Source organism: Pseudoalteromonas luteoviolacea (assembly GCF_001696455.1).
Classification (GTDB): domain Bacteria; phylum Pseudomonadota; class Gammaproteobacteria; order Enterobacterales; family Alteromonadaceae; genus Pseudoalteromonas; species Pseudoalteromonas luteoviolacea_C.
On record NZ_MAUJ01000005.1, the window covers coordinates 287,967 to 345,637 of the forward strand.

At 43.2% G+C, this 57,671-nt stretch carries 52 protein-coding genes, 1 tRNA gene and 1 pseudogene (2 of these 54 cut by a window edge); 26 read left to right on the forward strand and 28 right to left on the reverse strand.

Annotated features, from left to right (window positions below; all coding sequences use genetic code 11):
* The 3 genes and pseudogenes from A7985_RS16350 to A7985_RS16360 all read right to left on the reverse strand — a co-directional run.
* On the reverse strand, positions 1-928 hold the 5' portion of the coding sequence (locus A7985_RS16350) for a glycine C-acetyltransferase (protein WP_065791485.1). 269 nt of this gene lie to the left of the window's left edge; the window shows 928 of its 1,197 coding nt (coding positions 1-928); its start codon is at positions 926-928; its stop codon lies beyond the left edge, outside the window.
* A 306-nt stretch (positions 929-1,234) separates the two neighbouring features.
* Positions 1,235-1,792: a D-glycero-beta-D-manno-heptose 1,7-bisphosphate 7-phosphatase gene (gene gmhB, locus A7985_RS16355; RefSeq protein ID WP_065791486.1), complete on the reverse strand. Its 558-nt coding sequence runs from the start codon at positions 1,790-1,792 to the stop codon at positions 1,235-1,237.
* Positions 1,789-2,831: pseudogene (locus A7985_RS16360) on the reverse strand (glycosyltransferase family 9 protein). Before A7985_RS16360 ends, gmhB begins: the two are co-directional and overlap by 4 nt.
* Positions 2,832-2,960: 129 nt before the next feature.
* Between A7985_RS16360 and A7985_RS16365 the strand changes: the two are divergent.
* Complete coding sequence (locus tag A7985_RS16365) at positions 2,961-3,689, forward strand: 3-deoxy-D-manno-octulosonic acid kinase (protein ID WP_065791487.1); 729 nt, start codon at positions 2,961-2,963, stop codon at positions 3,687-3,689.
* On the opposite strand, the gene hldE is transcribed toward A7985_RS16365, so the two are convergent.
* The 3 genes from hldE to A7985_RS16380 all read right to left on the reverse strand — a co-directional run bounded on the left by hldE (position 3,686) and on the right by A7985_RS16380 (position 7,223).
* The gene (hldE, locus tag A7985_RS16370) at positions 3,686-5,134 is read right to left on the reverse strand and encodes a bifunctional D-glycero-beta-D-manno-heptose-7-phosphate kinase/D-glycero-beta-D-manno-heptose 1-phosphate adenylyltransferase HldE (protein WP_065791488.1); all 1,449 of its coding nucleotides are present in this window, start codon (positions 5,132-5,134) and stop codon (positions 3,686-3,688) included. The two genes, A7985_RS16365 and hldE, sit on opposite strands and share 4 nt — an antisense overlap.
* Complete coding sequence (locus A7985_RS16375) at positions 5,131-5,724, reverse strand: D-sedoheptulose-7-phosphate isomerase (RefSeq protein WP_065791489.1); 594 nt, start codon at positions 5,722-5,724, stop codon at positions 5,131-5,133. Before A7985_RS16375 ends, hldE begins: the two co-directional genes overlap by 4 nt.
* Positions 5,725-5,786: 62 nt before the next feature.
* Positions 5,787-7,223 carry a capsule assembly Wzi family protein gene (locus A7985_RS16380; RefSeq protein ID WP_065791490.1) on the reverse strand — a complete coding sequence of 479 codons (1,437 nt, stop codon included), beginning with the start codon at positions 7,221-7,223 and terminating at the stop codon, positions 5,787-5,789.
* 145 nt (positions 7,224-7,368) lie between these two features.
* Here A7985_RS16380 and waaA point away from each other — a divergent pair, with 145 nt between their 5' ends.
* Together waaA and A7985_RS16390 are read left to right on the forward strand one after the other, a co-directional pair.
* A complete protein-coding gene (gene waaA, locus A7985_RS16385; RefSeq protein ID WP_065791491.1) occupies positions 7,369-8,631 on the forward strand; it encodes a lipid IV(A) 3-deoxy-D-manno-octulosonic acid transferase in 1,263 nt (420 codons plus the stop codon).
* On the forward strand, positions 8,632-9,177 hold the full coding sequence (locus A7985_RS16390; protein ID WP_065791492.1) for a DUF1415 domain-containing protein: 546 nt from the start codon (positions 8,632-8,634) through the stop codon (positions 9,175-9,177).
* A 43-nt stretch (positions 9,178-9,220) separates the two neighbouring features.
* Here A7985_RS16390 and A7985_RS16395 read toward each other — a convergent pair whose 3' ends face one another.
* From A7985_RS16395 to purL, 5 genes are all read right to left on the reverse strand, one after another.
* The gene (locus A7985_RS16395; RefSeq protein ID WP_065791493.1) at positions 9,221-9,541 is read right to left on the reverse strand and encodes a YdbL family protein; all 321 of its coding nucleotides are present in this window, start codon (positions 9,539-9,541) and stop codon (positions 9,221-9,223) included.
* A 12-nt stretch (positions 9,542-9,553) separates the two neighbouring features.
* Positions 9,554-9,733 (reverse strand): YnbE family lipoprotein, encoded by a 180-nt coding sequence (locus A7985_RS16400; protein WP_065791494.1) that lies wholly within the window; start codon positions 9,731-9,733, stop codon positions 9,554-9,556.
* A 12-nt stretch (positions 9,734-9,745) separates the two neighbouring features.
* Complete coding sequence (locus tag A7985_RS16405; RefSeq protein ID WP_065791495.1) at positions 9,746-12,298, reverse strand: intermembrane phospholipid transport protein YdbH family protein; 2,553 nt, start codon at positions 12,296-12,298, stop codon at positions 9,746-9,748.
* 514 nt (positions 12,299-12,812) lie between these two features.
* Positions 12,813-13,130, reverse strand: coding sequence for a hypothetical protein (locus A7985_RS16410; protein ID WP_065791496.1), 318 nt, complete (start codon positions 13,128-13,130; stop codon positions 12,813-12,815).
* 472 nt (positions 13,131-13,602) lie between these two features.
* Positions 13,603-17,487: a phosphoribosylformylglycinamidine synthase gene (gene purL / locus A7985_RS16420; protein WP_065791498.1), complete on the reverse strand. Its 3,885-nt coding sequence runs from the start codon at positions 17,485-17,487 to the stop codon at positions 13,603-13,605.
* Between the two features lie 243 nt (positions 17,488-17,730).
* On the opposite strand from purL, the gene mltF reads away from it, so the two are divergent.
* Both mltF and A7985_RS26545 read left to right on the forward strand, forming a co-directional pair.
* Positions 17,731-19,113: a membrane-bound lytic murein transglycosylase MltF gene (gene mltF / locus A7985_RS16425; RefSeq protein ID WP_065791499.1), complete on the forward strand. Its 1,383-nt coding sequence runs from the start codon at positions 17,731-17,733 to the stop codon at positions 19,111-19,113.
* A 92-nt stretch (positions 19,114-19,205) separates the two neighbouring features.
* Positions 19,206-19,370: a hypothetical protein gene (locus A7985_RS26545; RefSeq protein WP_176716759.1), complete on the forward strand. Its 165-nt coding sequence runs from the start codon at positions 19,206-19,208 to the stop codon at positions 19,368-19,370.
* On the opposite strand, the gene tadA is transcribed toward A7985_RS26545, so the two are convergent.
* Entirely contained in the window at positions 19,361-19,879 is a 519-nt protein-coding gene (gene tadA, locus A7985_RS16430; protein ID WP_065791500.1) for a tRNA adenosine(34) deaminase TadA, read from the reverse strand. The two genes, A7985_RS26545 and tadA, sit on opposite strands and share 10 nt — an antisense overlap.
* 172 nt (positions 19,880-20,051) lie before the next feature.
* Between tadA and A7985_RS16435 the strand changes: the two genes are divergently transcribed.
* Positions 20,052-21,356, forward strand: a complete 1,305-nt coding sequence (locus A7985_RS16435; protein WP_065791501.1) for an inosine/guanosine kinase — start codon at positions 20,052-20,054, stop codon at positions 21,354-21,356.
* A 37-nt stretch (positions 21,357-21,393) separates the two neighbouring features.
* Here A7985_RS16435 and glsB read toward each other — a convergent pair whose 3' ends face one another.
* From glsB to A7985_RS16475, 8 genes are all read right to left on the reverse strand, one after another.
* On the reverse strand, positions 21,394-22,311 hold the full coding sequence (gene glsB / locus A7985_RS16440; RefSeq protein ID WP_065791502.1) for a glutaminase B: 918 nt from the start codon (positions 22,309-22,311) through the stop codon (positions 21,394-21,396).
* A 113-nt stretch (positions 22,312-22,424) separates the two neighbouring features.
* Positions 22,425-22,988, reverse strand: a complete 564-nt coding sequence (locus tag A7985_RS16445) for a phosphoribosyltransferase (protein ID WP_065791503.1) — start codon at positions 22,986-22,988, stop codon at positions 22,425-22,427.
* A gap of 231 nt (positions 22,989-23,219) precedes the next feature.
* On the reverse strand, positions 23,220-25,514 hold the full coding sequence (parC, locus tag A7985_RS16450; protein WP_065791504.1) for a DNA topoisomerase IV subunit A: 2,295 nt from the start codon (positions 25,512-25,514) through the stop codon (positions 23,220-23,222).
* Positions 25,515-25,532: 18 nt separating this feature from the next.
* The gene (parE, locus tag A7985_RS16455) at positions 25,533-27,422 is read right to left on the reverse strand and encodes a DNA topoisomerase IV subunit B (protein WP_065791505.1); all 1,890 of its coding nucleotides are present in this window, start codon (positions 27,420-27,422) and stop codon (positions 25,533-25,535) included.
* Positions 27,423-27,454: 32 nt separating this feature from the next.
* Entirely contained in the window at positions 27,455-28,012 is a 558-nt protein-coding gene (locus A7985_RS16460; protein WP_065791506.1) for a YqiA/YcfP family alpha/beta fold hydrolase, read from the reverse strand.
* On the reverse strand, positions 27,997-28,761 hold the full coding sequence (locus tag A7985_RS16465; protein ID WP_065791507.1) for a metallophosphoesterase: 765 nt from the start codon (positions 28,759-28,761) through the stop codon (positions 27,997-27,999). The genes A7985_RS16460 and A7985_RS16465 overlap by 16 nt, the downstream gene beginning before the upstream one ends.
* Positions 28,748-29,218 carry a DUF1249 domain-containing protein gene (locus A7985_RS16470; protein WP_065791571.1) on the reverse strand — a complete coding sequence of 157 codons (471 nt, stop codon included), beginning with the start codon at positions 29,216-29,218 and terminating at the stop codon, positions 28,748-28,750. The genes A7985_RS16465 and A7985_RS16470 overlap by 14 nt, the downstream gene beginning before the upstream one ends.
* Before the next feature lie 25 nt (positions 29,219-29,243).
* Positions 29,244-29,867: an NUDIX domain-containing protein gene (locus tag A7985_RS16475; protein ID WP_065791508.1), complete on the reverse strand. Its 624-nt coding sequence runs from the start codon at positions 29,865-29,867 to the stop codon at positions 29,244-29,246.
* Between the two features lie 210 nt (positions 29,868-30,077).
* Between A7985_RS16475 and tolC the strand changes: the two genes are divergently transcribed.
* The 3 genes from tolC to A7985_RS16490 all read left to right on the forward strand — a co-directional run bounded on the left by tolC (position 30,078) and on the right by A7985_RS16490 (position 33,111).
* On the forward strand, positions 30,078-31,427 hold the full coding sequence (gene tolC / locus A7985_RS16480) for an outer membrane channel protein TolC (RefSeq protein WP_065791509.1): 1,350 nt from the start codon (positions 30,078-30,080) through the stop codon (positions 31,425-31,427).
* A gap of 122 nt (positions 31,428-31,549) precedes the next feature.
* Positions 31,550-32,476 carry an LpxL/LpxP family Kdo(2)-lipid IV(A) lauroyl/palmitoleoyl acyltransferase gene (gene lpxL / locus A7985_RS16485; RefSeq protein WP_065791510.1) on the forward strand — a complete coding sequence of 309 codons (927 nt, stop codon included), beginning with the start codon at positions 31,550-31,552 and terminating at the stop codon, positions 32,474-32,476.
* Between the two features lie 26 nt (positions 32,477-32,502).
* On the forward strand, positions 32,503-33,111 hold the full coding sequence (locus A7985_RS16490) for a TcpQ domain-containing protein (RefSeq protein WP_065791511.1): 609 nt from the start codon (positions 32,503-32,505) through the stop codon (positions 33,109-33,111).
* Positions 33,112-33,122: 11 nt separating this feature from the next.
* Here the strand turns inward: A7985_RS16490 and glnE are convergent, their stop codons facing one another.
* Positions 33,123-35,918, reverse strand: a complete 2,796-nt coding sequence (gene glnE, locus A7985_RS16495) for a bifunctional [glutamate--ammonia ligase]-adenylyl-L-tyrosine phosphorylase/[glutamate--ammonia-ligase] adenylyltransferase (RefSeq protein WP_065791512.1) — start codon at positions 35,916-35,918, stop codon at positions 33,123-33,125.
* 80 nt (positions 35,919-35,998) lie between these two features.
* On the opposite strand from glnE, the gene A7985_RS16500 reads away from it, so the two are divergent.
* The 6 genes from A7985_RS16500 (at position 35,999) to ruvX (ending at position 40,356) form a co-directional block, all read left to right on the forward strand.
* The gene (locus A7985_RS16500) at positions 35,999-36,892 is read left to right on the forward strand and encodes a DUF350 domain-containing protein (RefSeq protein ID WP_065791513.1); all 894 of its coding nucleotides are present in this window, start codon (positions 35,999-36,001) and stop codon (positions 36,890-36,892) included.
* A gap of 40 nt (positions 36,893-36,932) precedes the next feature.
* Positions 36,933-37,415 (forward strand): hypothetical protein, encoded by a 483-nt coding sequence (locus tag A7985_RS16505; protein WP_065791514.1) that lies wholly within the window; start codon positions 36,933-36,935, stop codon positions 37,413-37,415.
* A gap of 116 nt (positions 37,416-37,531) precedes the next feature.
* The gene (gene rsmE, locus A7985_RS16510) at positions 37,532-38,266 is read left to right on the forward strand and encodes a 16S rRNA (uracil(1498)-N(3))-methyltransferase (protein WP_065791572.1); all 735 of its coding nucleotides are present in this window, start codon (positions 37,532-37,534) and stop codon (positions 38,264-38,266) included.
* A gap of 95 nt (positions 38,267-38,361) precedes the next feature.
* Positions 38,362-39,321: a glutathione synthase gene (gene gshB / locus A7985_RS16515; RefSeq protein WP_065791515.1), complete on the forward strand. Its 960-nt coding sequence runs from the start codon at positions 38,362-38,364 to the stop codon at positions 39,319-39,321.
* Positions 39,322-39,340: 19 nt separating this feature from the next.
* Complete coding sequence (locus tag A7985_RS16520) at positions 39,341-39,898, forward strand: YqgE/AlgH family protein (RefSeq protein ID WP_065791516.1); 558 nt, start codon at positions 39,341-39,343, stop codon at positions 39,896-39,898.
* A 5-nt stretch (positions 39,899-39,903) separates the two neighbouring features.
* Entirely contained in the window at positions 39,904-40,356 is a 453-nt protein-coding gene (ruvX, locus tag A7985_RS16525) for a Holliday junction resolvase RuvX (RefSeq protein WP_065791517.1), read from the forward strand.
* A gap of 13 nt (positions 40,357-40,369) precedes the next feature.
* On the opposite strand, the gene A7985_RS16530 is transcribed toward ruvX, so the two are convergent.
* Genes A7985_RS16530 through A7985_RS16540 form a run of 3 tightly spaced genes read right to left on the reverse strand, consistent with a single transcriptional unit; the run spans position 40,370 to position 43,405 of the window.
* Positions 40,370-41,257, reverse strand: coding sequence for a hypothetical protein (locus A7985_RS16530; RefSeq protein ID WP_065791518.1), 888 nt, complete (start codon positions 41,255-41,257; stop codon positions 40,370-40,372).
* The gene (locus A7985_RS16535; protein ID WP_065791519.1) at positions 41,232-42,356 is read right to left on the reverse strand and encodes a PilT/PilU family type 4a pilus ATPase; all 1,125 of its coding nucleotides are present in this window, start codon (positions 42,354-42,356) and stop codon (positions 41,232-41,234) included. The genes A7985_RS16530 and A7985_RS16535 overlap by 26 nt, the downstream gene beginning before the upstream one ends.
* A 2-nt stretch (positions 42,357-42,358) precedes the next feature.
* Positions 42,359-43,405, reverse strand: coding sequence for a type IV pilus twitching motility protein PilT (locus A7985_RS16540; RefSeq protein WP_065791520.1), 1,047 nt, complete (start codon positions 43,403-43,405; stop codon positions 42,359-42,361).
* 2 nt (positions 43,406-43,407) lie between these two features.
* Between A7985_RS16540 and A7985_RS16545 the strand changes: the two genes are divergently transcribed.
* The 7 genes from A7985_RS16545 (at position 43,408) to A7985_RS16575 (ending at position 49,685) form a co-directional block, all read left to right on the forward strand.
* Positions 43,408-44,118 carry a YggS family pyridoxal phosphate-dependent enzyme gene (locus tag A7985_RS16545; protein WP_065791521.1) on the forward strand — a complete coding sequence of 237 codons (711 nt, stop codon included), beginning with the start codon at positions 43,408-43,410 and terminating at the stop codon, positions 44,116-44,118.
* A gap of 16 nt (positions 44,119-44,134) precedes the next feature.
* A complete protein-coding gene (gene proC, locus A7985_RS16550) occupies positions 44,135-44,956 on the forward strand; it encodes a pyrroline-5-carboxylate reductase (RefSeq protein ID WP_065791522.1) in 822 nt (273 codons plus the stop codon).
* Positions 44,957-44,965: 9 nt separating this feature from the next.
* On the forward strand, positions 44,966-45,499 hold the full coding sequence (locus A7985_RS16555; protein ID WP_065791523.1) for a YggT family protein: 534 nt from the start codon (positions 44,966-44,968) through the stop codon (positions 45,497-45,499).
* A gap of 19 nt (positions 45,500-45,518) precedes the next feature.
* Positions 45,519-45,959 carry a DUF4426 domain-containing protein gene (locus tag A7985_RS16560; protein ID WP_065791524.1) on the forward strand — a complete coding sequence of 147 codons (441 nt, stop codon included), beginning with the start codon at positions 45,519-45,521 and terminating at the stop codon, positions 45,957-45,959.
* 5 nt (positions 45,960-45,964) lie between these two features.
* Complete coding sequence (locus A7985_RS16565; RefSeq protein WP_065791525.1) at positions 45,965-46,558, forward strand: XTP/dITP diphosphatase; 594 nt, start codon at positions 45,965-45,967, stop codon at positions 46,556-46,558.
* Positions 46,555-47,691: a radical SAM family heme chaperone HemW gene (gene hemW, locus A7985_RS16570; protein ID WP_065791526.1), complete on the forward strand. Its 1,137-nt coding sequence runs from the start codon at positions 46,555-46,557 to the stop codon at positions 47,689-47,691. The genes A7985_RS16565 and hemW overlap by 4 nt, the downstream gene beginning before the upstream one ends.
* 164 nt (positions 47,692-47,855) lie before the next feature.
* On the forward strand, positions 47,856-49,685 hold the full coding sequence (locus A7985_RS16575; RefSeq protein ID WP_065791527.1) for a DUF885 domain-containing protein: 1,830 nt from the start codon (positions 47,856-47,858) through the stop codon (positions 49,683-49,685).
* Here the strand turns inward: A7985_RS16575 and A7985_RS16580 are convergent.
* Positions 49,682-51,490, reverse strand: a complete 1,809-nt coding sequence (locus A7985_RS16580; RefSeq protein ID WP_065791528.1) for a sensor histidine kinase — start codon at positions 51,488-51,490, stop codon at positions 49,682-49,684. The two genes, A7985_RS16575 and A7985_RS16580, sit on opposite strands and share 4 nt — an antisense overlap.
* 611 nt (positions 51,491-52,101) lie before the next feature.
* Positions 52,102-52,186: transfer RNA gene (locus tag A7985_RS16590), tRNA-Leu, on the reverse strand.
* Positions 52,187-52,436: 250 nt separating this feature from the next.
* On the opposite strand from A7985_RS16590, the gene A7985_RS16595 reads away from it, so the two are divergent.
* A complete protein-coding gene (locus tag A7985_RS16595; protein WP_065791530.1) occupies positions 52,437-52,937 on the forward strand; it encodes an RDD family protein in 501 nt (166 codons plus the stop codon).
* A 65-nt stretch (positions 52,938-53,002) separates the two neighbouring features.
* Here the strand turns inward: A7985_RS16595 and lptG are convergent, their stop codons facing one another.
* Positions 53,003-54,070 (reverse strand): LPS export ABC transporter permease LptG, encoded by a 1,068-nt coding sequence (gene lptG, locus A7985_RS16600; protein WP_065791531.1) that lies wholly within the window; start codon positions 54,068-54,070, stop codon positions 53,003-53,005.
* Positions 54,067-55,179, reverse strand: coding sequence for an LPS export ABC transporter permease LptF (lptF, locus tag A7985_RS16605; RefSeq protein WP_065791532.1), 1,113 nt, complete (start codon positions 55,177-55,179; stop codon positions 54,067-54,069). Before lptF ends, lptG begins: the two co-directional genes overlap by 4 nt.
* Before the next feature lie 195 nt (positions 55,180-55,374).
* Here lptF and pepA point away from each other — a divergent pair, with 195 nt between their 5' ends.
* The 3 genes from pepA to A7985_RS16620 form a co-directional block, all read left to right on the forward strand.
* The gene (pepA, locus tag A7985_RS16610; RefSeq protein WP_065791533.1) at positions 55,375-56,886 is read left to right on the forward strand and encodes a leucyl aminopeptidase; all 1,512 of its coding nucleotides are present in this window, start codon (positions 55,375-55,377) and stop codon (positions 56,884-56,886) included.
* Between the two features lie 170 nt (positions 56,887-57,056).
* Positions 57,057-57,503, forward strand: coding sequence for a DNA polymerase III subunit chi (locus A7985_RS16615; protein WP_065791534.1), 447 nt, complete (start codon positions 57,057-57,059; stop codon positions 57,501-57,503).
* A 23-nt stretch (positions 57,504-57,526) separates the two neighbouring features.
* A protein-coding gene (locus A7985_RS16620; RefSeq protein ID WP_065791535.1) for a valine--tRNA ligase crosses the window boundary here: on the forward strand, positions 57,527-57,671 show its 5' portion. It continues 2,702 nt past the right edge of the window; 145 of the gene's 2,847 nt are visible here — the first part of the coding sequence; its start codon is at positions 57,527-57,529; its stop codon lies off the right edge, out of view.

Genomic DNA, 57,671 nt, shown 5'->3' on the forward strand with positions numbered 1-57,671 from the left:
AATACGCCGCATTTTCCCATAACTTTTCACGAAGCTCTTTGCCATCTTTCAACATGTCTAAGACGCGAATAGATGCCGTTACAATAGACGGAGCCAAGGAGTTTGAGAATAAATATGGACGCGAACGTTGGCGTAACCACTCAACGATTTCTTTCTTACCAGAAGTGTAACCACCAGATGCACCGCCAAGCGCTTTACCTAAAGTACCAGTAATGATGTCAACACGGTCCATTACACCACAGTACTCAGGCGTACCAGCGCCATTTTCACCAACGAATCCAACTGCGTGAGAGTCATCGACCATGACCAATGCATCATACTTGTCAGCAAGATCACACACTGCTTTCAAGTTACAGATCACACCATCCATCGAAAACACACCGTCAGTCGCGATTAGCTTGGTTTTAGCACCAGCTTCTGTCGCTGCAATTAATTGCTGCTCTAAATCAGCCATATCATTGTTCGCGTAGCGGAAACGTTTCGCTTTACATAAACGAACGCCATCAATGATTGACGCATGGTTAAGTGAGTCAGAAATGATAGCATCTTCTGGGCCTAAAATTGTCTCGAATAGGCCCGCATTCGCGTCAAAACAAGAAGAGTAAAGAATCGTGTCTTCTGTTTTTAAGAATGCGCTGATTTTTTCTTCCAACGTCTTATGAATATCTTGCGTACCACAAATGAAACGTACTGAGGCAACGCCAAAACCGTGATCAGAAAGCCCTTGTTGCGCAGCTTCAATTAGCTCAGGGTGGTTTGCTAAACCCAAATAGTTGTTTGCACAAAAATTGATTACACTTTCACCCGTTGAAACAGCAATTTCTGCTTGCTGTTGTGAAGTGATAATACGTTCTTTTTTATATAAACCTTCAGCTTTTACTTCTTCTATTTGTTGTTGAAGTTGGCTGTAAAATGCCGCTGCTCTCATGTAGAGTCTCCATTGGTTGCACGGAGTGTGTACACATCACTTTGTCGTAACACTGACGCCCTTAAAAATAACAAATCACTTCGTCGCTAGCTAATAGGCTAACCGCCCGAACTTACTCATTAATTCGTTAGACGTAAGGGTTCAAAGTAAATCAACAAAAAACGGATACACACCAAATGAAAAGTCATACCCAAGCGTATTGCTTAGTTGTTGTATGAATGCATTACATAACTTGAGTATATTTTAAAAGGTTCGCAAGCTAAATGCACGAATTGTGATTAGCTTGTTTTGTTCTACTGTAAATTTTTAAGCGCCTTTGAGTACAATATCAGGCACACCCGAAAGAGACTCACACACTAAATCAGCAGCAGACATATCAGTTTCGTCCAAATTTTGCCCTGATCTCACTAACACCTTAGTCTTCACCCCTGCCGCTGTCGCCGCTTCCATATCAGACCCCTTATCGCCGACCATAATACTCTGGGTAGGATCAATATTGTGCTCTTCAATGGCTTGTAACAACATGCCTGGGTGCGGTTTTCGGCAATTGCAGTCCACCAAGTACTCAGGTTGTGCTTTTTTAGGGTGGTGTGGGCAATAGTACACGCCATCTATTTTCACATTGTGGTCTAAAAACTGTGCACACATCCAGTCAGTTAAAGCCTTAAATTGCGCTTCGTCGTAATAACCTCTGCCAATCCCAGACTGGTTGGTCACCACCACTATTTTATAGCCTTGCTCGATAAAACGCTGGCACGCTTCGAACACACCATCAATAAACTCAAACTCTTCAATTTTATGGACATAGGCATGATCAATGTTGATCACCCCATCACGATCTAAAAAGACGGCTTTATACTTCATAATTGCTCTTGCTTTACTACTTTGTCGAACATGGACTTAACCTGCTCAACCTCTATTTGTGCCATTAAATCAGCACCCTTTACCCGCGTTCCCCAAGGGAATTCTTTGGCTGACTTGCCTTTTTGGGAAAGCAGGTTCTGATGATAGACCTCGACTACATAGTGTTGATAAAGATAAGGACCGGTGCGTTTAGGGTTTGAATGGGCATACAACCCAATTACTGGCGTCCCGACTGTCACTGCCATATGGGCAGGCCCCGTATCCGGCGCCAGTACTAATTTAGCTTCTTTAAGTACGCATAGTAGGGTCTTTAACTGCGTTTTACCTACCAAGCTAACTATGTCACAATTTGCATGCGCAATGATTGCGTCACTCAGCGTCTGCTCCATCTCCGTTGGACCGCCAGTAATCACCACGCTAAAACCTTGCTTAGACGCGTAATCAGCGAGTGCGGCGTAACGTTCAGGTAACCAGTTTCGCTCTTTTTTACTCGCTGCGGGCGATATTACAAAAATCTTCTCAAGCCCATTTAATAACGCTTTTGCCTGTAATTCATCATCGGCAGTATAAGGCATATCCCAACTAATTTGATTGTCTTTAACACCAATTGCACGGGCAAAGTTGTGAAAGCCCTCTAGTACGTGAGGTTCTTGTTGTGGATCAATGCGCTGATTAACAAATAAAGAATGCAGCTCTTTTGAACGCCCTTTATCAAAGCCAATTTTAACTTTTGCGGGAATTTGCAGCGCCGCCACATTGGCTCTAAATGCCACTTGCATATGAAGCAGTACATCAAATTTGCGCCCCTTAAAATGTGCTTTTAAATCTTTAAAAGCGCCCGACCCCGCTTTTTATCAAAAATAACAAACTCGACGCCTGGCAAACCAGCCAATAGCATCGCTTCCACTTTACCCAATACCCAAGTGATCTTTGCATGTGGGTGTGCTTTTTGAATTGCCTGCACAGCAGATACTGCATGGCATACGTCACCTATTGCAGATAGTCTTAAGATACAAATAGAAGAGATTGAATGAGACACGCAGCCTTACCAAATAATTTAATGAACGCCTGATCTTAAATTAATCACTCTGATTTGCAACACTTGCGCATTTTACTCTTGGCAAAAAATCGCTAAACTTGCGGCATATTTCCTGTAGTTCAATAAATCATGTTCAAGGTAGAAAAAACAAATAACCAATACTTGCTGTTACCAGATAACTCAACACTGAACATTCATTCTGCGTGGTTTAGTGTTCAATACTGGCGTGACCAAGACGCAATTGTAACCAGTAAGCAGGGCAGAGCGGCTGCATGGTTTATCAAACTTAAAGAAGACAAGGTTGCCGTCTTAAAACATTACTGGCGGGGAGGCTTAATTGGTAAGCTTTTATCCGATCAGTATCTTTATACGGGCTTGGAAAAAACTCGGGTTTATCAAGAATTTAAACTTTTGTCACAGCTGCATGCGCTCAATTTACCTGTGCCAACACCCATCGCGGCATATGTCGAAGTTAAGTTAGGTATTTATCGCGCAGACATTATTACAGAAGCCGTGCGTGGCGCGCAGAGTTTATGTGAGATATTGCAACAACAAACCGCCTCTGAACATGCATTAGCCTCTGTTGGACGTACAATCGCACAATTCCATCGCGAAGGCGTCTATCACGATGATCTAAATATCAACAACATTCTATTTGACCAAACAGGCCAAGTTTATCTAATCGACTTTGATAAAGGCGCAATACGCACACAAAATACAGAGTGGCAAAAAGCGAACATAGACAGGCTACATAGATCTTTCAAAAAAGAAGCCGGCAAATGGCCGACTTTCTTTTTTACAGATGCAAATTGGCAGACTTTAATAAAAGCCTACAAAGAAGAAGTGAATACTAACTAACTTTTAGTTAAACGGGCTTTTTTTATCACATTGGATGTCGAGCAACCATCTAAAAATGATAAGACTTCTACCTGACCACCTTGACTCAAAACATGATCGGCACCCGCGATTTCTTCGACTTTATAGTCACCGCCTTTCACTAGAATATCCGGGCTAATCGACGCAATGAGATTAGCCGGTGTATCATTTTCTTCAACCTTACCAAATGGGATGACCCAATCTACAGAGGCCAACGCTGACAACACCATTGCGCGTTCGTTTAGAGGGTTTATTGGGCGGTCAGCACCTTTCAATCTTGCGATTGATTCATCATTGTTGAGGCCAATAACTAACCTATCTCCCATCGCTTTTGCTTGCGCAAGATAGCGCACATGACCTGCATGTAAAATATCAAAACAGCCGTTAGTAAAAACAATTTTTTCGCCATTTTGCTTGGCAAACTCAATATGCTGCAATACATCTTCAAAAGGTGTTTGATAATGCTCGCCAGTATCTCTTAAATACTGGCCTAATTTAGCGCTGAGTTCTTCAGGCGATACGGTCGCAGCACCCAATTTCCCCACCACAATACCTGCGGCTATATTTGCCATCTCAACCGCATCTTTGGCGCTCATTCCAGCACCTAACATTGTGGTCAATGTCGCGATTACCGTATCACCGGCACCGGTTACATCGCTGACTTCTAATACTTGTGCAGCAAAATCATGTTTCTCGGTTTCTGTGATCAGTGACATACCCTGCTCAGAGCGTGTTAGTAACATCGCTTTGATACCTGACTCTGAAATAAGCTTTCGAGCACTGTCTGTTAACGTTTGTTCAGTTGTTGCATCACCACCAACTAACTTAAATTCATTTAGGTTAGGCGTAATAAAATCTGCGCCCCTGTAAACAGTCAAATCACTCATTTTAGGGTCGACAAGCACCGTCTTACCCGCACTTTTTGCAATTTGAATCATTTCCTGAATGTCAGCTAGTGCACCTTTGTTATAATCCGAAAACAGAACAAAATCGTACCTGTCTATCACGGCCGCTAATTGCTTGGTTAAAAGCTTACTATGTTCAATCTCAAAAGGCTCTTCAAGATCTAACCGAACCACTTGTTGATGACGGCTAATAACACGCATTTTCGCAATAGTTGGTAATGTTTCAATAGCAACCAATTGCGAATCGATACTTTCGGATTGCAGTATCTCATTCAGCTTGGCGCCATTGTCGTCTTTGCCAACGAGGCCTAACAGCCCGACTTTACCATCAAGATGTGCGATATTCTTTGCAACGTTAGCCGCACCACCAGCTTTGTCTTCTAAGCTGCTTACCTTGACCACTGGCACAGGTGCTTCAGGAGAGATCCTTCCTGTGTCTCCGTGCCAATATCGATCAAGCATCACGTCGCCGACTACCAGAATATTGGCGCTATGAAGATTCTGTAAGGCACTTAGATTCATTTATTTTGCTCCGAAATAAGTAAATCAACAGCTTCACATAACCAATGTCCAATAAACATGTGTGCTTCTTGTATTCTAGCAGTTTCGTCGAAATTAATTATAATCGGTAACTTAGCGATGTCTTTTACGACACCACCTTGACGACCTGTCAATGCTACTGTGTATGCACCTATCTCATTCGCCGCAGCTAATGCTAAATTAATATTTTCACTTGTACCCGAAGTTGTTAGGCCAATCACTAGATCTTCTGGCTTACAAAGCGCCTGAACTTGTCTTTCGAAAACAGTATTGAAATGATAGTCGTTACTGTGCGCCGTCAAGATAGATGTATCAGTTGTCAGTGCAATTGAAGCCAGCGGCCCACGCTCTAACTTGTAGCGTACTACAAACTCTGCTGCCAAATGCTGTGCATCAGCGGCACTACCGCCATTGCCGAACCAAATGACTTTTCCGCCTGCTTGCAGTGTTTTTTGACACTGCCTGAGCAATTCCACTGACTCTTCATGGTAGTTTGCCATATTAGAAAACAGTGCCATATGGCGGTTTAAGCTGTCTAAGTAGCTGTTTGCTATTTGGTCATTAACTGACATAGTGATCCTTAATATTGTTACTAGTCCAAAGAGTGGACCTAACTTTTATCATTACCCGTGTGTTACCAGTATACATTGACTGAAAGCCAAGTGTAATTCTCACCATACACATCTTTACCTAAAGTAAGGCTCGTTTCTACTTGGTAACTATCTACTTTTCTCGAGTTCGACAATTTAAGCTCATTCATTTTCTTATATTCAAATTTGTCGTCATTTTGATTTTCAACTGCGGTCAACTGAAGGCTCCACATTGAGTCTAAACTTTCATGGTAATTAACTTCTAATACTTGACTAGTGGTTGCGACACCATGATTAAAGTTACGATGGTTGCTAGCAAAGTGACCCAAAATAAAATCATCGATGCTATTTCCTTTAGTTGGATAAATATGGTGGGTATACCATTGTTCACTGATATCTGAGTATTCGTATCTGAGTGAAATGTCTTGTGTCAGTTTAGGTACATACGCACCAAAGCTGGTTACTGAGTTACCAAACAAGTAGTTTTTATGTTCACGGGTGTCTTCTCCACCATGCTCAATATACCACTCTATTGGTGTTGCCCAATTTGTCTTAAAGGACGTGGTAACCGTAGCCCATTGGTCGCCTAGTTCACTATCGGTACTTCCTGTCAGCCCACTGTTATCATTTCCAGCGGGATCAACATACGCTTTCACAACATCTTTGAATGCCACTTTTCTTGGCCCACCACCAAATTGCATAACACGGTTTAAACCGATCTTCCAGTTTTGCAAGGGCTCAATACTAATGTGTGTACCTGCTAGTCTTGGTGTGCCATCGTGAAGTTGTTTTTGATAGTCAATGCCCTTTTCAACATGCTCTAACTCGGAATAAAACAGTTCAAAATCAAAGTTCCACCAGTTTTTAAGTGGCGAGTTAAAACCTACCGAAACCGACAATGGAGACTGGGCATTAGTTGAATATACTTGTGCAGAATGCTTAAACGGCGAAAACCAGTGCTCTTTGTAGCCTAAATTAAGCTGCAAATTTTCCCCGCCTAGTGCATAGAAAGTATTATAAGGCACGAGCTTCCCCGACTCCACGCGATACTCTACGCCAAGCTGCATTAGCGTGTTATCGCTTCCTCTGTAAATGCCATCTAAAGACAACTCAGCATATTCACTCGAGTGATTACCTCTATCATTGGCAAGTTTTTGTTCCTCACCAGAGTCAATACGTAATTTGACACCACGGCGAGTGATAGCATCTCGCTCTAGATATGGTGCGATACGTGATCGAATACTCGCTTGAAGCGCAGGGTCTATCTTACCAAGCTTTACTATATGCTGATTTATTTCTGTAATGCGATATGGCTTGCTCATTGGTGTAATGGCAGTCAAAGTAAACATTTTTTCAATTTGATACTCAAGTATCTTATCTTTACCAATCGGTAAATAAGCCGTCGGCATTGCGAGTGCCATTGTCGAGCTAAGCCCTAAAAAAGAAACAGCAAATAATACGCTTTTATAAGTTGACCACATTTTAATTCATTCGAAATCACAACAGGGCACGCATACTAGCAAATTTACTGCTTTTGAGCACGTCCGGTAATGTGTAAAATTGTTATAGCAATTTTCATTACCCTCTTTGCGGGTTAGAATACTCTTTTATTATTTGCCAATCGTTATGACTAGATACCTATATTCCCTGCTGCTGCTATTACTTAGCCCATTTATTGCCTTTTACCTTTATCAAATTAGGGGAAAGAGAAACATAGGTTATAGATCTCACTTTGGCGAAAGGTTCGGCGTTGTCCAAAGAAACGCAGCAAAAAATTCAATCGTCATCCATTGCGCCTCGGTAGGTGAAGTGTTGGCCGCATCACCACTTATAAAGCGTGTTCTCCATGCTCACCCAAATGAACGGATATTGATCACTTGCAATACACCGACAGGCAGGGCTGAAATTCAAAAACAGTTTGGTGACGCTGTTGATTTGTGTTACTTACCGATAGATTTTGCATTTGCTGCAAAAAAATTCATTAGAACGGTTAAGCCCAAGCTGCTAATTGTTCTAGAAACCGAGCTTTGGCCTAACTTGTTTTACTATGCAAAGAAAAATCATTGCGCCATAACTGTCGTCAATGCACGCCTATCCGAAAAATCATATCTAGGTTATAAACGTTTTGCCTCCTTGAGCCGTCAAATGATGCAACATATAGATGTATTAGCCAGTCATAACGAAGAGGATGGTCGCCGATTTATTGATCTAGGGCTTGACGCGAGTCGGATGCAATCCACGGGTTCGATCAAGTTTGATATCCACATCGACGATGGAGACAAACTCAAGTTAGACGCGTTAAAAGCACAAATTGGCAACAGGCCAGTTTGGATAGCGGGTTCCACACACCCAAATGAACATGAGCAAGTCATTGCTGCACACCAATCGATACTTAATCAGCACCCAAATACATTACTGATTATAGCACCACGCCACCCAGAGCAATTTGAACCAGTCGCAGACTTACTTGCTCAATCTAAAATAAAATATAGCCGCCGCAGTAACACCTACGATAAAGGCTGTCAGGTTCTGCTGGCTGATACACTTGGTGAACTCAAGTTTCTTTACGGCAGTGCAACAATTGCGTTTATAGGTGGTAGTCTCATTGAACGTGGAGGCCATAACCCTCTTGAAGCTGCCGCCAGTGCTGTCGGTGTGCTCAGTGGACCAAGTACTTACAACTTTTCGCATATATACCCTGAATTAGTCGCAATGGAAGGGGCTATCATCTGCCATAATAAAGAACAACTCGGTGAACAGATCATCTCCTATTTAAGCGATATTCAAGCCGCTAAAGTGCTGGGAAACAATGCGCATACTTGTTTAGCAAAAAACCAAGGGGCGATTAACCGTACCCTTAACGTTATCGACTCATTAGTGGAGCAGTAAATGTCTGAGCACGTTATTAATGCGATGCAAAACTGGGTAAGTAAAGTGATTGTAAAATACAACTTTTGCCCATTTGCGAGAAAAGAGGTGGAACAACAAACCATCCACTATCAAGTTAGCTCCGTGGTATCACATGAAGATGCAGTAATGGAGATGTTAAATGAGTGTTTTGAGTTAAACAGCCTCCCTGAGCGAGAAACTACCCTGCTGATATTTTCAGAGGGTTTTAAAATGTTTGACGATTTTTTGGACCTTGTTGATCTTGCCAATGCCATGCTTTGTGCACAAGGGTTTGAAGGTAAATATCAACTCGCCAATTTCCACCCTGATTATATCTTTGCCGACAGTGATGATGCCGACCCTGCCAACTACACCAATCGCGCTCCTTTTCCTACGCTGCACCTTATCCGAGAAGAGAGTATGGCTCTAGCTCTAGAGCAGTATGATGACCCGGAGTCTATTCCCGACAATAATATTCGGCTAGCCAGGCGAAAAGGGGAAGCTTTCTGGCAACAACTGCTATCGCAATGTAAAGCGACAAAATAGCGCGGTGAAGGTGAAGCAGCGCCTAATTGGCGCTGCGACATACCTATTTCTTAACCCACTTACCATTTACTTGAATAAAATGGCCAGACGACGTTTTTTTGTAAGTTTTTTCTGCCGCTAGCTTTTCAACTTGTGCCAAGCTAATTTTGTTTTTCTTAGCCAACTGTTGATACTTCGCTTTACGCTTTCTGTTGATCTCAGCGACAAGCTTTTTCACTTCAGCTGACCCCTTGATCACTCCTAAGTAGCCCGCTGAATTTTCACCAACCAACCCCTGTGTTTTCGCTTCATTAATGGACATAGCCATCACTGAAAAGCTCAGGCATGCTGCTGCAATTGTTGTCAAAATCATTTTAGCTTTCATGTTCCGGCTCCCTTAGAATAATTCACTGTCTTCGCTAAACAGATCATCTAGCTCTTTATCTACTTTTACACGGATCTCATGATCCACTTTAACGTTCAAATTGATGGTAATTGGCTCTTTCGTCTCTACCTGCACTTTATGTGTGCATGCTGACGTTAACACAACCAGCATCAAGGCTAGCATCCATTTCATGCTTTCTTGCTCCTATTTATTGAGTGCTTTCTCTACTTCATTCGTTATCTCATCACTTAAGCGTAACGCTCTAAACAACTGAAATATATTCTCACTATGTGTGTAATTAAAATTTATCGGTTGCTTTGCCTGCTCATTCACACCAGCTATTTCTACAGCTAAATCTAACCAACCGTCTGGTGACAAAGCAACATCGCTCGATAACTTCTCTATTTCTAAGTTTTCCAACAAACTGAACGCGGTATCTATACCCGCTTGATGTGATTTCAAAGCTTCCACAGATTCATTGTTCTCTATACGTAGTAACCCCACATCCATATTCGTTAATTTGCCATTCGTAATTGATATATCGCCCTGCTCAATGGTGACTGGCAACTGACCTGATACTCTCCCTTGAAGTTCAACACCGGCGCTTTTTCCCGCTTCAGAGATGAGCGCAAGATCCCAATTATGTGCTTCGATTGAGAAGCTTTGGTCGCCGCCAGACAAATTAATCTGCTGCGCCGTGATTTCCCCATCAAAAATTACCGCTCGAATATCATTTAAAGTCAGGCTTTTATCCTTTGACATTAACTTTGCTGACACATCTGTAAGCACAGCACCAGAGCGTACCTCTGCGATATCAAGCGCGGTTTCTGACAGTACTAATTGTCCCTGCTCAAGCTTACCCACAATAGGTAAATTTATACCATTGAGATAGTGAGAGTCGTATAAAACTCCCCCCCCTTGTAAAGCTGCTTCAAATTGATAGCTTTGAGCTGACAAATCACCACTTAACTTTGCTGATATTAACCCCTCACTTAATTGCAGTTGAGGTGCCAACTGACTCACGATAGGCTGCAGGGCCATAAAACTCTGCTCCGGGACCTTCACAGATACCTCATTTAGCTCACCATCCAGAATGTGGTCAATGCTAAATTCAAAGTCATCAAGATGCGCGACATGCTGAAGTTTAACTGTGTCTTGGATGCTGCCAAAGGTCGTCAATACGGTGTCACGAAAAGACAGCTGCGGATTGGCGATTAACCCTAAATGCATTTCCCCATCAACTTGGGCGGTAAATGCATTGTTTGTCACCGTTCCTGAGATAGAAGATGTTTGATTAACATCTTTGCCGCGGATATCTTTCATCTTGAACGATCCAATATCCACTTCCGTATTGGCTGTTAACTCACCAAACTCACTAAGCCTTGCTTGAGCTTGTAGTAGGATGTACTTACCAGACAACGCTTGCAATTTATACCTTTGTCCACTGAATTGGGTCGTAAGGTCACTGATTTCTATAGGTAAATATTCGTGTTGACCAAATTTCTCAGGATGAAGCACTGACGTAGCTGTCACGCTGAGCTCAGTATTATCAAACTGTGTATCCTGTACGGTGACCTTACTGGCAATAACTTGAGAGTTAAGTTCGACGGTTAGCGATTGCAAGGGATCACCCACTAATTTGAAAGCCCCTTGACTCACTAGATCCTCAACCTGGAAGTTGTTAGGCAGTGCAAATAATGCATTACTGACTATCCAATCACCAGATATGGTTAACGTCTGTGGTTCGTAAAGGAAAGAAGATTGTAATGCGACTAGCCCCAGAGCCGCTGTGTGATGATTAACGCTGAGACGACCTTTAGCCATTCGATTATCAAACTTGAATACAGAAGACTGAATTTGAACAGTAGAATCGTTGCCCAAGTCTACAAACGTTATTTTGGGTAACGCAACTTCCGACTGACTCACTTCAACCTTTGGCCCAACTGCGACTTGCCATTGTTCACCAAATACACCTTCAGGCATACGCGACTGCACATTGGCAAAATCGGCACAATTGGCTAAATCTACCATTATCGGTAATTCAGACAGGTTTAATTGACCTTGCTTGTCGTTTAGGTCCCATGTCCCAATTATCTGGCCTTCTGCTAAAAACCCGATCGCGCATTGTGCATCTTTTTGATAACTTGCACCCAACTCAATATTGGTATCGTATTCAATCATTACCCCATCTGTCGTTAGGTTCAGGTTACCTGCAAGCTTCTCAACATCTTCCGGTAAATAGCCCTCAAAAGCTTTACCGTGCAGTGCCAGCTGAGCGATTACTTTATCTTTATATATTTCTAATTGCGCAACCACATCGCCAGTAACTGCAAACTCGTTTAACCGCACCTCTGCAACTGATAATTTTAAACGCTTGTTCAACGTGGGTGAATCAATATTCAATTGGACCACATTCAAAAGTGGTCGCCGCTCTGGGAGTGGTAAATCGAGTTTGTGCATCACATTGTTTTGAGTGCTGGGTTGTTGCATTTTATGATCGACCTCTAAAACGCCAACTTTCAAATACTGTGGTGTGAGTGTAATGCCCTTACCAGTCACCAAAACGGCATCATTCTCAAAGCATACTTCATCAACAGTTATCTCTTTAAACCCAGATAGTGACCAATCTAAGCAAGTGAGCTGCCCTTGAGGTAGATAGTACTGAGCAATCGCCAGGCTGAGTGGTACCCGAAAGGCAAGAGTAATAAAGACAGTGAGTAGCAAAGCCATCGCTACGAAGAAAAAGTTGCGGCGCATTCGTTCCTAGATAATTTGGCGACTTAAGGCTGTTAGTTTAAGCCATCATTGCGGCAATGTAATGTAGAACTAAGTAAGAAGTTGTAAAATCGAATGCAGCGAAGATCTGTAAGCCACTTAAAGATCTTCGTTTTATTTAATAAGGTCACAATGAAGTCGCTAATTTAGCCCCATTTTAATCAGCCACCTCAAATTATTGAGAGCAACATGTAAGCCCCATACCTGACATGAATAACAGGCGCTGTTAATTTATACAACACACTATTTTAAAGTATATGAATCAGCACCCTTTAAATTCATATAAGCTAAAAAGTGACTATTAAATAGTTGAACTTTTTTATCAGAAATAAAGGAAATTAATTATTTTACATGCAACTTTAAAATGACCTACCTATCAACGAAAACTAAAAAGCCGCAAAGCGGCCTAAGATAGGTATAGCGATACTACAAGCTAAATCGAGGTAGCTGATATTGTAAGCTCATGATTAGCTCACTCCAATCAGCTATAAATAGATTAATGATTGTAGCTCATTATCATCACTTTTTTGTATTTTGGATGATGATTAGGGTCAATATTTGTAGTCCAACGTACCCACATCTCTGAAGCGCCTGATGCCTTTGCAGCCAATGCGATAGACATCATGGCTTGCGTCTTTGGATTATCAGCTTTGCCAAGGCTCAACCACTCATTCACCCCTTCAACTTGAATTAAGACATCACCATCACTATTGGCGAGTACTGCCGAAATTTTACTATTAAACCTTTCTGGAGACGCAGCAAAAGATGAAAACGAGATAAACGCCATGAGCGCACTGATCAAAAAAAACTTCATAAATTTAAAACCTGAATTAACCAAAACCAATTTAACATAAAGCCAATGCTAAAAACCTTAGATATAATATATTAAACTAGCCTACTAGAGAATATACCCTTCTAAATTTTAATGTTTTTGTTTCGATTATTTATAACGAATTTTAACATCAAAAATACATATTTTTTATTATTAGTTCCATTAGCTACCTTCGATTTAAGCGACAATACACTTTTTGAACCTGACAGGTTTGGCACTAAAACGAATTTCCCTTGCAGCTGTGAACTGATGAACCCACTTCGCTTCACTCTTATCGTCGATTTCACCACCTAGAGGTCGTTTTTCTCTAAATAATAAAAAAGGCCACCGAAGTGACCTTTTCAATAATCTAGTTGAGGCAGCGCAGACTAATTCGTCCTGACGCTGCACCCCGGTGCGTTATGCAGTCACTTTCTTCCTTGAAAAGCGTTCGAAACTTCGTTTCGGTTCAGTCTCACCCAACGTTCTTACGGGCGTTACGGAACATGCGCATCCAAGGGCTATCCTCTTTCCATTCATCTGGGTGCCAAGAGTTAGCAACTGCGCGGAATACACGCTCTGGGTGTGGCATCATAACTGTTGCACGACCATCCGTTGATGTAATACCAGTAATCCCCTCTGGTGAACCATTCGGGTTGTTCGGGTATTGTGTCGTTGGCTGACCAAAGTTATCAACGTACTGGACCGCGACCGTGCCAGACTCAAGCGCCGCTTTCACTGCCGCGTCATTTGCAAACTCAGCATGACCTTCACCGTGAGATACTGCGATTGGCATACGAGAGCCAGCCATACCTTGGAAGAAGACTGACGGGCTTTCTTGTACTTCAACAAGGCTGAAACGCGCTTCAAAACGCTCTGACTTGTTGGTTACAAAACGAGGCCAGTGTTCAGTACCAGGGATAAGTTCTTTCAATGTTGATAACATCTGACAACCGTTACACACACCTAAGCTGAACGTGTCTTGACGCTCAAAGAATGTTTGGAACTGGTCGCGTGCCATGTCATTGAATAGAATTGACTTAGCCCAACCTTCACCAGCACCTAGTACGTCACCGTAAGAGAAACCACCACATGCTACAAGGCCTTTGAACTCTTCTAGCGTTAGGCGACCTTCAAGGATGTCACTCATGTGTACATCTACTGCTGCAAAGCCTGCACGGTTAAATGCTGCTGCCATTTCAACGTGTGAGTTTACGCCTTGCTCACGTAAGATTGCCATCTTAGGCTTAGCACCCGTTGCAATATAAGGTGCAGCTACGTCTTCGTTTAGGTCGAAGCTTAGTTTTACGTTAAGACCAGGGTCTTTTTCGTCAAATTTGGCATCAAACTCTTGCTTAGCACACTCAGGGTTATCACGAAGTGCTTGCATCTTATAAGTTGTTTCAGCCCAAATAGTACGTAGCTCAGTACGTGTATTCGCAAGTACAGCTTCGCCACCACGGTTGAAGATTACTTTGTCTTCAGTGTTTAGTGCACCGATAGTGTGGCTAATTGCCGCAAGGCCGTTGTCAGCTAAAATAGCTTCAACTGCTGCGAGGTCGTCGTTACGAACCTGAATGACCGCACCTAGCTCTTCGTTGTAAAGTGCTTCGATGTCAGAACCTGTTAGGCTATCAAGATTTACAGTTACACCTGTGCGACCTGCAAAAGCCATTTCAGCAACGGTTGTGAATAAACCACCATCTGAACGGTCGTGGTAAGCAAGTAACTTCTCATCAGCGACTAGCGCCTGCATTGCGTTGTAGAAGCCTTTTAGTAACTCAGGGCTATCAACATCTGGCGTTTTATCACCAAGCTGCTTGTATACCTGCGCAAGACTTGATGCCCCCATGCGGTTTTGACCTGCACCTAAGTCAACTAAAATTAGGCTTGAGTCGCCCTTTTCAGTGCGAAGCTGAGGCGTGACCGTTTTACGGATGTCTTCTACACGGCCAAATGCAGTGATAACAAGAGAAAGTGGCGCAGTAACTTCTTTGTTTTCACCATTTTCTTCCCACTTCGTCTTCATTGACATCGAGTCTTTACCAACTGGGATAGTCAGACCAAGTGCAGGACATAACTCTTCACCAACCGCTTTAACGGCTTCGTAAAGACCGGCATCTTCACCCGGGTGACCCGCAGCTGCCATCCAGTTTGCAGATAGCTTGATATTCTCAAGGCCACCAATGTTTGCGCCAGCGATGTTCGTTAGCGCTTCTGCAACTGCTAAACGTGCTGATGCACCGTAGTTTAAAAGTGCCGCGGGGGTGCGCTCACCCATTGACATGGCTTCACCGTGGTAAGTATCAAACGCGGCTGCCGTTACAGCACAGTTTGCCACTGGTACCTGCCAAGGACCAACCATTTGGTCACGTGCTACTAAGCCTGTTACCGTGCGGTCACCAATCGTGATAAGGAATGTTTTCTCAGCGATAGTCGGTAAACGAAGTAAACGCTTAGCGGCTTCCTCTACGTCGATGCTATCTGTTTTAAGTGCTTCACCTTCAACTTGCTTTGACTCAACGTCACGGTGCATCTTAGGTGCTTTGCCAAGTAATACTTCAAGCGGCAGATCTACCGGGTTATTGTCGAAGTGGCTGTCCGCAACCGTTAAGTGACGCTCTTCTGTTGCTTCACCGATCACGGCGTACTGCGCGCGCTCACGCTTACAGATCTCTTCAAAACGGTCAAAGTCTTCAGCTGCTACAGCAAGTACGTAACGCTCTTGTGATTCGTTACACCAGATCTCATGTGGTGCCATGCCCGGCTCATCGTTCGGGATGTTACGTAGTTGGAATTTACCGCCACGACCACCATCGTCTACCAGCTCAGGGAATGCGTTTGAAAGACCACCCGCGCCCACATCGTGGATAAATGCGATTGGGTTTTCGTCACCTAGCTGCCAACACTTGTCGATAACTTCCTGACAACGACGTTCCATCTCTGGGTTTTCACGCTGTACAGAAGCAAAGTCTAGGTCTTCGTTTGACTGACCTGATGCCATTGATGACGCAGCACCACCACCAAGACCAATGTTCATCGCAGGACCACCTAGAGCGACTAGCTTAGCACCTACTGGGATTTCACCTTTTTGAACATGCTCAGTACGGATGTTACCAAGACCACCTGCCAGCATAATTGGCTTGTGGTAACCACGAACTTCTTCACCGTTGTGGCTGTTCACTTTTTCTTCGTAAGTACGGAAGTAACCTAGTAGGTTAGGACGACCAAATTCGTTGTTGAACGCCGCACCACCTAGAGGGCCATCGATCATAATATCTAGTGCATTAACGATACGGCCAGGTTTGCCGAAGTTTGTTTCCCACGGCTGCTCAAAACCAGGAATGCGAAGGTTCGATACGGTAAAACCAACTAGGCCTGCTTTTGGCTTAGAACCGCGACCTGTTGCGCCTTCGTCACGAATTTCACCACCAGAGCCTGTCGATGCACCAGAGAATGGCGCTATCGCAGTCGGGTGGTTGTGTGTCTCAACCTTCATCAAGATTTCGATGTTCTCTTGATTGTAGCTGTACTCACCTTCTTTATTCGGGAAGAAACGACCCGCTTCAGACCCCTTCATCACAGCTGCATTATCTTTGTATGCAGACAGTACGTTTTCCGGGTGCGTTTCATAGGTATTTTTAATCATTTTGAACAGCGATTTAGGCTGCTGTTCACCGTCGATTGTCCAATCGGCGTTGAAAATCTTGTGACGACAGTGCTCAGAGTTCGCCTGTGCGAACATAAATAGCTCGATGTCGTTCGGGTTACGGCCTAGCTTTTGAAAGTTCTCAACTAGGTAGTCGATTTCGTCATCCGCGAGTGCAAAACCTTGCTCTACGTTTGCCGTTGCAAGCGCTTCACGGCCACCGCCTAGAATGTCTACTGATGACATTGGACGAGGCTCTTCAACACGGAATAATTGACCCGCATCTTCTAATTGGCTGTGTACAGACTCAGTCATACGATCATGAAGTAGCTTAGACACGTCATTCAGTTGCGCAGCACTTAGGTCGCCTTCAACATAATAAGCGATACCACGCTCAACACGGTGTACCTTATTAAGACCACAGTTGTTAGCGATATCGGTCGCTTTTGATGCCCATGGTGAAATAGTACCGAGGCGAGGAGTCACTAATACCAGTGCGCCCTCTGGCGTATGCTCAACAGCAGTTGGCCCATACTTTAACAGCTTGCTCAGTTTATCTAACTCTGCGTCTGTCAGTTCAGCAGTTAAGTCAGCAAAATGCATGAACTCTGCATAAACACCAGTAACAGGTAATTCTGCATCCGCGCAGCTTTTAAGTATCTTTTGGACTTTAAAATCAGAAAGTGCAGGTGCACCACGTAGGATTAACATAGATATTTCATCCGGGGTTAAGGATTGAACGATATTTTGGGCCGCTATTATAGTCGAATTGACGCACAGATTTAACTCAAAATTGTCATTTATCGAAAAAAACCCACTTCACAAATTTCCATATAACTGCGAGCATACAATTGAGAGGATGCATTTTGGTCTTTACCTTTTGTTTTTTAACTTCTAACGAGATAGCTTACAAAGGCATTTAAGGACTCAGAAATAAACAGAATCAGGGTGGGTATGGTAATTTTTAGGTTCATTAACTTAGTTACGTTTTGCTTGTTAAGCATTTTACTCGGTGGTTGCGACAAAACGCCCCCTAATCAATTACAACAAGTAAAAGCAAGTAATACGCTTAAAGTGGGCATGTTAGTAGGTCCAGCAACTTATTACCAAGGCCATAGTGATGAAGAAGGGTTTGAATTTGAGTTGGCAGGTGCGTTTGCTCAAGAGCTAGGCGTAAAATTAGAAGTCATTCCTTTTTTCAATTTAGAAAAGCTTTTCGAGAACTTGGCTCGAGGCCAAATAGATATCGTCGCCTCAGGAATAAGCTTTCACCCAAGTCGCGATGAAGCCTTTCGCTTCGGCCCTTATTATCGCGAAATAAGCCAAAAGCTGGTCTACAAACAAGGCAGACAAAGGCCTAGACACTATGGTCAACTTGAAGCGCCTGTGACTGTACTTGCAAACAGTCATCATTTGTTATCCCTACAAGAAGCGAAAGTAGAGAACCCTAACTTAAAGTGGCAGACAACCACCCTACTCGATCAGGAAGAACTCCTATTGGGTATTCTCAATGAAGAGATTGATTATACAATCGTAGACTCACATTCCTTGGCACTCTTCAGACGCTACCATCCCAATCTAAGCATCGCGTTTTCAGTTACACAATCAGATCCTATTGCTTGGGTCATGAAGCGCCAAGCTGACGACTCCCTGTACGCTTTGCTGATGCCTTTTTTTGCGACAATGCAAAACAATGGTCAGTTAGCCACCTTAGAAGAAAAATATTTCGGCCATGTAACCCGCTTTAATTATGTCAATACCGTCGCTTTTGTTGAAGCGAGCAAACAAACCTTACCCAAATATGCCGAGTGGTTTATGACATACGCAAAGCAATATGACTTAGATTGGCGACTACTTGCAGCACTCAGTTACCAAGAATCAATGTGGAACCCCAGAGCCAAGTCGCCAACTGGCGTGCGAGGCATTATGATGCTCACGCAAAGTACCGCCAAAAGTGTCGGCGTTAAACACAGATTAAAGCCCGAGCAAAATATTCGTGGTGGTGCCCGCTATCTTGCCAATTTAATCTCTCGTGTTCCCGATGGCGTCAGTAACCCAGATAGAACTTGGTTGGCACTAGCTGCGTATAACGTAGGTATGGGGCATGTGCGTGATGCACTGAAATTAACGGTACAACAAGGGGGCGATCCAAACAGCTGGGCTGATGTTAAAAAACGACTACCACTGTTGACAAAAAAGCGCTACTATCGAAGCACAAGATATGGATATGCGCGTGGCGATGTTGCGGTACATTACGTTGATAACATACGTCGCTACTTTGACGCTCTGGTCTGGTTAGACGAAAACGGGGCGCTACCTTTCAGTTCCGGCGAATAAATTGCATCCCAGCATCATTGTCATAAGCCTGTCACAATAAGCAGGTATTTCTGTCACGCGTAAGTTTTTTCTCTCTCACAAAGGAGGTTCTGATGCTTAGAAGACGTCGAACTCATCAATTTAAACGCAACACTCGCAACACCAACCCGAATCGTCGCCGAGTTATGCTTAAAAACATCCACAAGAAAATTCTATTGCGCCGCCGTATATATTCACTACTTCAGCTTGCGGCAGACACCAAAGCGGCTCAACCTTGAGCCGTATTAGTTTGATGTGACTGACGCGCTTTTTTCGCCGCTTTATGCTCTTTCCGTCTGCGTTTAAAGAAATTTGATAACTTCTCTCCACACGCTTGTGCTAGTACACCCGAGGTTACTTCTGGCTGGTGGTTTAATTGTTGTTCTTGCAACAAATTCATGACCGAACCCGCGGCACCAGTTTTCGCATCACTTGCGCCATAAACCACTCGCTTTACCCGACCATGCACCAACATACCTGCACACATAGGGCAAGGCTCCAATGTCACATATAAAGTGCAATCAATAAGTCGATAGTTTTGAATTTTTTTCCCAGCTTCACGAATCGCCATCATCTCAGCATGTGCCGATGGGTCATGATGCCCAATTGAGCGGTTCCAGCCGGCTGCGATCAGTTCACCATCTTGCACAACCACGGCACCAACAGGGATCTCATTTTCGGCTTCGGCTTTATCTGCATAGCTCAGCGCTAAGCGCATCCAGTACTCATCTTGCTCTTCGATAGTCATACATAAAATAGCAACGTAAATTTGGGCTTTAGTATACCAGCTTCCATCGCAGAAACCGCTTGGTTACAGAATTATTGCTAAAATTACCAAATTACCATGGCTCCGCAATATAAAATTAGGCTATAATTCGCCGCTTTTTTTATTTAATGAGCTCACAACACACGGGTAAAACATGAAATTTCCGGGACACCGTAGGCATAAACATTATTTTCCTGTGGAAGATAAGGACCCACTTATCAACCACTTAAATGCTGAAGATCGCTTAAAGCGCAACTACATTTGCGGCATTGATCAAATCGTTGTCGATATTGAAGCCAAAGTCGATCAAGCGTTTTTAGATGAATTTCATCTCCAACGCGGTATGTCACAAGTCATAGACAATGATGTCACCAATGCGCTCTACGAGCGTTTGAAGCGTGATGACATGATTGATTACGAATTTGCTGGCGGCACCATTGGTAACACGATGCACAACTACTCAGTTTTAGCAGATGACCGCTCGGTTTTGCTAGGCGTTATGAGTGAGAGCATTGAGATAGGCAGCTATGCGTACAAGTTTTTATGTAATACGTCTAGCCGAGTCGACTTAGATCACTTGCAGCCAGTGGCTGGTCCAATTGGTCGCTGCTTCACCCTGATCGATGACAGTGGTGAAAGAACCTTTGCCATCAGTGCTGGTTTGATGAACTACTTGAAACCTGAATCGATTAGTCAGTCATTAATTGAGAATGCATCAGCTTTGGTGATCAGCGCGTACTTAATGCGTACCAAAGGGGATGAAACCATGACTAAAGCGACCATGCAAGCTGTCGAGTATGCAAACCAAGCAGGTGTCCCTGTAGTACTGACTCTTGGTACTAAATTCTTGATCGAACAAGACCCGCAGTGGTGGGCTGAGTTTGTCGAAAAACACGTCGACATTCTTGCTATGAATGAAGAGGAAGGCGAAGCTATCACGGGCTTTGACGACCCACTTATGGCTGCTGATAAAGCACTGGACTGGGTAGACTTGGTGATATGTACTGCGGGCCCAACTGGACTCTATATGGCAGGTTATGTTGAAGACGAGATGAAGCGCGAAACAGAGTACCCGCTTTTACCGGGTGCGATCCCTGAATTTAACCGCTATGAATTTTCTCGCGCAATGCGTAAGTCGCACTGCAATAAACCTGTTCGTGTCTATAGCCATACTGCCCCTTACATGGGTGGGCCAGATACGATTAAAAATACCAATGGCGCAGGAGACTGTGCATTAGCAGCTGTATTACACGACTTATCAGCCAATGTTTATCATCGTTTAAACGTGCCAAACTCGGCAAAACATGAGCAAGCAGCAATCACTTACTCTTCGCTAGCGCAAATTAGTAAGTATGCTAATCGCGCAAGTTTCGAAGTATTAGTGCAACACTCACCTAGGCTGTCTCGCGGCCTCCCAGAAAGAGAAGACTCGCTAGAGCAATCTTACTGGGATCAATAGAACACAAAGCGCGATACATATCGCGCTTTGCTAGGCGTTAGAAAATCGCTGTGCCGAGCTCTTCAGCTAGAAATTCTAACGCCGCGATCCCTGCTACAGAGTTCCCGACTTTATCAAGCCCCGGCGACCACACCGCGATAGTAAAACGTGCTGGCACTACGGCAATTATTGCACCAGAAACACCAGATTTACCCGGCATACCAACACGGTAACCAAAGTCACCTGCCGCATCATAAAGCCCACTGGTAAATAGCAACGAGTTCAATTGCTTTACTTGCTTTGCTGGCAATATTTGTTGATCTGTCTGGGTACAGACACCACTGTTAGAGAGATATGAAAAGCACCTTGCCAACTCAGCGACATTTAACTCAATGGCACAGAAGTTAAAGTACGACCAAAGCACTTCTTCTACTTCATTACTAAAATTACCAAATGATTTCATTAAATAAGCCATCGCAGCATTGCGATATCGGTGTTCATATTCCGACTGAGCAACGACTTTATTAATTGATAACTTTGGATTACCTGTTTGCATGCGATAGCTTTCAAGCATTGTGTGAATAGGTGCACTCAAACGAGAGTACAACGCATCACAAGTCACAATCGCACCGGCATTAATAAACGGGTTTCTAGGAATGCCATTTTCAAACTCAAGTTGAGTAAGAGAGTTAAATGCCGTGCCAGATGGCTCTTTGCCAACTCTTTGCCACAATTCATCTCCATAACGCTGTAAAGCGAGCGTCAAAGTCATCACCTTGGAGACTGATTGTACCGTAAACTTGGCATCACAGGCCCCTGCACAATAAGTTTCACCAGCTTGGGTTTGAATTGCTATCGCAAACTGTCCCAATTGCTGCTCAGCCAAAGCGGGAATATAGTCTGCGACCTGACCCTGCCTTAAAAAAGGCTGCACATGGGACACAGTACGCTCTAAAATTGATTGGTAGTCTGTCATACAAAATAGGCATAAATCACAATGGCTGGAGTGTAACAAATGCACTTATGCGCAGCCATAAAAAAGCCGCCGAAAACATGAATTTTCGACGGCTCATATGTGTAGTTCAGCAATTACTTAGTAAACAAATCTTTGATGTTAGCCAGATCTGACTTTCCAGCAATTAACTCATCTGGCGTTAACCCAGAGAGCTCGTGCGGAAATACCAACCATTCATCCGACTCATGAATATAGTAGTCTGGCGTCATAGGGACTTTCTTGTTAGTCGGCTTGTAATACGGGCAAGCGACACGAATATCTTTTGGCAGATTTAAACGCATCAACTCTTCCAGTTTTTCACGTAACGCATAAATGCTGCGTCCAGAGTCAAAAACGTCATCTACAATCAACAGTGAGTCACCAGCATTGGCATTTTCGATAATGTAATGTAAACCATGTACCTTAATTTCTTTAGACTGCTGGCCAATACCATAGTAAGAAGATGTACGAACAGCGATATGATCAGTTTCAATGCCTTTGTAATCGTAATACTCTTGCACTGCGATCCCAATAGGTGCGCCCCCTCGCCAAATACCAATGATAAAATCAGGACGGAACCCATCTTCATAAACTTGAGCCGCTAGACGGAAAGAATCCTCTAGTAGCTGTTGCGCCGTAATGTAGCACTTCTCAGACATAAAAACCCCGTATTGTCAGTGCGAGTGCCACCTTAAATCGGTGTCACTCTGAACAAGAATAACTTATAACCGTGTATTCTAGCCGAGTCGGATAGAAATTGCTTGTCATACATCAGGGTTTTTACTGCAAAATGACAGATTGACGAGGATCTGATGACAATTTACTCGCCTACAATGAGAGGGGGTTACAAAAAGAAAGCGGGCCAATTGACCCGCCACTATACTCATGATTTACGCTTCTGCATCACCTTCAATATCGGTGTCTTCGGTTGCTATAAACTCAATCTCAAAGTTATCAACTCGCTGTAAGCCTCTGGGCAGCTTATTACCCCGACGACCACGCTCTCCGAAATAGTGTTCCAGATCTGAATGTTTTAGAGTGAGCTTACGTTTGCCCGCATAGAGTGTCACAGCGCGCCCTTCAGGGACCACGGCAAGTACTTTTACAAACTCTTCTCTTGCCTGCACTTTGGCGCTTGGGATAGAGATAATCTTGTTCCCTTTTCCTTTGGCCAATTTGGGTAAGTCTCTGAGCGGGAACAGTAGCATACGACCTTCATTCGAAATTGCCATCAGACGATCTGTCGCGACATCATTAACAGCAATTGGTGCCATCAATTCAGCCCCTTTTGGAATGCTTACTAACGCTTTACCATTTTTATTCTTGCTCACTAAATCTGAAAATTCAGCAATAAAGCCATAGCCACCATCTGTGGCCATTAAGTACAGCTCTTGCTCTTCGCCCATAACGACATGCTCAAAGTTGGTCCCGGCAGCAAGATTAAAGCGACCTGTCATTGGTTCGCCCTGACTTCTCGCAGACGGTAAACTGTGCGCATCTGTCGCAAAAGCGCGACCCGAGCTGTCTAAAAAGACCGCTGGCTGATTGCTCTTACCCTTAGCAGACGCTTTATAGCTATCACCTGAACGATAATTTAAGCCCTCAGCATCAATTTCGTGACCTTTGGCAAAGCGTGCCCAACCTTTTTCGGACAGCACCACAGTTACGGCCTCAGATGGGATCAAATCCTTTTCGCTTAAAGCCTTAGCTTCTTGCCTTTCAATAACAGGCGAACGCCTTTCATCTCCGTATAGCTCTGCCGCTTCTTGAATTTCTTTTTTCATCAACGTCGACATACGTCGCTCAGAGCCAAGCGTTAACTCTAGTTTGTCACGTTCCTTAGAGAGTTCATCCTGTTCGCCACGGATCTTCATCTCTTCTAGCTTAGCGAGGTGGCGTAGTTTTAAGTCCAGAATTGCTTCAGCTTGTGTTTCAGATAATCCAAAACGAGACATCAACTCAGCCTTTGGATCTTCTTCGTTACGAATGATCTCAATTACTTCATCGATGTTTAAGAAAGCGACCATCAAGCCTTCTAAAATGTGCAAACGCGCCAAGACTTTATCTAAACGATATTGCAGTCTTCTGCGTACGGTTTCACGACGGAATATCAGCCATTCGGAAAGGATCTGTTGTAAATCTTTAACCTGTGGACGGCCATCTAACCCAATCATATTGAGGTTTACACGATAGTTTTTCTCAAGATCGGTTGTCGCGAACAAATGCGCCATCAATGGTTCGGCTTTAACACGGTTTGAACGTGGTACTACGACAATACGCGTTGGATTTTCATGATCCGATTCATCGCGTAAATCAGCAACCATTGGCAACTTTTTGGCTGTCATCTGGGCAGCAATTTGCTCAAGCACTTTTGCACCAGAGGTTTGGTGTGGCAATGCCGTAATAACGATTTCGCCTTGCTCTTCTTGATACACAGCACGCATCTTGATTGAGCCACGCCCTGTTGTATAGATTTTGCGAATATCATCTTTTGGCGTGATGATTTCAGCTTCGGTCGGGTAATCAGGCGCTTGTACGACCTCAAGGAGTTCCTCTAACGTCGTTTTAGGTTTATCCAACAACATACAACATGCTGTGGCCAACTCGTTGACATTGTGCGGTGGAATATCGGTCGCCATACCAACAGCAATACCAGTCACCCCATTTAATAAAATATGTGGCAAACGTGCAGGCAGTACCTGTGGCTCTTTCATCGTACCGTCAAAATTAGGTACCCAGTCCACGGTTCCTTGACCGAGTTCTTTTAATAGTACTTCTGAAAATTTTGATAAACGCGCTTCGGTATAACGCATTGCGGCAAATGATTTAGGGTCGTCGGCTGCACCCCAGTTACCTTGTCCATCAACTAGCGGATATCGGTAGGAAAAAGGCTGCGCCATTAATACCATGGCTTCATAACATGCGCTGTCACCATGCGGGTGGTACTTACCCAGCACGTCACCGACCGTACGCGCAGACTTCTTATACTTTGCGGCTGCGGATAGGCCTAACTCACTCATCGCATACACGATACGACGTTGAACGGGTTTTAATCCATCACCAATATGCGGCAATGCCCTATCCATTATCACGTACATGGAGTAATTCAAGTAGGCGTCTTCAGTAAAGCGCCCCATTGGTAATTGTTCTATACCCTGCAATGACAGGGCTTGTGGATCAGTCATGACACACCTTACTTCTTGTTATACCTCGGCTTTGTCGCCATGTTGCTCTAACCAAGCTTTGCGGTCGCCGGAGCGCTTTTTCGCCAACAGCATATCCATCATCTCCAGCGTTTTCTCTTGCTCGTCTAAAGTGAGCTGAACCAAACGGCGGGTGTTGGGATCCATCGTAGTCTCGCGTAGCTGCATTGGGTTCATTTCACCCAAACCTTTAAATCGTTGCACGTTTACTTTACCGCGTTTTTTCTCAGCTTCAATGCGGTCCAATATGCCACGCTTTTCATCTTCATCTAGTGCGTAATATACCTCTTTGCCCACATCAATACGGAATAACGGTGGCATTGCGACGTACACATGCCCCGCTTCGACTAACGTCGGGAAATGCTTTACAAATAGTGCGCACAACAACGTAGCGATGTGCAAGCCATCCGAATCCGCATCCGCGAGTATGCATACTTTGCCATAACGCAGTGTCGATAAATCCGCAGAGTCGGGGTCTATTCCCAGTGCCACTGAAATATCATGTACTTCCTGAGAAGCCAAAATCTGACCTGAATCGACTTCCCATGTATTTAGGATCTTACCACGCAACGGCATAATAGCTTGAAACTCTCGATCTCTAGCCTGCTTTGCCGATCCACCAGCTGAATCACCCTCTACTAAAAATATTTCTGAACGCTCGGTTTCACTACCTGAGCAATCCGTTAACTTGCCGGGTAATGCCGGACCGCTCGTCACTTTTTTGCGGACTACTTTTTTTGCAGCGCGCAGTCGCTTCTGAGCGTTGCTGATACAAAGTTCAGCCAGTAGCTCTGCTGTATCCGTGTGTTCGTTTAACCACAGACTAAACGCGTCTTTTACAATACCCGATACAAACGTTGCGCATGAGCGAGAAGAGAGCTTTTCTTTTGTTTGGCCTGCAAATTGTGGATCCTGCATTTTGACCGACAGCACATAGCTACACTTATCCCAAACATCATCTGGGGTGAGTTTGACACCACGAGGCAACAAATTACGGAATTCACAGAACTCTCGCATCGCCTCTAACAGGCCTTGCCTTAATCCATTGACATGCGTACCACCTTGGGCGGTTGGGATCAAGTTTACATAACTTTCAGCGATTGACTCTCCGCCTTCGGGTAACCAATGCAGTGCCCAGTCAACCCCTTCCGTAGAGCCGCTAAAGCTTCCTGTAAATGGCGATTTTGGCAGCACCTCTAAATCTTTGGCACTGTCACTTAAGTAATCTTGTAAGCCGGACTCATAATGCCACTCTTGGGTTTCTTTGGTTTGTTTATTGATAAATCGAATGCGTAAACCGGGACATAAGACAGCTTTTGCCTTGAGTAGATGGTTAAGCTTGGTCAAAGAGAAGTTGGCTGAGTCGAAATAGCTAGCATCTGGCCAAAATTGCACAGAGGTTCCGGTGTTGCGCTTACCTACACTACCGGTCACTTCTAAATCTTGAACCTTATCACCATTTTCGAAAGCAATTTCAAACTGTTGTGCGTCACGCTTTACGGTCACTTCAACACGCGTCGAAAGCGCGTTTACAACCGAGATACCCACACCATGCAAACCACCGGAGAATTGATAGTTTTTATTAGAAAACTTACCGCCGGCATGAAGTTTAGTTAAAATCAGTTCAACACCTGGGATACCTTCCTCAGGGTGAACATCCACAGGCATACCACGGCCATCATCTATGACTTGCAACGAGTTATCTTCATGCAAAATTACGTCAATTTTACTCGCATGACCGGCCAATGCTTCATCAACACTGTTATCGATAACTTCTTGACCCAAATGGTTAGGTCGAGTGGTGTCTGTATACATGCCAGGGCGGCGTTTAACTGGCTCTAAGCCGTTTAACACCTCTATGGCTTCTGCGTTATAATTTTGCTCACTCATAAATGCTACTGACTAAGTTATTTCTTTCTGTTTTAGTTAATTTTAAGAAAATTGGCGAGGCGATTAAAGTGCCTTTCAAAATTCATGAAACTGTGGTCTCCACCAAATTCAATTTTTGATGGGCAGTCACAGTAATACTCCACCGCTTCTTGATAGGGTAACACTTCGTCACCAGTTTGCTGCAATAACAAAATATTGCTTGGAGTCGTAAGCTGTTTTACATACATTTGTTGCAGTGCAAATACATGCTCCCCTGTAAGCTCATAATGTATATCTTGGTAGGGATTATACTGAGTTCCGAGGTAATCCCATAACAATTTATCCGGCCTAACCGCAGGGTTAACGACAACAGCCTTTAGACCAAAACGTTCTGACAAATTTGTCGCATAGAATCCACCTAACGAACTGCCCACCAATGCACTGTCATCATCTATCAGTTGTTCAAGCTGTAACATAGCAATACGGGGGTCAAAATGTAAGCGAGGGGTAATATATTCACAACGGTCGCGACAAAACTCGCCAAATTGCTGTGCTTTATAAGATTTCTCTGAACTATTAAAACCGTGAATATAAATTATCTTTCGAGCCATTTAACCTCTGTGTGTATACCTTGCTGAGACCAGTCAATCAACCTATATGCCGCACCTAAATTTTCTTGTTGCCACTGCTCGGTATGCTTGGAAAACTGAATGGACGTCGCGGGTGTAGCATAAATCTTAATACCTCTAAACATAAACTCATATTCATTGTGAACATGGCCATGAAACACGTTTAATACGTGCTCTGTTTGTATCAATCTATTGAGTAACTGAGGCCCATTTTCCAGCATATGTTTATCAAGATAGCCATCGATTGATAGAGGGTTGTGATGACAGAATACCAAACTAGGCACCTTAGCAACCGCTTCTATTTCACATAAATGCGTGCTTTCAACCCAACCAGCAGGTGTTGGCCCTTTACTATTTACAAGCAGTATTTGACCTAACTCAAACGCCAAACACTTGGCATGCTGAATTTGGCCTTGGCTGATTTTTGACAAGTAGTCAATCTCATCATGGTTGCCTGGTAACCAAAAGAGCGGGCACTCCAAATTGGAGTCCGCCAACAACTGAGCAAACAACTCGTACGATTCAAAAGTGTGGTCTTGTGTCAAGTCACCACCAAAGATAACAGCATCTACCTGTTGCTGTGACAAGGCCTCTAAAACGCCTCTGAAATGCTGCGCAGTATTCACACCAAAATACTCACCATGAATATTGGCGAACAAGTGTGTATCGGTAACGTGGGCAATGCGCAATCGTGCTTGGTTAAACGCATATTTTTCGTTAAACCAGCCCATTATTAACATCCCAATTTAATGGCACTCGACCATTTTCAACACACGCAATAAGCCAATCTGCTAAAAATGCATTCAGCTGATATTTTTCATCTTTATGGTGCATATTAGGGTTGGGGTAGCGATATGATGGTTTAACCTTTTGATGATAGTTGTGCTGCACAACTTCCGCGACTTGGGCATCATGATATAGACGCACCGCCAATTCAAATTCACCAATATGGCTACTTAAGCCGTGCTTTTGGCGAATCGTAATGTCTGTCGTATATTTCGCAACGCTATCAACAATAATATAAAAATCCATAGAGCCGATTTTAATTTGACACTGGGCGCCCACCTCTTCATTGGGGATTACCTTTAAAGCGCGCAAATAATTGCGCTCACACAAAGTAATGTATTTAGGTAGAGACTGAACGTAGTTTCGCCCAGGCACCTTTCCTTTTAACCCATAATCATGCATCAAATCAGACAAAATGACTCCCGTTTTACAACATTGTTGCTAGTTTCGATTTATTTAGCGCTAACCATTGTAGACTAATCACAGTGGCAGCGTTATCAATTTCCTCACTTTCCAATCTTGCCATAGCTTCGTCAAACGATAATACATGCGTTTTTATGTCTTCACCTTCCTCAGCCAAGCCAAAAATACCGCTTACATGTTCGCTTAAATCTACTTGTGCCAGATACAAATATAGACGCTCTGTAGAGCCGCCTGGACTGGACAAATATGAGCGCATATAGTGTAGCTTGTTGAGCTCCAAACCGGCTTCTTCTTGCGCCTCTTTTCTTGCAACGCCCTCAAAGTCCGAACTCCCTTCTGCCATTCCTGCAATACACTCCAATAGCCAAGGAGAGTCTTTGGTTGCCAGCGCGCCAATGCGGATCTGTTCAATTAACAAAACTTCATCCCTGACAGGGTCATAAGGTAGCACTGCCACGGCATGACCACGGTCAATCACCTCTCTACGGATTGGTTCAGATACACCGCCTGCAAAGAGCGCGTGTTCAAAGACATACTCTTTGATTTTTAAAAAACCGTCATACAAAACACCATTTGAAGACGGCTTCAATACAACATTGTTACTGTTGTATTGGCTAATTTCTTTCATTTTTAATCCTAGATTCATAAACAGGGGTTTAATATCGGTTATTTTATCCCCATATTGCAATATACGACATGGAAGGCCCGAAAGCCTGAACTGATAATGTATTATATTCTGTTACACTTGTTTTGTTTTTATCCCTGAATAGCGCTTGGGAATTTGCATAAAAACAAGGTAACATGCTGACAATAAAATTGTCTAAGGACTGCACAAATAATGAAAAAAACCATTTTATCTATGTTGGTTGGCTTGACCTGTGCACTGTCAAGTAACCACTCTTACGCAGAAGACTTGCTTCAAGTTTACGACATTGCAACTGCAAATGATCCGACTGTGTTGCGTGCAAAAGCCAATGCTGATGCACAAAAGTATGCGCAAGATAGCGCATTGGGTGCATTATTACCTACTTTAGGGTTAAGACTAAGCTACTCAGACACAGACTCAACAGGTGCACTACCTACAGAGAATGACGAGTCTGGGTATACATTAAATGACAGCTACAGAGATACATTTTCTCGTACGCTGACTTTAAATCAAACAATTTTTGACCTGAGCATTTGGGAAGGTTTGTCTATCGCTGAAAAGCGCGCAATGCAATCATTGACTCAATACGAACAAGAAAAACAAAATCTGATTGTACGTATCGCGCAAGGCTACTTTGACGTGCTAGGTGCATTGGACGGTTTAGAGTTCGTACAAGCAGAAAAGCGCGCAATCGAGCGCCAGCTAGAACAAACGAAACAACGTTACGAAGTCGGTCTGACTGCAATTACCGATGTACACGAAGCACAAGCGCAATTCGACCAATCAGTCGCAAATGAAATCGTTGCACAAAACGAAGTTGAAACGGCCCGTGAAACTCTGCGTACTATCACAGGTAAATACCACGCAAAACTTGATAAGTTAAATACAGATAAATTTTCTACTGTAAAACCGAACAAAAATTCGGAAGACTTCATCAATATTGCGAAAGAGAAGAACCTTTCTTTACAAGTCGCCAAGTCGTCTCTCGAAATTGCACAAGATCAAATCGATCAAGCGCAAGCGGGACATTATCCAACGTTATCATTCCAAGCATCTCACGGTGACTCATTGACGAATACTCCGGGCAAAGAACTTGCGCCGCGTGCTGATGAAACGACGATTGGTTTAACACTTGATGTGCCAATTTACTCTGGTGGCAGAACAGTTGCTGCGACGGATCAAGCAAGAGCACTTTATGTTGCAGCTAGTGAAGATTTAGAAGCCTCTATGCGTAATATCACGCGTTCAGTTATTACTTCTTACAACCAAGTAATGTCTGACGTCGCGACTTACCGAGCTTTAGAGCAAGCCGTCGTGTCTGCTGAAAGTGCATTGCAAGCAACTGAAGCGGGCTTTGAAGTAGGTACTCGTACAATTGTTGACGTGTTAGTGAGCACTCGAAATTTGTATAGCGCGAAAAGAAACCTCGCAAATTTACGTTACCAATACATCTTGTCGACGCTACAGCTGAAACAAGCTTCTGGTGATTTAACACGTGCGGATCTCGAAGCAATTAATAAAGGCTTAGTTGCTAGCAATTAAGCAAAGCTTTATTGAGCCAGCTAAAACTGGCTCAATCTCCCCCCGCCGCACTTCACAACGCTTGAGCAAATTACGAGTTATCGATAAACTACACTCTTTTATGCTTGTACGAGAACACCACTTTGGTTCACAACCCTACCTTTAAATTAAAGTTTTTAGCACCTAAATTTTGGCTAACTTGGCTGGGTGTCATTGCCCTGTATAGCTTTTCTTGGTTACCCCAAAGTGTGCAATTTTCACTCGGGAGACTACTAGGACGATTAGTCCATCGTTTCGTCAAAAAGCGTAGAAAAATAGCCGAGGTCAATTTAAAACTTTGTTTCCCAGAAATGGATGAACAAACACGAAGCGCCATGGTATTAAAAAATATGGAAAATACCGGCATCGCTACATTTGAAACAGGCATGGCTTGGTGGTGGCCGCAGTGGAGAGTGAACCGTGCCGTTGGCTCAATTACCGGATTAGAGCACTTCAAAACAGCACAAGAGAATGGCAAAGGTGTACTTCTTTTGGTCCCTCACATGCTGCATTTGGAAATGCTCGGTAGAATACTTGGCACAGACACGCAAGGTATCGGCTTTTACCGTCCTCATAACAATCCCTTGATGGAATACTTTATGACTAAAGGGAGATTGCGTTCCAATGAGTTTTTAATTGGCAAACGTGATGTGAAAGGGTTATTGAAAGCGCTACATGATAAAAAAGTGTGCTATTACTTACCAGATCAAGACTATGGCAGAAAACGTTGTGAGTTTGCTCCGTTTTTTGCAGTACCTGATGCTGCCACAACCACTGGTACTTTATTATTTTCATCTAGTAAAAAGTGTGAGACATTAAGCTTAACAGGTGTTCGTGATGAGAAAGGTAAATACCACATCACAATACATCCTGCGATGGCTGACTTTCCAAGTGAAGACGAAAACCATGATGTCACACGCGTTAACAAAAGAATGGAGCAATCAATCATGCAAGCTCCTGAACAATACATGTGGTTGCACAGGCGATTTAAAACAAGGCCTGATGAGAGTGCTCCATCGTATTACTCGTAAATTACGAATAACTGGCGTCGCGTAAAATGGCTAAAAAAAATAAAAAACGTTTATCGGCAATGTGGTTTTGGACTAAGCATTTATCTTTAGGTGCTATCTTAGTATGGGCTGCTTATTACTTCCTTTACGGGAACATTCCCAAGATGGAGTTTAAGGAAACAACCAATGCTGCGGCACAGGGCCTGTCTCAGTTCTACGCAAATTTCCGCGATCGAATGAATGAGAGAGACACCGAGCGTGATAAGTTTGTGATGGAAATTGGCAAGCCCACTTTTCCGCTGGATGACGCACTCGCCCAACGGGAACTTGTCGTAAAGCCTACGCATCAAAGATGGACTGGGGAGTCACAACCGCGACGTTTTGAAATGGGGAATACCCTTAAGAGTGTCTTAACTAACTACGCCAAACAAGAAGACATTGAATTATTCTGGTACCTCAGCAAAGACTATGTAGTAAAGCAAAACTTTAGAGTGGACTCTGATTTTGTGAGTGCGCTTTATCAAGTCGGCAGAGCCATTAACGATGATTTCGAATATGAGGTGTATACTTTCTTCTGCCACCGTCAAAGAGCTGCGGTGATCACTGAGAACCCATCTATTTTTGTAAGAGAAAATTGTCGCAGACTCAATAATTAGGCGTATCGAGCCTACTCAAGGTAGGCCTGCCAAATACTTTTTACCATGGTGCTCTGCTCAAGCAAAGTTTGAGCATCGATAGTTTTTCCTTTGCCGTTTAAGCTATTTAAATGATAAAGCTCTCTTAATTGGCAATATGCACGCGTTAAAGCTGATTGCTCACGCTCGCTAATGACCGACTCTGCACTGGCCTGCTCTAAAATGCGAATATTGTCCGAATAGCGCGTGAGAGCCGGGTAATCATGAGCGAAGGCAAGGACAATATACTGGGTCAAAAACTCAATATCAGTCATCCCCCCACCGCCCTGTTTGAGATCAAACTCTTGCTCACTGTCTTTAGACAGATGCGTACGCATTTTCACGCGCATTTCAACAATGTCTCCCTGTAGATCGTCCATATGACGCTGTCGGCATAAAATATCACGACGTATAGCGTGAAACCTTTTAACCAATTCATCTTCGCCAACAATCATTCTCGCCCGTACTAATGCTTGATGCTCCCACGTCCATGCTTGTTCTTGCTGGTACTGATAATAACTCTCTATGTTAATTGCCAATAAACCAGAGTTTCCCTCTGGTCTAAGGCGCGTGTCTAGCTCATACAATATTCCTGATGGCGTCCGAGTATTGAACAAATGCATTAACCGCTGAGCGAGCTTTAGGTAAAACTGCCTTGAAGAAATAGATTTGTCGCCCACGGTTTTGCTACTACCATCACAGTTGTGTACAAACACCAAATCTAGATCTGAGTCATACCCCAATTCAAAACCACCTCCTTTTCCGTATGCGATCACGGCAAACCCTTTCGCATTTGCACATGTCCCTTCGGGGTATCCATATCGTGCCACCATTTGTGCCCAAGCAATATCAACGGCTTTAGAAACTATGGACTCCGCAAGGGCTGTGAGGTGGTCACTGACCTTCATAATGTCTAATACGCCGGTCGCGTCAGCAGCTGCAATCCGCAGTTGTTGGGTTTGTTTAAATTGCCTGAGCGCCTCCATTTGCAGCTCTAGATCATTTTCATCTATCCGTAAGAAGTACTGCTGAATTTCGCTGTAATAGGCGTTTAGCGGCAAAGGACGGTATAAAACGGCGGGATCAATCAGTTCATCTAATAAGATCGGGTAACGGGCAATTTGCTGAGCTATCCATGAGCTATGGGCACAGAGCTTAATGAGCTGTTGTAACGCGCCTAAGTTTTCGAAAAGTAACTCCAAGTAAGCTGTTCTTGATGCTATTTTTGCGATGATCTCCAATACACTTTGTAAAATTTCGGCTGACTTAATGTCGCGCATTTCTCGCAGTACTAAAGGCATTAATCGATCTAAAACATCCCGACCTCGAACCCCTATTTGTTTTTTATTGATTCCGGTGTAAAACGCATTCATTACATCTTGCCACTGGGTGCATTCCGTCTGCGATAGACCAATCTCTAAATAACTCATATCCCGATGCTCCCAAGCCGATGTATAGCTAGGGTCTAACTCGTCAAAATCAGGCGCTTCTTCACCAATCACTTGCGCAAACTCTTGTCGAATTCCCGATTGTACTTCATCAAATAGAGAGAACATTGCCTCAACATCGTAAACACCGAGCAATGCGCATAGCCTTTGTTGATTTAAATCGTCATCCGGTATCGTTTGAGTTTGTTCGTCGTTAAAGGCTTGTAAGTACTGTTCAGCTCGACGTAAAAATAAATATTGTACTTGCAGGTCCTGCGCTACTTTTTTTGGAATAACTTCGAGCTTAGCCAGCGCATTTAGTGCTCCAAGCAAAGATGGAATTTGTAGATCCGGTTCTCTGCCACCTCGGATCATCTGTAATGCTTGTACGATAAACTCTACTTCGCGAATGCCACCAGCACCCAGCTTAATATTGTTTCTAAGCCCCTTACGTCGCACCTCTTGGGCGATCATATGTTTCATTTTCCTGAGTGATTCAATCACGGAAAAATCTATATAGCGACGAAAAACAAAGGGTCTAATCAGTGCTTTAAACTCATCCCAATAAACATTTTGCTTGCCCAATAAACGCGCCTTGAGCATGGCGTAACGTTCCCACTCACGGCCCTGATCTTGATAATAATCCTCCATTGCCGAAAAGCTCATAACCAAAGGACCGCTGTCACCAAAAGGTCTTAGCCGCATATCGACACGAAATACTTGCCCATCAACGGTACGCTGGTCCAAAGCGGCGATGAGCTTTTGGGCCACTTTAGTGTAAAAGACTTGTGCCTCAATACTGCGCCGACCGCCTTGAGTACTCAGCGCTTTGGGGTAAGTAAAAATCAGGTCAATATCAGATGAAAAGTTTAACTCTCGCCCCCCTAGTTTTCCCATTCCAAGTACCAGCATAGAGATTGGCTGGCCATCTGTGTCTAGAGGCATACCGTTACTCGCGGCAACTTGAGAAAAGGCCCACTCATTAGCACTGGCGATAAGGTGTTCACTCAGGTTGGACTGGTACAATATGCTATCTGCAATGTCGTTACCCAATACGAGATCTAGCCACATAAGCTTCAACCAATAACGCTTTCGATATATACGTAATAGTCTAAATGCGTCTTGCTCACTTACATCAGAGATTGTGGAAGTAAAAATAGCTTCGCAATCTCTACTTTTCATGGCTTCTTCATCTAGCAACCACTCAATCCACTGAGGGTGTTGAGCCAATATACGGTATGCAAAGTCACTGAGCGCTAATAACCGAAGGACTTGCTCATGCGTGTCACGCTCAGGAAATAATTCACTAAATCGTTGCTGTCCTAAAAGGGTTAATTCACTTGTCATGTGGCTTTGTTCCATACAAAAATCTCCAGCGCCCTGTGGCTCATTTGTTAGGCAGTGTTATAGTAACGCTAAATAACATCAACCTTACACCGAGCATGAGTTACTTGTCTTTAGAAAACAGCAATTTTTTCGTCATTGGAAGCTGCCTGGTGCTCATCTGTATAGCACTCACGAGCTTGCGTTTAATTGTGCAAATACATGCTAAAAAGCTATTACAAAAAGAATTGGCTCAGCGTGATAACTTTGCACTTGGAATTAACTACGCCGCTAAAGTAGCTGTGCTATGTGGCAGCATCAGCTATTTTTTTGGAAACCTTGTTGCACTCGATGTCTCCCTGCTACACATACAAGTACTCCTACCTCTGAGTTTAATTTGGGTCTACATTTATATCGGGCAGTATATACATCGAAAATGGATTTTATACCGATTCAACGAAGCACAAGCAATCTTAAATCAAAATGTGTGCGCAGCGTTAGTAGACTCAGGAATGCTAATAGGAAATTGTATCCTTGTGCTCGGCTTATATCAGTGGTTTACACCCACGAGCTTTAAAACCTTGTTCATCGCCAGTGTCTGCTTCGTCATATTGCAGCTACTGTTTGCATTAGACAGTAAGTTTAGGGAGTCTCGTTTCGCTAAGTCCAACCAAGGAGCCTCATTGCAAGATAATTTTAATCTCGCGAATACCTCCATTGGGATCCGCTATGCTGGCAAAACCATTGGTTTAGCTTTGGCAATTTATGCGGGTTTGCACAGTGCACCGAGCTATCAAGGAAAAATAGTGGATAGTTTGCTGACCGTACTTATTCACTCCATATTTATGTGGATACTTCTCTATGTATGCAGCAGGTTACTTATAAAAATAGTGTTGCCAAAAGTGAACATTGGATTGGAAGTTGACCACCAAGATAATATCGGGATCGCCTGCTTAGAATTTGCTGTTTTTTGTACCATGGGCTATTTACTAATAAACATGTTTTCAATTTAACTGCGTAAATAGATATTGGAGATCTTGCTTCTGGAGAATTATGTCCTTGAACTTAGATAACTTCTTACTGGTTGATAGCAACTGGGAGTTTAGCCAAGAGTTCGTCGAGTTTGTGAAGAAACTGGCTCCTGAAACCCCCAGCCAGATTATTATTGCTGGTGATAATACAAAGCAGATGCTTAAAATGATGTTTAAGGACCAAATCAAAGATTACAGCTACTGCGATTTTGACAATGAAATCAGTGTCTCTGAGCTTGCCACATACCTGCATGAACATCACCAAATAAAAGGCGTCCTCATAAACTCTTTGGACTACCACCTTGCGGACGAGAAGCAAAGATTCATTTTTAACTCGTTACATGCTGAACGTTACACCATTGAGCAATTGCCAAACGGTTACGACTACCATCGAATTTCCGACCCATTTAACAACAACCACCTCACATGTAATTCGAGCTTGGCCGCGACCAAAGAGGACACATTCAGTGAGTTTATAGTATTAAAAACAGATACTACTGATTAAGGCATTCTCACCAATATTGTACTGTTTTTTATACAGAGTGTTCGAAAACCCCGAGCTAGACTCACCGCCACGAAAGCCTTAACATGGACGCATTGAAAACCGAGAATGTTTACACGATGCGAATTCCACATATATACCAACCTTCTGACTTATCAATCAATCAACCTACAGACTTAAGCGAAGATGCAGCAGGTCACATTGCGCGTGTCTTGCGTATGGGCGCAGGCGAACAAGTGAGTCTATTTAATGGTCAAGGTGGGGAGTACTTAGCAACTATTGAATCCGTATCAAAGAAGTCGGTCACGGTTGTTCCTACCGAGTTTATCGATAAGTGCGTAGAATCGCCTTTGAAAGTACATTTAGGGCAAGGAATTTCACGCGGAGACAAAATGGATTTTACTATCCAAAAATCGGTGGAGTTGGGCGTGAGCGAGATTACACCACTATTTACTACCCGTTGTGGCGTCAAGCTCAGTGGTGACAGACTTGCTAAAAAACACCAGCAATGGCAAAAAATAGCGATATCTGCAGCTGAACAATCTGGTCGTAACTTTGTTACAAAAATCCATACACCAATGACACTTGAGCAATGGCTAAGCCAAAAAAGCGAAGAATTAAAATTGACGCTACACCCTCGTGCCGCGCATTCAATTAAGACACTGCCTCAGCCAGATCATGGCGTGCGATTTTTAGTTGGGCCTGAAGGCGGTTTTACCGATGAAGAAATGCATAGCACCAGTGAGCAAGGCTTTGTCGATATCAAAATAGGCCCCCGTGTTTTACGCACAGAGACCGCTGCGCTTACAGTTTTAAGCGCGCTTCAACTGCAGTTTGGCGATTTAGCTCTTTAAATTGTCAAATCCGACCACATATAAACGTTAAATAGCGGCAGAGCAACTTGCCGCACCAGAACGATACTCTAAAAGTAACTCATAAGGTAAATGCAATGGCAGTCAAACTCGGGATAATTTCAGATCCAATCAGTGGTTTTAACATTAAAAAAGATACTGGTTTTGCCATGATGATGGCAGCACAACAAAGAGGTTTCGAGCTGTATTACATGGAATTGAATGACTTGTATCTGTATCAAGGTGCAGGCAGAGCGACCGCAGCAAAAGCGACTGTGTTTGATGACGAGCAACACTGGTATGAGCTGGAGGAAAAGCAGGACATTGCGCTTAGCGATTTAGATGTCATTTTAATGCGTAAAGATCCACCGTTTGACACTGAGTACATCTACGCTACTTATATTTTAGAGCGCGCAGAGCTTGCTGGGACACTCGTTGTGAATAAGCCGCAAAGCTTAAGAGACGCCAATGAAAAGCTCTTCACCGCATGGTTCAGTGAGCATACACCTGATACCTTAGTAACGCGCAATGCGCAACAGATAAGAGCCTTCCTTGAAAAGCATCAAGATATTATTCTCAAACCACTAGATGGCATGGGTGGAGCTTCAATATTCCGTGTACAAAAGAGCGACCCAAATATCGGCGTGATTTGCGAAACCTTGACAGAGCATGGTCAACGCTTTGCGATGGCACAAAATTACATTCCAGAGATCAAAGACGGTGATAAACGCGTACTGGTAGTAGATGGTGAAGTTATCCCATATTGCCTAGCACGCATCCCTCAAGGCGGTGAAACTCGCGGCAATTTAGCGGCGGGGGGCCGTGGAGAAGCAAGGCCAATTAGTGACAGCGACAGAAGAATCGCCGAGGCTGTGGCACCAACACTCAAAAAGAAGGGTCTAATCTTTGTAGGCCTAGACATCATTGGTGATAAGTTGACAGAAATTAACGTCACGGCACCAACCTGTGTTAAGGAAATTGAAGCCGCATACGATATATCAATTATGGACAAGTTTTTTGATGCGATTGAAGCAAAACTCAACCATACTGAAAGTTAAATTATAGAAGGGGTCACGCATGCAATCATTAGCAAATCACTTTCTTATCGCCATGCCAAATTTGCAGGACCCGCTATTTAAACGTTCGGTCACATACATTTGCGAACATAATGAAGATGGGGCTATGGGGCTTATTGTCAACCACCCTATTGATGTCACTGTGGGAGAGCTGCTTGATCAAATCGAAATAGACAACGACAAGTCAAGCAGTGCAGCCGAACAAACCGTGTTTGCTGGTGGCCCTGTACATACAGACAGAGGTTTTGTGCTGCATACACCCAAAATAGGGTATGCTTCGAGCAAAGAGCTCAGCTCAGATATTATGATTACCACCTCTAAAGATGTACTCGCCTCCCTGACCTTTCATGATAGTCCAGACGCATTTATTATTACGTTGGGCTATTCAGGCTGGGAAAAAGGCCAGCTTGAAAAAGAAATTCTTGAGAATTCTTGGCTAATTATTCAAGCCGACCCTGAAATCATTTTTAGTACACCACCAGAAAAACGCTGGGAAAAAGCGGTCAGTATGCTCGGTATTGATATCGCACAACTCAGTAACCAAGCAGGACATGCATAAACAGAATGAGCAGTAAAAAAGAAAAGACCCCTGTAGGGCAACGCACCGTAATGGGGTTTGATTTTGGAACAAAAAGCATTGGGATGGCAATTGGCCAAGAAGTTACAGGTACAGCCACGAGCTTAGGTGCAGTCAAAGCCCGTGACGGCATCCCAAATTGGTCCGATATCGAAGTGCATGTAAAAGAGTGGCAACCTGATTTACTCGTTGTCGGCCTGCCACTTAACATGGACGGCACAAATCAACAGGTAACGTTTGCAGCCAAGAAGTTTGCTAATCGATTGCACAACAACTACCGCCTCCCAGTTGACACTCAGGATGAAAGGTTAACAACAACCGATGCTAAAGCGAGGTTATTTGATCAAGGGGGCTACCGATCACTTGCCAAAGATAACGTGGATGGGATGTCGGCAGTGATTATTTTAGAGAGCTTTTTTGAACAGCTATGGGATGAGTAAATCAGGCTCCAATCTAATCCATTTGACTGTTTAGCTGTCGATACTGATTCATATTGGGGAATAATCCAGCTTGCCGATAAGCATCCACGATTTTCCCCTGTAACCTCAGCTTCTTAAGGCCGCGCTGTAACGCCATAAACGCCCGTTCCCCATCAGGGTGTAACTTAGATACGACAAAATGGCGGCTACTATCCAGTAGTACAACCCAATAAGGGTGAGATACGAGGTTTATCCCTGCTAACTGATAGTCATTTCCCATGTGTGGCATCAGAGGGATCAACATAAAATCGACCCACTGCTTATTGACCATTTGTGCTTGGGCTGCCCATGTAGTCTCGTTAACTAACCTTTTCAAAGGCATATCGCTAAGGGTTTGCCAATCTATCAGCCAACGACTTGAAGAAACCGCAGTCAACGCTTGCAGATCGTCAATCGAAGAAAGCTTTTGCATTCTGGTGTTCCCTTTGGCATAAAAGAGACCAGCATAGAACTCCCCTTTACGAACAACAGGATCACTGATAAAGAGTTTGTCTTTTTTATTGAGCGCTTCTTCGTACCAGTAAGTATCAAAGCTAAGCAGCTGCTTTCCTTGCTCTAATAGGTTGGTATCTCTGAAATTGATATTGCCCGGACGGTACTTAAAGGGTTTGTCAAATCCGCCTAACAGCAAGGCTTTGTGTAGCAGAATCATGTCAATCACATCACGGCGCACAAACTGAGTGCTAAAGTCATTCACAGCCAGAGGTGAGCGACCCGCCGTTAAAGCAGTAAAGTTGACATACACATCGTCTCGAATATAAATGTCAACATACTCACTCTGAGCCCAGCTATGTCCCGCTAGGCTCAGCAAGTAGAAAGCAATAAAGTTAAAAAACTTATTTTTTCTTGCCTTCCAATCCATCAATGGTGACCCCTTGTAAAAAGCCAGCTCCTTTTTGCTCATTATTTTGCAGTTTGATCATTAACCGCAGATCATTAGGCGAATCAGCATGATGAAGCGCATCAGCGTAGTTAATCCGCTGATTTTTATATAGTTCGAACAACGCTTGATCAAATGTCTGCATGCCCATCTCTTTCGATTTAGACATTGTTTCTTTGATTGAACCAATGTCTCCTTTTTTAATTAACTCCGCAACCATCGGTGAATTCAGTAGGATCTCAATTGCAGCAACGCGCCCCTCTCCCTTAGAGTTCGGTACTAACTGCTGCGCAACAATCGCACGTAAGTTTAATGCCAAGTCGTATTTCAGCTTGTCATGCTTTTCTTTTGGCACTAAGTGCATGATGCGATCGATCGCTTGGTTCGCATTGTTAGCGTGCAAAGTGGCCACACAAAGATGCCCCGTTTCTGCAAAACTAAGTGCATATTCCATCGTCTCTTGAGAACGTATTTCGCCAATCAAAATAACATCAGGGGCTTGTCTCAAAGAGCTTTTTAGAGCAGCTTCAAAGCTTTCGGTATCTAACCCCACTTCCCTTTGCGTGATGATACTTTTTCGGTGTTCGTGCACAAATTCAATGGGGTCTTCAATCGTCAATATGTGCCCACGCTGATTGCGATTACGGTATCCAAGTAGGGCTGCAAGTGATGTTGATTTACCAGTGCCTGTACCACCTACAAACAATACCAAGCCTCGTTTGGACATGATGACATCAGTTAATACCGAAGGCAGTCCCAATTGCGTCACATCGGGAATATCTGTGACAATACGTCTGATAACCATGCCAGCGCAGTCACGTTGCCAAAATGCAGATACACGGAAACGACCAACATCATTAGCAACAGCAAAATTACATTCTTTCTCCTGATGAAACTGCCTTTTTTGCGCATCCGTCATCGCCGACTCAACCATCGCAAGCGAACCATCACTGTCGAGCACTTCATCGTCAAGTGCACGAAGTTCGCCGTCAATTTTTGCACTCACAGCAAGCCCAGAAGAAACAAACAAGTCAGATGCCTCTTTGTCTACCATCAGTTGCAAGTAATCTCTTAGTGCCATAATTAATACCCACTACCAAATTGGTTTTTATCGTGCGCTTTTGTATAGGCATCCTGTGTTGTGATCAGGCCATGGTTAACCAAGTTCATTAAACACTGATCCATTGTTTGCATGCCGTGCAATGCGCCAGTTTGAATAGCTGAGTACATTTGCGCAATTTTGTCTTCACGAATTAAGTTACGAATCGCAGGGACACCCAGCATGATTTCATGCGCAGCGACACGACCTCCACCTACTTTTTTAACCAAGGTTTGTGAAATAACAGCCTGTAGAGACTCAGACAGCATTGATCGCACCATGTCTTTTTCTTCACCAGGAAATACGTCAATAATACGGTCTATTGTTTTAGGTGCTGAAGTAGTATGAAGCGTACCAAATACTAAGTGGCCTGTTTCAGCGGCGGTCATCGCAAGTCGAATAGTCTCCAAATCACGCAACTCACCAACTAAAATGACGTCAGGGTCTTCGCGTAATGCGCTGCGCAGCGCGGCGTTAAAGCTGTGCGTATCACGATGCACTTCGCGTTGGTTAACTAAACTGAGTTGGTTTTGGTGTACAAATTCAATCGGGTCTTCAATGGTCAAAATGTGGTGATGTTTGTTGCTGTTGATGTAGTCAACCATCGCCGCTAACGTCGTTGATTTACCAGAGCCTGTCGGGCCAGTTACGAGCACTAATCCTCGAGGGTTTTCAGCTATTTGTTTAAAAATATCGGGCGCACCTAGCTCTTCGAGAGTAAGTACCTGACTTGGGATAGTACGAAAAACCGCAGCAGGCCCCCTGCTTGAATTAAAAGCATTGACACGAAATCTTGCCAAATTAGGCACTTCGAACGAAAAATCCACCTCAAGATTTTGCTCATAGTCCTTGCGCTGGTTATCATTCATAATATCGTATATTAAGCTATTTACATCCTTTGCTTCTAAAGCAGGAATGTTTATGCGACGAACGTCTCCGTCTACGCGGATCATCGGGGAAACCTCCGAAGACAGGTGTAGATCCGACGCTTTATGTTGCACACTAAAGGCTAATAATTCAGTAATATCCATCTATGACTCCACAACGAGCAAATAATAATATGGTTACAATAGCAGAACGGCTAAATAACGCCTACGATCGCATTGCAAAAGCTGAACAAAATGGTCAAATTTCTGATCCCGTTCAACTTCTTGCTGTGTCAAAAACCAAACCGATAGAGTTAATTCAACAAGCCTATGATGCTGGGCAGCGCTTATTTGGTGAGTCTTATGTTCAAGAAGCAGTAGACAAAGTCACATACTTTAAACGACATAAAGATATTGAATGGCATTTTATTGGCCCCATTCAATCCAATAAATCACGCCACATTGCTGAGCACTTTAGTTGGGTACAAAGTGTTGACCGTTTGAAAATCGCAAGACGACTCAATGAACAAAGGCCAACAAACTTAAAACCACTTAATATTTTAATTCAAGTCAATATCAGCGAAGATGATAATAAGTCTGGTTGTATGCCCTCAGAACTGGAAGTGATTGCGCAATTTATTCACGATTCGAGGCAGCTTACTTTACGCGGACTTATGACCATTACAGCAAAAACAGACGATCCTGATTTGCAACGGCAATATTTTCAGCAAATGAAAGATTGCTTTGATAAACTAAAGGCCCAATATCCTCAAATAGATACGCTTTCTATGGGAATGAGTGGCGATTTAGAGCCTGCAATAGCCGCAGGAGCCACTATGGTTCGCATTGGCACGGATATTTTTGGTCAAAGACAATAAAGGGCACAAGTAACACATGTCTAATAAAACAATCGCATTTATCGGTACCGGTAATATGAGTTATGCCATTATCGGTGGCATGTTAAAAAGTGGGTTTTCGGCACAAGACATTATTGCCACCAACCGTAATCCAGAGAAGCTAGCCAAAGTAAATGCTGACTTTGAAATAAGAACCACCAGCGATAATATCAGTGCAATTAAGCAAGCTGATGTCGTTGTGTTATCTGTCAAACCCCAAATGATGGCTGAGCTATGTGCCACTTTTGAGCAACACAATTTAGACCTTAGTAACAAGGTGGTCGTATCTGTTGCGGCGGGCATTACGATAAGCCGTCTAAAGGAAATGCTAAGTAACGAAGCTAAAGTCGTGAGGTGTATGCCTAACACCCCTTCACTTGTTGGATTGGGTGTCTCAGGCCTATTTAGTCAAGATATCGATTCTGACGAGCAAACATTCATTGACAAAATATTCAGTGCGACAGGTATTACGACCTGGTTGACGAAAGAAGAACAGATTAACGATATTATCGCTGTAACAGGCTCCTCTCCAGCCTATTTCTTCCTGTTTATGCAGTCGATCGAGGAAAAAGCCAAAGAGCTCGGATTTGACGAGCAAACAGCGAGACAGTTAGTTCAACAAACCGCACTGGGTGCAGCACAAATGGCGGTATCTCAAGAGCAAATTAGTCTTGAACAATTACGCGCCAATGTTACCTCTAAAGGTGGCACTACACATGCTGCTATCGAGTTTATGAAAGACAATCATTTGCCACAGACAGTTGCCGAAGCGATGGACGCTTGTATCGCTCGCGCGCAGGAAATGGAAAAACAAATCTAAGGAATTACCATGAGTGCTATGCATTTTTTAATTGAAACCTTGTTCAATTTATTTTTGATGGTCGTATTGTTGCGTTTTTGGATGCAATGGGCACGTGTAGACTTTTACAACCCATTAAGCCAAGCCATTGTGAAAGCTACGTCTTTTGCTGTGAACCCACTGCGAAAAGTTGTTCCTGGGCTCGGAGGCTTTGATATTGCCTCTTTGATTCTTGCGTTTATCGTCGCTTGCGCCAAAGTATCTGTTTTAATGATGGTATTTGGCGGTTATTGGGACGTTGCGGGCGTCGCTTTAGGCGGCTTACTAACCATGCTAAAAGAAGCGTTCAGTTTGGTGTTTTGGATTTTGGTTATCCGTGCACTGCTTAGTTGGGTCGTACAGGGTTATAACCCTGTTGCAGCCGTTTTTGAACAACTAACAGAGCCACTTCTTAGACCAATCCGTAAAGTGATTCCACCACTTGGCGGACTAGATTTGTCTATAATGGTGGTACTGATTGGTATGATGTTCTTACAGAAACTAGTGATGGACTTCTTACACTGATTTGATAGGAGTATAAGTCATGAGATTGCTTTTAGTTGTATTATTTACCTTCTTCGCCAGCAGCGCAGCGCATGCTGCCAACACGGAGTCAGGGGGCCAATTTAAAGTGCTTGGCAATTGGGAAGTGCATTACATTGCATTTCCTTCGACGTTCATCCAACCAAATGTCGCCAAGGCCTATGGCGTTGTGCGAGGAGACAATAAAGCGCTGATCAATATTTCTGTACTGGCTAAAGACAGTGTGAAAACAGCGCAACAAGTAAATATATCTGGCGTTGCTAAAAATTTACTGGGCAACAAACAAGATTTAACGTTTAAGCAAGTTATTGATGGTGATGCGATCTATTACCTCGCACAGCTCAATTACTACAACGAAGACGTTTATCGCTTTAATGTGCAAATTCAACAAGGCGATCAACAACACGTTTTACAGTTTCAACAAAAGTTTTATGTAGATTAAGTAATATGACAAACAAAATCGTACTGGCCACAGGTAATCAAGGTAAAGTCAAAGAGCTGGGCGCAATGCTAGAATCGCTCAATATCGAGGTGCTTCCGCAAAGCCAATTTAATGTCTCTGACGTCGCTGAGACTGGCACTACTTTTGTCGAAAATGCCATCATAAAGGCACGTCATGCGGCAAAAGAAACAGGGTTGCCCGCGATAGCGGATGACTCGGGCCTAGAAGTCGATTCGCTTCAAGGGGCGCCGGGGGTATATTCAGCTCGGTACGCTGGTTTAGGTGCCAGCGATCAGGATAACATTGATAAATTACTCCATGATTTGGGCTCTACTCCCAACCGTAGCGCGCGATTCTGGTGTGTGTTGGTTTACATGCAGCATGAAAACGACCCCACTCCGATTATCTGCCAAGCGAGTTGGGAAGGTGAAATAGCGACAGAACAACACGGTGACCAAGGTTTTGGTTATGATCCTGTCTTTTGGGTCAAATCTTTAAATCGTATGGCCGCAGAGCTCACTAAACAGGAAAAAAATGCAATAAGCCATAGAGGGCAAGCTTTGCAACAACTATTGACCCACTTTAAGAGCAAGCTGTGAACCTCCCACCGTTAAGTTTATATGTGCACGTACCATGGTGCGTGCAAAAATGCCCCTACTGCGATTTCAATAGCCACAGTCAAAAAGGCACAATCCCAGAGAAAGAGTATATTCAACACCTGTTAGATGATCTCAAGGCCGATTTGCATTTAGTTCAGGGGCGAAAGTTACACAGCATATTTGTCGGTGGCGGTACACCAAGCTTACTATCGGGCGAAGCTTATGTTCATCTGCTACAGCAAATAGAAGCACTAATAGGTTTTGAGGATGATATTGAAATAACCCTAGAAGCCAACCCTGGTACCGTTGAAAGTGACCGCTTTAAACATTATGTTCAAGCTGGAGTGAATAGAATATCTATTGGCGTGCAAAGCTTACAAAGTGACAAATTAAAAGCTTTGGGCCGTATTCATGGTGAGCAAGAGGCCATCAATGCAGCGTCAGAGGCCCATGAAGCGGGTTTAAACAGCTTCAACATGGATTTGATGCATGGTTTGCCAAACCAGTCGCTAGAAGATGCCATGAGCGACTTAGAACGCGTCATAAAGCTCGCACCGCCTCATCTATCTTGGTATCAGTTAACTATCGAGCCTAATACACAGTTTGCGTCAAAACCTCCCAAGCTGCCTGAAGATGAAACCCTATGGGCAATTCAAGAAGCTGGGCAAGCTCTACTTCAACAACATGGATACATTCAATACGAAATTTCTGGCTACGCCAAAGCAGGCTTACAGTGTAAACACAACCTCAATTACTGGCGTTTTGGTGACTATCTCGGTATTGGCTGTGGTGCACACGGCAAAATTACACTCCCTGAGCAAAACCAAATCTTGCGTACTGTCAAAGTAAAGCACCCTCGGGGGTATATGGATTTAACCAAACCCTATCTTTACGATAGCTGGTATGTGGAGCCAGCTGACAGGCCTTTCGAGTTTTTTATGAATACATTTCGATTAGTAGAGGCAACGTCTAAACAAGCTTTTGTAGACTATACCGGCCTTGCTTTAAGCGAAATAAAAAATCAGCTTCAGCACGCCTTCAACTCCGGGCTATTGGAGGAGCGTGAAGATTCATGGTTTGTAACAAATAAAGGGCATAGATATTTAAATGACCTGCTAGAATTGTTCGTCTAAATTAAGGTACATTACAGCGATTTTCACAACAATCTAGATTTGTAATTGGTCTCACAATCCAATTGAGATTCGTCGCAATTCATTTAATGGCCTACAATGAGCTGAAGGGTCTCGTTTTAAATAATAAGATAACCTCTTAATACAGAAAATAAAAAGGGTAAAACATGCGTAAACTTACCATTATCGCTGCAGCAGTATCAACGGTATTGCTTGCGGGCTGTCAACAGACGGCTGAACAACCAAAACCTGTAACCGCAGTGCAGCAAGTTGTTCAAAGTGAAGTCGAAAAAGCCAACGCTCTGTTCGAAGAGTCTTTTAACAGAGACGTAATGCGCAGTCCAATCTACCAAACTTACCTAGGTATTAAGACCGACTATGATAAGTGGGATGACGAGTCAAAAGAAAGAAAATTAGAAGATCTTGAGCTAGCTAAAAAAGATTTGATGGCAATTAATGCTATCGATCGTTCTAAATTAGATGCGAATACTCAAGTTAGCTATGATTTGTTCAAACAAGGTTTAGAGAATGATATCGCAGACTTTAAATGGCGCTACTACTCATACCCAGTAAACCAAATGTATGGTACACATTCAATGGTACCAGCGTTTTTAATCAACCAGCACCAAATAAGCGATGTTAAAGACGCCAAAGCATATATCTCTCGTTTAAATGGCGTACCTAAGGTATTCGACCAACTAATCGAAGGTTTAGAAACTCGTGCTGACATGGGCATTATCGCGCCGAAGTTCGTTTTTCCACATGTAATTGAATCAAGTAAAAACATCATCAAAGGCGCGCCTTTCGAAGATGGCAGTGACTCAGCAATTCTAGCGGACTTTAAACGTAAAGTTACCAAACTAGATATTGCTCAAAATGAAAAAGATGCGCTTATTGCAGAGGCAAATGAATCACTTAAAACTGCTGTCAAACCTTCTTACAACAAGCTTATCAGCTATCTACATAAACTAGAGAAACGTGCCGATACACGTGATGGTGTTTGGAAGTTTAAAGACGGTGATAAGTTCTTCAGCAATGCACTGCAGCGCACAACAACAACGGACTTAACAGCAGAGCAAATTCACAAAATTGGCTTAAAAGAAGTTGCGAGAATTCATGATGAAATGCGTGAAATCAAAGAAAAAGTCGGCTTCAAAGGTGATTTAAAAGCCTTTATGCAGTTTATGCGTGATGACAAACAGTTCTATTTACCAAATACCGAAGAAGGTAAAGCCAAATACTTAGCGGACGCGACGGCAATGATCGACAACATGAAATCTCGTTTAGACGAGCTTTTCATTGTTAAGCCAAAAGCGGACATGATAGTAAAACGTGTTGAAGCATTCCGTGAAAAAGCAGCTGGTAAGGCGTTTTATCAACAGCCTGCTCCTGATGGCACACGCCCGGGTATTTACTACGCCAACTTATACGATATGGAAGCAATGCCAACCTACCAATTGGAAGCGCTCGCTTACCATGAAGGTATCCCAGGTCATCACATGCAAATTGCCATAGCACAAGAGTTAGAAAACATGCCTAAGTTCCGTAAGTTTGGTAGCTTCACAGCTTACGTTGAAGGTTGGGGTCTATATTCAGAGCTAGTGCCTAAAGAAATGGGCTTATACGAAGACCCGTATTCTGATTTTGGACGTTTGGCTATGGAATTATGGCGTGCTTGTCGTCTAGTGGTTGATACTGGTATCCACGCTATGAAGTGGACTCGTCAAGAAGGGATTGACTACTATGTAAATAACACGCCAAATGCTAAATCTGACGCAGTTAAAATGGTTGAGCGCCACATTGTTATGCCAAGCCAGGCAACCGCCTATAAAATTGGCATGAACAAGATCATTGAGCTACGTGAAGACGCGAAGAAAGAACTTGGTGACAAGTTCGATATTCGCCAATTCCACGATGTTGTACTTAAAAATGGCCCAGTCCCTTTGAACGTGCTTGAGCAGTTCGTTGATGAGTGGGTTGCAAGTAAAAAGGGCTAACTCTCCTTAAGCTCAAAAAGTGTATTAGCTAAAATAATATGCAAGCAAGCCCCGCCATGTGCGGGGCTTTGTATTTTAACTTCCCCTTTAAGCTTTTGAGTGACTAAGTTGTATATAATGCTTAAACCTAGCCCTATTCCCCCTTGATTCCTTTGAGTGGTAATAAAAGGCTCAAATATGACTGGTAGTAACTCTTTATCAATGCCATTGCCGTCATCTTTGATATATACATGGATATACTCATTTACAACCAATACGGAAACAACGATGTTAAGCGGTCTATCTTCATTTTTCCCATGTTGAATACTGTTATTGAGGCTATAGGTGAGTATTTGTACAAACACATTGGGATAGCTTGTAAGCATTAAACCTTCAGGAATCTCTAAGTCCACATGATACTCAGGGGCTTGCAATTCATGCTGAAAACAGTCAAATACCCCTTCAACTAATGCTTTTAAATTAAACTCCTGTACTTCGTCGTACTCTTGCTGAACAGATACTTTTTTAAAATCATTTATTAAAGATGCGGTTCTATGTAAATTATTTTCTAATAAATACAATGCAGTTTCGGCTTCATTAATAAGGTGAGTAAGTGTGTGCTTTTGTAGCTGACCTGATTCAAGATCCTTTTTTAAGGTTTCAACCTGCTCCTTTAAAAGGGACTGGCTTGTAATAGCGACACCTAGCGGCGTATTGAGTTCATGTGCAAAACCACTAACCATATTACCCAAACTGGCCATCTTAGCTTCTTCTATTAGCCGTTGCTGTGCCGCAGTTAAGCGATCTAACAGAGTTTCGATAAACGCCAATAAATCATCCAAATAATGCGCGATTTGAGCTATTTCATCCTCCCCTTGTATATCAACCCGAAGTGAAAAGTCCTCATGTTTTGCAACTTTTTTGAGTACACGGCTAATTGCAATAATATGCTCAGAAATTCGACTATTCAGCAGGTATAATAAGAAAAGGCTGCAACAGCTAATAAGAACAATCACTGACAAACACGCCAATATTAGCTGTTGTTTCTTATCTAGAGATTGATTAAAAAGCTGTTTGGATACAACTTCAAAGTGGCCACGGATAGACAACTTTAAATCGTGCAAATCAGCGCGCACACCTTGGCTATGGTCTAAACCTTGACGTTTTAACACATTGATATACGTATTAAAGCCCTGATCATATTGGTTTAATGTAGACAACATTTGGGTTGACTTGTCAGGGAACTGTTCGCGAATCAAATTCTTCGTACTCACCAACAACTCTTTGTGTATTAATAAGTAGCTTGGCTCTAGTCTCAGTAAAAAATCTTTTTCTCTGCGCCTGAGTTCTAAGATTAAGATTTCCAATTGAGGATGACTGGCAGATTTTGCGATATCCTGCAAAGCGTGTGCCTGACGTCGGAAGTTACCATATACTCCCTCGCTTTTGTCATAGCCCAGCAATGCTTGCATTGATGCTAACTGCTCGTACTTTAAAGTAAAACGCTTTACTTCTTCATCTAATTTAAACAGCAAATCAAGATCACGGTCATGAGAAACCAACATATTTAATAGCTGACTAAAACTGTCTTTATATGCAAACCGCAATTCTTCAATTGATTGTAAGCTTTCTCGCTGTCGTTCAATCAAGAAACGCTCTTCTTGATCGAGTAAACGTTGTATTTGTGTTTGTAACATGAACAGCCGATCATTGAGCTCTCTAGTTTGTTGTAGTTGAACATACAGCACCCAACTCACAATCATAATAACTAAAGCAGAACCAACCGCAGCTGTTTTAAAAAGTAAAAGTGATTGTTTTAATTGCACAAAAATAGTCCAGCTTGTCTTTTGCCCCAAAATAAGTCTAGTCGAGAATTACCAATCTGGCCTGAACAATTGGGAGGCATGGGCATGAGATTAGTACTTACAAACTGAAAGAGAGCCATATAGAGAATGAAAGTTATGCACTATGCCTTTTTTATGAACAATTTTATAGTCACACTTGCCATCATCATAGAGTTAAATACTAATGGGAAAAGTAATGGAAATTTTAGTGACTATAGTTGTTTTATTACTATTGATAGTGCTCTCAGTAATTTATACAACATTTATATTTATCTCTACACGCCACAAAGTTAGGTTAGCTGATTCCATTATTTATATGATGAAACACAATGAACCTGTAAAGATTGATATTGAAACACTAGAAGGTTTGAACCTTTCCCCAAAAGAGAAGGACTATTTGATTAGCATTCAAAAACAAGACGTAAATTTGCAATCATAATTGAGATGACGTTACAGAAATATACGCAGCAGTTGCTTAGTATGCTTGTCAGATAATGAAATAAAGTTGCCGAAAGGAAATGATCTGTTTTGTAGATATAATACAATTGCGGAAATAAAAAAGCCCCAGAAATAATTTCTGGGGCTATAAAAAGTGGTACCAGTGGGCGGACTTGAACCGCCACGCCCGAAGGCAACGGATTTTGAATCCGTCATGTCTACCAATTCCATCACACTGGCATCATTTTTCTTTAATCTTCTAACTTTGAGAAGATAAAGAAAAACCACTTTGAGCTTAGGCTTTTTTTATTTGCCCTCGTCTCTATGCCCTGCATTATACAAATATGTGACAGCCTAGCAAGCAGTTTTTTTAATAAAAGTGTTTAAGTGTTGTGTATTTGACCAAAATCATAAAATATATATGCTTTAATAAAGAAACCCGATGAATTTGTGTAAAATATTCACCATATAGTTTTTATTGAGTTCTAACATGACATCTTTTCCTCGAGCAGGATTTATACGAAGGCTAGCATCATTAATATATGATGCACTCGTAGTTATCGCGTTTGCAATGCTCACTACCATCGTTTATTTGGCCTTAGTGCAGGGCATGGTATCTATTGGCTGGTTCACCCTTGAAGGACATGAAGATGTCACAGCACTCATTCAAGCCACACCAGCTCTTTACTACTTGCGAGCAACTTTACTCGTTACCGTGTCTGTCACTTTCTTTGCTTACTTTTGGACTAAAAGCGGCCAAACAATTGGTATGAGAGCTTGGCGCCTCAAGGTGCAACGTAATGACGGACAACTGCTTAGTTGGCCTCAAGCTGTTGCGAGAAGCTTAACAGCAGCGCTTGGAATTGGAAATTTGGTTGTCATTGTGGACAGAAAGCACAAACGCGCACTACAAGATTTGATATGCAAGACTGAAGTCGTCTTACTAAGTAAAGAAGAGAACAAAAAAATCTACAATAGTCTAGACGATTAATTTGATTGAGAAATAAAAAAAGGCGCTTTGAGCGCCTTTTTTATTCGATTAACCGTCCTGAATTTTTATTGCCTGCGCTGTAAAAAGTACATCGCCAAAAGGGTAAATATGATACTCGGCATCACCGCCCCTACAAATGGTGGGATCTGATACACCATAACGATAGGTCCAAAGACTTCATTGCTTAAGTGAAAGATCAAACCTGTAACGACCCCCATGATGATCCGTGCGCCCATGCTAACAGAACGCAATGGCCCAAATATAAATGACAATGCCACAAGCAACATCACCGCAATTGTTACCGGTTGCATCACTTTGCGCCACAACGCCAATTCATAGTTACTGGTATCTTGTTCATTTTGCTCAAGGTAGTTTAAATAAGACATGAGCCCACTAAAGGAAAGTGACTCAGGTTCATAGGAAGCCACACCCAATCTGTCTATCGTCAATTGCGATTCATATAACCTAGACTGCGCATATAACGTCCTAACTTGCTGCTCAGTGATCTGAACCTCCTCGACAGCTCGTAACTGCCACCCTTGCTCTGAAGGTGTCGCCGATTGTGCGCGCGTTATGTGCTGTAAATTCAGTTCGTCATCAAATTGGTAAATATTAATATCCGTCAATTCACCTGATTTTTCAACATTGGCTATGTTGATGAAGTTATTACCATCTTTCGCCCAAACCCCTTTCTGAGCGTCATAAACATCACCGCCATATATTGCTTGGTTACGCAATTGCTTCGCAGTTCGTTCTGCCTCAGGTGCCCCCCATTCACCAAGCACCATCATACAAATAGCCAGTACAATAGCCGTTTTCATCACCGAACCAATAATCTGCAGCCTTGACATGCCAGCAGCTTGCATCACAACCAGTTCACTACTTGAAGCCAATGCGCCTAACCCTGTTAATCCACCAATCAAAGCAGCCATAGGGAAAAACACCACAATATCACTTGGCACACTGTATAGTGTGAATAACAATGCATCTGTTACTTCGTATGTCCCACGACCAACAGAGCGCAGCTGTTCAATAAATTTAATCAGGGTATTTATGCCTACAAAGACCAAAAGAGCAAAACTCGTGGTTTGTAAAATGCTACGTCCTAAATACCAATCAAGTGTCTTCATCATGCTACGGCTTCCCTTCTTTTCAGTATCGATCTAACCCACACACCAAAAGGGCGGCCTTTAACAATCAAATAGGTGCCTATGAAAAGAACACTTAAATGGATCCACCAAAGTCCGAGCGAAGGCGGAATCTTACTCTCTGCAACAAGGTATTTACCGGCATTTAATAGAATAAAGTACCCTAGGTAAATGCCAATTGCCGGGACAAGTTTCGCAAATTTACCTTGTCGAGGATTCACAACACTGAGCGGCACAGCCAAAAGCGTCAGCAAGATAATTGAAATAGGTGTCGCAATTCGCAGTTGCAGCTGTGCAGCTGCTTCTGGCGTATTGAGCTCGAGTAAACGTTTAGATGGTAAGTCCTCTAACTCTCGACGTCTGCGCTCAATTTCTTGCTCTTGGATCTGAACTTGGTAGCTACCAAACTCTGTTCGATTAAGTGCTTGGCTAAATCCATCCGTTTCGTAACGTTTTCCGTCCTTCAGAATAAGTTGCTGCTCACCTGAATCACCATCAACAACCTCTCCTTGCTGCGCATAAACAATACGTGCGGCATGATTAGATTCTTTCTCAGGTAATTGCGCAACAAATACTTTGTTCAGTACAGTCCCTTGTTCGCTGGTGTTATGAATAAACACAACCGCCTTTTCATTGCCAGTTTGTTGAAACCGACCTGCACGTAACTGGGTTAAGCCAGATTCAGCGTTTGCTTGCTCTCTCAGTTGGTTTTGTTTTTCGCCAGCCCACGGAGCAGCATACAAGCTAATAAAGGCAGCAAACAGCGCAACCCCCAAACTTGACACTAGCGTGACCCTGACTACATACCATTCACTTACACCACAAGCTTTCAAAACAGTCATTTCGCTATCAGCATAAATACGGCTATAAGCTAAGATGATCCCTAGAAAAACACTCAAGGGGAGGATATATACAGCAAGTTTGGGCAAGTTAAGTGCCAAAAAAGACAGCACTAGTTTTCCCGGAATTCCACCACCTGAAGCTTCAGCTAGGATTTTGACAAACTTTTGCGAAAGAAAAATAGTCATCAAAGTAAGGAAAACGGCGACCTGCGATTTTAAAACTTCAGCAGTTAAATATCGAAAAATTAGCAATGTTCGCCCCTATAAAACGTCTCATTTCACTGGAATAGTAGGAAATTTTGAGTAAACTGGTTATTTTAGTCACTTTATTATATGCCATCAAAATCAAATATCCTACTAGTGCGAGTGCACTAAAGTAACTTAGTTAACTTGATGTAATTTGGCATTTAAAGTTGAAAATGGCATAACTTAGACTCAGGAGTCGCAATGGAATTCAGCGTTAAAAGTGGTAGTCCAGAAAAGCAACGCAGTGCGTGTATTGTTGTTGGGGTGTATGAGCCACGTCGTTTATCGCCGGTTGGTGAGCAGCTGGATAAAATCAGCGAAGGCTATATTTCCAATTTATTACGTCGTGGTGACCTAGAAGGTAAACCGGGACAAGTTTTATTACTTCACCATGTTCCCAACGTGCTAAGTGAGCGAGTGTTGCTTGTTGGCTGTGGTAAAGAGCGCGAGCTCGATGACAAGCAGTACAAACAAATCATTTCGAAAACAATCAATACGCTCAATGAAACGGGCTCAATGGAAGCGGTATGTTTTCTAACAGAGCAACATGTAAAAGGTCGAGATACTTACTGGAAAGTACGTCAAGCAGTCGAAACAACACAAGATTGCTTGTATACATTCAACCAGTTAAAGAGCAAGAAAAGTGAAGCAAGGCGTCCTCTGCGTAAAATCGTCTTCAATGTCCCTACTCGTAGAGAGTTAACCATAGGCGAAAGTGCTATTGAGCATGGTTTGGCAATCGCTGCAGGCGCAAAATTGTGTAAAGACGTCGCAAATATGCCGCCAAATATATGCAATCCCCGTTACTTAGGTGAGCAAGCAGAAGCTTTAACCAAAGAGTTTGACAATGTCACCGTCAACTTAGTCGGTGAGAAAGAAATGGAAGAGCTAGGCATGCATTCTTACCTCGCGGTCGGTCGAGGCAGCGAAAACGAGTCTGTCATGTCGGTTATCCACTACAATGGTGCTTCCGACAAGCAAGCGCCGATTGTGTTCGTGGGTAAAGGTTTAACCTTTGATTCAGGTGGTATTTCATTAAAGCCAGGTGAAGGCATGGATGAAATGAAATACGATATGGGTGGCGCTGCAGGTGTGCTTGGGTTAATGCGAGCCGTTGTACAAATGCAATTACCACTTAACGTGATTGGCGTCCTTGCGGGCTGTGAAAACATGCCAAGTAGCCGCGCATACAGACCGGGTGACATTTTAACTACCATGTCTGGCCAAACGGTAGAAGTATTAAACACAGATGCTGAAGGCCGCTTAGTGCTTTGTGACGCACTAACGTATGTAGAGGCGTTTGAACCAGACACTGTAGTCGATGTTGCTACGCTTACTGGTGCCTGTATTGTTGCATTAGGGCATCACGCTTCTGGATTATTATCTAATCACAATCCCCTTGCCCATGACTTATTAAAAGCGTCTGAGCAAAGTGGCGACAGAGCATGGCAATTACCTCTATGGGATGACTACCAAGAGCAATTGAAAAGCCCGTTTGCTGATTTTACCAATTTAGGTGGTAAAGCTGCAGGCACTATTACTGCCGCATGTTTCTTGTCAAAATTCACTAAGAAATACAACTGGGCGCACATTGATGTAGCCGGAACAGCTTGGCGAAGCGGCGCCAATAAAGGCGCTACTGGTAGGCCTGTACCGATGTTAATGCAATATTTACTTAATCGAGCAAACATCACCGAAGGTATGCAAGATTAGTAAAAGCGCACATAATTGAGCTCAAGAACTAATTAACTTGACTCAGTCGCGACTCTAGATTGATGATAGCCGTATTCTGTGTCAGAATGCGGCTTTATTTTGAACGCTGAATTCAGGCAAAGCAAAACGTGCAAAGCTGATAATTCAGGACTGAATATAAGTCACATGCCATGTCAATCAATGCACGCTTTTTTGTGTTAAAGCATGACCGTGAGCCCAATCAACAAGTCCCGGCTCATTTTGATCTTGCAGCACGCAGTGCTGCTAAACTATACCGTGCTGGGCAACGTGTGTTTATTTATGTAAACAGCGTAGAAGATGCCCACGCCGTTGACGAATATTTGTGGCAGTTCGATGCTGAAAGTTTCGTACCGCACAATTTGCAAGGTGAGGGCCCCAAAGGTGGTGCACCTGTAGAAATTGGGCAAATGCCACCCGTTGGAAGGCGCACGACACTAATCAACCTCGCCACACATATCCCGGATTTTGTCCGACGATTTGAGCAGGTTTACGACTTTGTTCCTGTGGAGTCGCATGCCAAGCAGGCTGCACGAGAAAGGTTCAAACAACTTCGCGCTATAGGCGCTAATATTTCAACAAAAGAAATTGATAATTAAAGTATTTTTAAAGGTTCTGTGTAATGGATAAAACCTATAATCCACAAGATATTGAACAGTCACTATATCAAGACTGGGAAGAGAATGGCTACTTTAAGCCTTCTGGACAAGGCGATGCATACTCAATCATGATCCCGCCACCAAACGTCACAGGTAGCCTGCACATGG

What these genes read in the sequence shown, in the direction of transcription:
- gmhB (WP_065791486.1), bottom strand. Translation starts at nt 1,792, where the DNA reads ATGAAGTATAAAGCCGTCTTTTTAGATCGTGATGGGGTGATCAACATT.
- A7985_RS16365 (WP_065791487.1), top strand. Translation starts at nt 2,961, where the DNA reads ATGTTCAAGGTAGAAAAAACAAATAACCAATACTTGCTGTTACCAGAT.
- hldE (WP_065791488.1), bottom strand. Translation starts at nt 5,134, where the DNA reads ATGAATCTAAGTGCCTTACAGAATCTTCATAGCGCCAATATTCTGGTA.
- A7985_RS16375 (WP_065791489.1), bottom strand. Translation starts at nt 5,724, where the DNA reads ATGTCAGTTAATGACCAAATAGCAAACAGCTACTTAGACAGCTTAAAC.
- A7985_RS16380 (WP_065791490.1), bottom strand. Translation starts at nt 7,223, where the DNA reads ATGTGGTCAACTTATAAAAGCGTATTATTTGCTGTTTCTTTTTTAGGG.
- waaA (WP_065791491.1), top strand. Translation starts at nt 7,369, where the DNA reads ATGACTAGATACCTATATTCCCTGCTGCTGCTATTACTTAGCCCATTT.
- A7985_RS16390 (WP_065791492.1), top strand. Translation starts at nt 8,632, where the DNA reads ATGTCTGAGCACGTTATTAATGCGATGCAAAACTGGGTAAGTAAAGTG.
- A7985_RS16395 (WP_065791493.1), bottom strand. Translation starts at nt 9,541, where the DNA reads ATGAAAGCTAAAATGATTTTGACAACAATTGCAGCAGCATGCCTGAGC.
- A7985_RS16400 (WP_065791494.1), bottom strand. Translation starts at nt 9,733, where the DNA reads ATGAAATGGATGCTAGCCTTGATGCTGGTTGTGTTAACGTCAGCATGC.
- A7985_RS16405 (WP_065791495.1), bottom strand. Translation starts at nt 12,298, where the DNA reads ATGCGCCGCAACTTTTTCTTCGTAGCGATGGCTTTGCTACTCACTGTC.
- A7985_RS16410 (WP_065791496.1), bottom strand. Translation starts at nt 13,130, where the DNA reads ATGAAGTTTTTTTTGATCAGTGCGCTCATGGCGTTTATCTCGTTTTCA.
- purL (WP_065791498.1), bottom strand. Translation starts at nt 17,487, where the DNA reads ATGTTAATCCTACGTGGTGCACCTGCACTTTCTGATTTTAAAGTCCAA.
- mltF (WP_065791499.1), top strand. Translation starts at nt 17,731, where the DNA reads ATGGTAATTTTTAGGTTCATTAACTTAGTTACGTTTTGCTTGTTAAGC.
- A7985_RS26545 (WP_176716759.1), top strand. Translation starts at nt 19,206, where the DNA reads ATGCTTAGAAGACGTCGAACTCATCAATTTAAACGCAACACTCGCAAC.
- tadA (WP_065791500.1), bottom strand. Translation starts at nt 19,879, where the DNA reads ATGACTATCGAAGAGCAAGATGAGTACTGGATGCGCTTAGCGCTGAGC.
- A7985_RS16435 (WP_065791501.1), top strand. Translation starts at nt 20,052, where the DNA reads ATGAAATTTCCGGGACACCGTAGGCATAAACATTATTTTCCTGTGGAA.
- glsB (WP_065791502.1), bottom strand. Translation starts at nt 22,311, where the DNA reads ATGACAGACTACCAATCAATTTTAGAGCGTACTGTGTCCCATGTGCAG.
- A7985_RS16445 (WP_065791503.1), bottom strand. Translation starts at nt 22,988, where the DNA reads ATGTCTGAGAAGTGCTACATTACGGCGCAACAGCTACTAGAGGATTCT.
- parC (WP_065791504.1), bottom strand. Translation starts at nt 25,514, where the DNA reads ATGACTGATCCACAAGCCCTGTCATTGCAGGGTATAGAACAATTACCA.
- parE (WP_065791505.1), bottom strand. Translation starts at nt 27,422, where the DNA reads ATGAGTGAGCAAAATTATAACGCAGAAGCCATAGAGGTGTTAAACGGC.
- A7985_RS16460 (WP_065791506.1), bottom strand. Translation starts at nt 28,012, where the DNA reads ATGGCTCGAAAGATAATTTATATTCACGGTTTTAATAGTTCAGAGAAA.
- A7985_RS16465 (WP_065791507.1), bottom strand. Translation starts at nt 28,761, where the DNA reads ATGGGCTGGTTTAACGAAAAATATGCGTTTAACCAAGCACGATTGCGC.
- A7985_RS16470 (WP_065791571.1), bottom strand. Translation starts at nt 29,218, where the DNA reads ATGCATGATTATGGGTTAAAAGGAAAGGTGCCTGGGCGAAACTACGTT.
- A7985_RS16475 (WP_065791508.1), bottom strand. Translation starts at nt 29,867, where the DNA reads ATGAAAGAAATTAGCCAATACAACAGTAACAATGTTGTATTGAAGCCG.
- tolC (WP_065791509.1), top strand. Translation starts at nt 30,078, where the DNA reads ATGAAAAAAACCATTTTATCTATGTTGGTTGGCTTGACCTGTGCACTG.
- A7985_RS16490 (WP_065791511.1), top strand. Translation starts at nt 32,503, where the DNA reads ATGGCTAAAAAAAATAAAAAACGTTTATCGGCAATGTGGTTTTGGACT.
- glnE (WP_065791512.1), bottom strand. Translation starts at nt 35,918, where the DNA reads ATGGAACAAAGCCACATGACAAGTGAATTAACCCTTTTAGGACAGCAA.
- A7985_RS16500 (WP_065791513.1), top strand. Translation starts at nt 35,999, where the DNA reads ATGAGTTACTTGTCTTTAGAAAACAGCAATTTTTTCGTCATTGGAAGC.
- A7985_RS16505 (WP_065791514.1), top strand. Translation starts at nt 36,933, where the DNA reads ATGTCCTTGAACTTAGATAACTTCTTACTGGTTGATAGCAACTGGGAG.
- rsmE (WP_065791572.1), top strand. Translation starts at nt 37,532, where the DNA reads ATGCGAATTCCACATATATACCAACCTTCTGACTTATCAATCAATCAA.
- gshB (WP_065791515.1), top strand. Translation starts at nt 38,362, where the DNA reads ATGGCAGTCAAACTCGGGATAATTTCAGATCCAATCAGTGGTTTTAAC.
- A7985_RS16520 (WP_065791516.1), top strand. Translation starts at nt 39,341, where the DNA reads ATGCAATCATTAGCAAATCACTTTCTTATCGCCATGCCAAATTTGCAG.
- ruvX (WP_065791517.1), top strand. Translation starts at nt 39,904, where the DNA reads ATGAGCAGTAAAAAAGAAAAGACCCCTGTAGGGCAACGCACCGTAATG.
- A7985_RS16530 (WP_065791518.1), bottom strand. Translation starts at nt 41,257, where the DNA reads ATGGATTGGAAGGCAAGAAAAAATAAGTTTTTTAACTTTATTGCTTTC.
- A7985_RS16535 (WP_065791519.1), bottom strand. Translation starts at nt 42,356, where the DNA reads ATGGCACTAAGAGATTACTTGCAACTGATGGTAGACAAAGAGGCATCT.
- A7985_RS16540 (WP_065791520.1), bottom strand. Translation starts at nt 43,405, where the DNA reads ATGGATATTACTGAATTATTAGCCTTTAGTGTGCAACATAAAGCGTCG.
- A7985_RS16545 (WP_065791521.1), top strand. Translation starts at nt 43,408, where the DNA reads ATGACTCCACAACGAGCAAATAATAATATGGTTACAATAGCAGAACGG.
- proC (WP_065791522.1), top strand. Translation starts at nt 44,135, where the DNA reads ATGTCTAATAAAACAATCGCATTTATCGGTACCGGTAATATGAGTTAT.
- A7985_RS16555 (WP_065791523.1), top strand. Translation starts at nt 44,966, where the DNA reads ATGAGTGCTATGCATTTTTTAATTGAAACCTTGTTCAATTTATTTTTG.
- A7985_RS16560 (WP_065791524.1), top strand. Translation starts at nt 45,519, where the DNA reads ATGAGATTGCTTTTAGTTGTATTATTTACCTTCTTCGCCAGCAGCGCA.
- A7985_RS16565 (WP_065791525.1), top strand. Translation starts at nt 45,965, where the DNA reads ATGACAAACAAAATCGTACTGGCCACAGGTAATCAAGGTAAAGTCAAA.
- A7985_RS16575 (WP_065791527.1), top strand. Translation starts at nt 47,856, where the DNA reads ATGCGTAAACTTACCATTATCGCTGCAGCAGTATCAACGGTATTGCTT.
- A7985_RS16595 (WP_065791530.1), top strand. Translation starts at nt 52,437, where the DNA reads ATGACATCTTTTCCTCGAGCAGGATTTATACGAAGGCTAGCATCATTA.
- lptG (WP_065791531.1), bottom strand. Translation starts at nt 54,070, where the DNA reads ATGATGAAGACACTTGATTGGTATTTAGGACGTAGCATTTTACAAACC.
- pepA (WP_065791533.1), top strand. Translation starts at nt 55,375, where the DNA reads ATGGAATTCAGCGTTAAAAGTGGTAGTCCAGAAAAGCAACGCAGTGCG.
- A7985_RS16615 (WP_065791534.1), top strand. Translation starts at nt 57,057, where the DNA reads ATGTCAATCAATGCACGCTTTTTTGTGTTAAAGCATGACCGTGAGCCC.